The following is a 54,768-nucleotide window of genomic DNA, read 5'->3' on the forward strand; positions in this document are numbered from 1 at the left end:
TCAAGTAACCCGCCGAGCCGAGGAGCCCCGCCGGTCCGTCCACCGGCGGGGCTCCTGCCGTGTCAGTTGATCACCAGCAGCCGCGTGCTCGGCACCAGCTTCCGGTTCACGCTGGTGCTCTGCACGAAGATGGTGAAGTCGTCGTTGTGATCCGGCTTTACGCGGACTTCCGCGTCCGGCAGACCGAGCAGCGCGCGAGCCTCCGGACCCGAATACACCTTGTCCGTCTTCTTTTCCAGCACGGCGATCTGCTTGCGGGCCTGGACCTTTTCCGACTTGCTCAACTGGTAGAAAGCGCAGCCCGTCCGGTAGGTGAGCCCGGATTCGACGACCCATTCCCGGATCGACGCATCACGCGCCACCGGAATCAGCCGGAAGGCCGACGGGTCCATCGGCGTCAGACCGGCCGCCTCGATGGTCTTGCTGTTCACCGCATCGGCGCCCGTCGAGAACACCGCGCGCGAACCACGGATTCCCTTGGTCCGGCCCACCATGAATTTCTCGGTGGCCTCCTGGATGACCTGCCCGGCCTCCGCCAGACCGTCCGTGCTCGTGGCGTCCCAGATGGCGATGTTGTCCTTCGGGAAGCCGCACTGCATGGCTTCGCGCTTGCCCATCTGGTCCGGGACGAGGACGGCCAGCGTCCAGTTGTCCTCCTGCGTCTGGATCATCTGAGCCACGGCCTTCACCAGGTCGGCGGGCTTCCGCGAGATCGTGTCCGTGCAGCGGTGGCTGGCGTTCTCCTGACCGTCGGTCAGCACGAACGTCAGGAAGCTGTGGTCGCCGTACAGCTGGGCCGTCTGGGCCAGCTCCCGCTGGGACTTCAGCGTCGCCGCCAGCAGGGCCGTCATTCCCCCGGTGCGGTACACCTGCTTCAGGGACGGCATGCGCAGCACGTCCTTGTCGTAGATGATGCACTCCACCTCGTTCGAGAAGACGTACACCGTCACTCGGGTTTCCTGGTCGAGTTCCTGCGACCGGCGCGCCAGATAGGAAATCTGCTGGTCGGCGACTTCGACCACCTTGCCGCTCAGGTGCGACATGGACGAACTGGCATCCAGCACGAGAGCAACGTGGTTGATGTAGTTCTGGTTTCCGGACATGACTGTTCCCCGATCCCCGATACCCGTCTTGCGACTTGATGCTCTGATCCTCGCACCCACCACTGACAATCGGCCTCGGGGCGGCGGGGGCCGTGCGGCAGCGGGGCGGGAGGCCGGCCCGGCGGCGGGTCCGGGGACGGGCCGGGGGACGGCTCGGGAGCCGTGGCCGCGGGGCGGATCGTGGAAAGGGTCCGGGGACCCGGTCACATCCTCCCCTCAAGGGGATGAGATGATTCCGGCGATGGAATTACAGTTCGTTTCCGCATGTATGCGGAATCGTTATTCGAGGTCGTACAACCGTTTCGCATGCGAAAAACGCCGGGTTATGGTCCTCGAATGCTTTCTCCTGCGCAAGAATTCACCAGCACCCGGGCCGGTGCTGCCCCGGGTGCCACGGCCACGGTCGGGGCCGCCGCCGCCACCGCGGTGGGCGCGGGCGCGCACGCCCCGGTACGGCCGGTCGTCCAGCGGCGGGCCGCCCCGCGGGACCCGTACTTCGACAATGTGAAGTACCTGACCATCCTGCTGGTGGCGCTCGGCCACATCTGGCCGTACGTCGTCGAGGGCAGCCGGGCGACCCGGGCCCTCTACATGTTCGTCTACACGTTCCACATGCCCGTTTTCATCCTCATATCCGGCTATCTGTCCCGTAGCTACAGCGGGCGCCCCGAACAGGTGCGGAGACTCCTGACCGGAGTCGCACTCCCCTACGTCGTGTTCGAGGTCGCGTACACGCTCTTCGCGCGCTGGGGCACCGGGCACCCCGAGAAGCCGATCAGCCTGCTCACGCCCTTCTACCTGATGTGGTTCCTGATCGCGCTCTTCATCTGGCGGCTGACCACCCCGCTGTGGCGTGCGATGCGGTGGCCGCTGGCGGTGTCGCTCGTGGTCGCGGCGGCCGCCCTGGTCACACCCGGCATCGGTCCGACGCTGGACCTCGTACGGGTCCTGCAATTCCTGCCGTTCTTCGTACTGGGTCTGTGCATGAAGCCCGAGCACTTCCAGTTCCTGCGGCGGCGCGCCTCGCGGGTCCTGGCCGCGCTCGTCTTCGTCGGCGCGCTGCCGTTCACGTACTGGGTGACTCCCAGCATCCCGATGAACTGGGTCTACCGGTCGCGGAGCGTCCAGGAGATGGGGCACGCGTGGCTGCCCGGGCTGTTCCGGGCGAGCGTCTTCTTCTGCTGCACGCTGGTGCTCGTCGCCGCGTTCCTCGCGCTCGTGCCGGCCCGCCGGCACTGGTTCACGGTGCTCGGCGCCGGGACCATCTGCGGGTACGTCCTGCACGGCTTCCTCGTCCGCGGCGCGCAGTACACGGGGTTCTTCGAAGCGCACCCGTGGCTGGCCACGCCGGGCGGCCGGGTCGTGGTGACCGTGGGGATGACGGGGATCATGACGCTGCTGTGCACGCCGCCGGTGCGGCGGGTGATGAAGTGCGTCACAGAACCGGAAATGAAGTGGGCCTTCCGGCGGGACGCGGGGGAGCCGGCCGGGCGCCGGTAGCAGGTCCGTTCCCGGGGCCGGGGCAGGGCCGCGCTCCCGCCCCGCCGGCCCGGGCGGGCACCGCGCCGCCGTCGTACGGGCCTCCGGCGCCCCGCGCAGGTCCCGTCCCCTAGTCTCACGCGTAGCAGGCGAGACGGCGGAAGGGCGCGATGGTGTTCGGTAGGGGGATGCGGTGGCTCGCGGCGGCCGTGGTCGTGGCCGGTGTGGCGCTCGTGGGTCCCAGCGCGCCGGAGGGCGAACGCCACGACCGGCCGCTGCCCGCCGGAGCGGCCGGCGAGATCGTGCCGAACCGCGTCATGACGTGGAACATCTGCAACCCCTGCGGCAAGAGCAACGTCGACCGCGCCGCCGAGATCGCCACGTACGCACCCCAGGTCGTCGGCCTGCAGGAGGCCTGCGTACGGGACGTCGAGAAGATCCGGTACTACCTGAAGAGCCTGTACGGGCTGACCTATCACGTCGAGTACGCCCCGGTGCTGCGGAACTGGGGCCGCTGCGGGGGCGTCCCCTGGCACCCGGGCGGCTACGGCCAGGCCCTGCTGTCGGCCGCGCCGATGACGGACGTGGTCACCGCGGAGTACCCCGACGGCGGTTCGGAGGACCGCGGCTACATGGCCGTCACCACCACGGTCGACGGGAGGCCGGTACGCGTCTTCAACACCCATCTCGCCCAGCGGCGGCAGGAGCTGGTGCGCGCGGCCCAGGCCCGCGTGCTCACCCCGCTGGTGGCCGAGTACGAACGCGCCATCGTCCTGGGCGACTTCAACGCCGTGCCGTACGCCCCGGAGCTCGCCGGGATGTGGACCCTGGCCACGGACGCCGACCCCGCCTGCCGCCCTGCGGAAACCGGCCGCTGTGCGCCGACGACGGACTGGGAGCTCAAGTTCGACTACGTCTTCCTGCGCCGCGTCGCGGCGACCGCCCACCGGGTCGTCCCGACCCCGTACTCGGACCACCACCTCGTCTACGCAGACGTGGCCGTGGGCACCCGCTGAGCCGCTCGGGTCACGCCGGCAGGAGCTGTACGGGGCCGGGAATTCCGGTGGTGGGTTTGTGCGCGGGTGAGGCGTGGTGCGCGCGGGCCGTCCGCAACGGCAAGGAGTGCGGAGAGGTCGACGCGGGCCTGGACCCGATGCCCGCCGCCGTACGGCCGGCCGCCGTGATGGAAGGCCTCGCGCTCCAGGTCTACCGCGAGCCCGAAGGCGTCGAAGGAGTGCCGGCGGCCCGGCTCGTGGCACCGCTGCTCGATGCGGAACTCGCCGCCGTGTTCACCGGTGAGTGCCGCCAGTACGCGAGGTAGGGAGCGGACAACCGCCCCTGTGCGGAGGGTGGTTGCCGCTCCCGTGCCCGCACGCGCGGCGGTGCCGGACGTCATCCGGCGGCCGCCCCCCGCAGCGACTGAAGCGACCGAAGCGACTGGCGTTCGGAGTTGGGTGCGCCAGTGCGTGGGTCAGTGCGCCCCTGCGCCTGCGCCGGTGCGTCGGTGTCGCGGTGGGTGAGCGGTCAGGGGCGGGTGGGGAAGCGGGCGGTCAGGCGGTCGGCGGCCCGGGAGAGTTCTCGGGTGGTGCCGAAGGGGATCACCGCGGCGCGCGTGGGGATGCGGGGGCCGCCGGTCAGGGCGATGCGGGTGTGGTTGCCCGGGGTTGGGGCTGCGGCCACGCCGATGATCAGGAAGCGGCTCTGGAGCCAGCACCAGCCCGGGCGGTGGTAGCCGCGCAGGTGGGCGCGGAAGCCGTACGTGCTGCGGGCCACGGCCTCGATGCGGTCGCCGTCCGTGCGTGGATTCCGGCACCGGAAGGAGGCGGCGAGGGGAGGAATCGTTCCGCACGGGTTTCTACGCAACGCGCGGGTGGCGGGGGCAGTCCTCGCTGCGGGGGGCGGGGAGGGCGGTGTGGCCGGTGACGTGGCCGGTGGTGTGGCCGGTGGTGTGTTCGTCCGGGAGGTGCCAGGTGGTGCGGATGGAGGTGATCAGGTGGCGGGCGCTGTACGGGGAGACTTCCAGTTCCTGACGTGCCTGACCGAGGAGTTCGAGGTCTCCGGCCGGGCCGCGTGCGGCCGCCCGGCTGCGGCGGTGGGCGAGGTCACCGGTGCCGAAGACGTCGAGGAGGGTGAGCGAGAAGAGGACGTACGCGGACACCTCGTCCATCAACTCGCGTGCCTCGTCGGGTACTTCCGCCGCAGCTGCCTCGCCCAGCTGTCGGCCGAGGTCGTGGAAGGCGACCTGCTCCAGGGCCGACCGCAGTTCGGCCGGCACGCAGGGGCAGGGCGGGGGCAGCCGGCCGACGAGGGTCCGGAAGGTGACGAGGACCGTGCTGCTGCGCGGCGTCCAGCGCTGCTTGCTCAGCAGCGTCCGGAAGCCGGACAACGTGTCGGCGAGCTCTTCCAGAATCAACTGGCTTGCGACGTCGGTGAGTTCCACGAGGCCGGTGTTGGTCGCGATTTCGTCCAGCCGCAGGCCGTAGCGGATCAGGTCCCGGGGGACGCCGCCGGAGAGGGAGTGGGTGAGCACCTTGAAGGGCTCGGGCAGCCCGGGTGCGCGCCGCTCCAGGATGGCCTTGGACTCCTCCAGCGTGCAGGACGGCACGTGCACGACGTCGTCCAGGGAGCTGTCGGTGACCCCGCGGTGCGGAAGCCCGCGGCGCACGAAGGAGGCTCCGACGTCCTCGGCGACCGAGATCAGGTAGTGGACGTGGGGCACGCCGAGGACGCCCTTGATCTCGCTCAGGAACGCCAGCGCCTGCGTGTCGGAGCCCAGCCGGTCCACCTCGTCGATCGCGATGACGACCCGTTGCCCCTGCCGGTGCTGCTCCTCGGCGATCCGCTCCAGCAGGTCCCGGTAGTCGGCGACCAGCTCGGGGAAGTTCGGCGGCAGGGACGACAGCGAGGTGGTCTGCGCGGTCAGCAACTGCGGCGGACCCGCGGTGATCGCGGAGGAGGCCGTCTGCATCGTCTGCAGCCGGTACAGCTCGTCGCGGCAGGCGCTCACCAGGGGCGACGGCGAGACCGGGGTCCGGGTGGCCGCCTTGTAGAGGAGGACTCCCAGAAGCAGACCGGCGAGGCGGACGGGGTTGTCGGGGTCGGTCGCGATGGCCTGTGGCAAGGGCCGGGAGAAGAGCAGGACCACCGAACCCAGGATGCAGACGGACGCTGCCTGTTTCTGCCGGCGGGTCTGGAGCTCGGAGAACTTCGTGGCCACCAGCCCCAGTACGAAACCCGCCAGGAACACCAAGGGGTCTTCCCCGAGGGGGAACTTCCCCCAAGCAGCCTGCACGTCGTTGTCGAGGAACAGCGAGACGACGGAGCCCAGAGCCAGCAGCCCCCCGCCCGCCGTCACCGCGCGCGCGGCGCGTGGCCGGATGTCCTCCCAACGCGACCACCGCCGCAGCCGCCACAGCAGTACACCCGCGAGGGCGAAGAGGAGGGCCGTGCCGATCCGCTCCCCCCGCCACGCGCCCAGCACCGGATCCGCCAGGAAGCGGTCCCCGAGGTCCGTCACCCGTCCGCCGACGGCACCCCCGTACCGCGTGACCAGGGCTTGGATGCCCGCAGCCGTACCGAGGACGACCAGCGCCGCGGACGCGGCCCCGAACGCCAGCAGCAGGCTCCCCCTCCGCAGGGCCGGGAGCAGGGTGCGTGCCGCTCGCCGGAACGGCGACAGCCTGACGAACTCGGGAGGTACCTGGCCGTGCCCGACCAGGTACGCCTCGCAGGTCCTGACGTACAGCGACAGCAGGAAGTCGTACGGGGAGTACGTGGCGGGCGCCTGCATCACGACCGCCACGCCCGCTTCGGCCGCGCAGGCCTCCAGCAGGGTCGACTTGCCTGCGCCCCGGGACCCGCTCACGGCGATGGTGCCGCCGCCCTCCAGCTGGGTGATCTTGCCCGCGAGGCTGCGGGCGGCCCGGCTCTCGACCACGTACTGCGGATTGCGGGGCGAGCGCAGGCCGTCGTAGCTGTCCGCGAGGAGGAGCGAGTCGGGGTCCTTGCCGAGCAGCGCCTCCACCACGCGGGAGACCAGCGGGCGCACCCCGTCGTCAAGGAGGCTGCGGCTCCAGGCGGCTTCGGCCCAGTCGATCCGCCTCGCCAGGAGGCGGGCGCGCGGTGCCAGCGCCCAGCGCCGGAGGTTGAAGCCGACGCTCATGCGCCATACCGGATGCTGTCGGATCGCGGCGGCGGTGAGCAGTGGCAGGGCGACCAGCGGCAGGGCCGTGGTCCATGGGGCGAAGGGCGCGAGCAGAAGCGCGAGCGCCGTGACCGTGCAGAGGAGCACGCTGGCCGGATGGGTGCCGTCGCGGAGGTAGTCGAGCCGAGCCTGCATCCGTTCGCCCTGTTCCAGCAGGGTGCGGTAGCGGTTCTGGGCCTGCCGGGAGGGCTCGGTGGCCCGCTCGACGTTGGCCTCCGAGAACATGTGGGCCCGGGCGTTCTCTGCAGTCGCCTGCGGCCGGACGCCCAGGCGGCGGGCGACGGCCGGCTCGGCGAGGCAGGCGTCGACGGCGGCCAGGTACACCTCCGACTCGCGTTCGAGCGCGAAGAAGTCGGCGACCTGCCACGTGGGGCGCGGGCGCCGTCGGGGCATGGGTGCGCGGGCCTTTCCTGGTACGTGCGGGGTGGGGCGGCGTGAGCGGGTGCGTGCGGGGCTCGTGCGCGGTCAGGCCGAGTTGCGTGCGCGTTCGAGTTCCCGGCGGCTGATGCGGGTGCCCCGTGGGAGGTCCTTCACGAAGAGCGCGCTCAGCCCGGATTCCTCGCTCCTGCCGTCGTCGTCGTACGTGACGGCGTGGGCGGCCCCGTCGTCGAGCAGCCGGCCGATGCACTCGGCGAGGGTGAGCGGGCCGGATCCGCGGTAGCCCCAGGCCAGCCCCGGCGCGTCCATCGCGGGGGCCGGATAGACGGTGCCGTCGGTGGTGCGGATCCAGACCGGGTCGTCGAGGACGACCTCCTTGAGGACCGACCCGGCGGGCAGGCGCTTGGGAGCACGCCCGATGTAGGTGATCTCGTGGGTGTCGCGGTGGAGGAACTTGCCCTTCACCGCGACCACCGGGCTTCCGGTCACCGGGTCGACGAAGGTGCCCACGGTGTCGTAGTCCGCCCCTTCCACCCGGTGCAGGGCGGTCGCGTGCACCTGCCGGAGGCGGTTGATCCACTCGGCGGCGGCTCGCGTGACGTCCGTGCGCATCAGGTTGAAGGTGCCCCCGTACGGCAGGTCCTCCCCGCTCCAGAGGCTGACATCCTCCAGGCACTCCACCGCCGCGTCGTCGGTACGCGCGCAGAGCGCCGCGAGGCCGGCTGCGACGACGTCGTCCGCCGCCACCTCGGCGAGACCGGGGTCGTCGGTGTCCGGGACGGCCGGGAAGACCATGGGGAACGGTTCGCCCGGTTTCTCGGCCCAGTCGCGGAGGTTCTCCATGCGCTTCGACGCCGACTCGGACGTGCCGGCCCGGATGCGGTGCCCGATGGTGAAGCAGGCGCGCCGGACGGCGGAGCCGGCGGGTTCCCGTTCCGCGAACGCGTACAGCGCTTCCCAGGACGGGTGGGTGACCACCTCGACCGGCCGGGGCTCGTCACCGGGCCGCCAGGCGGTGAGGTGGGCCGGGCGCCGGAGCGCGGACGGCCACCAGGGGGCGGGGGCACCGAGGTGCGCGGACAGTTCGGCCCATGACGGCGAGTACGCCAGGTCGGGGCGCGCCCGGTCCACGGCGCCGAGCTCGGGCCCGTCGAGGGCGTACGCGTGCTTGACGACGACGATGGTGCCGGCCGCCGTGTGCACGTCGAGCAGCTCCGCCGCCTCCGCGAACATGGGCTCCAGCGGGTAGACCACGGCGACGACGCCCTCGCCCGTCCGCCAGAGCCCGGCGAAGTGCTCCTCGCACGCGCCCTCGCTCTGCTCCCGGTCGCGGGCGTGGTGGATGCCGCCCAGGTACCGGGCTCCTGCCCCTGTCTCTGCCCCCGTCCCGTCCCCGGCTTCGGCCGCCGGCCGCCGCAGCACCGGCAGCTCGTCCGGTTCCGTCTCCGCCGCGCTCTCCAACACGCCCCCCGTGTCCGTATTCTGATGACCCTTCATCATGACGGACGGGTCCGACAGGGTCGAAAGCCCGGGGGGATCCGGAGGCGCGTGCGCCGGCCTCAGGCGGTCGGGCGCTGCGGGGCGCTCGCCACCCCCGACTTCCGGCCGCTCAGTGCGGCGTCCAGCGTCTCCTGGGCCACGCGCATCGCATCGGCGTACTTCGGCTCGGACATGCGCTCCCAGGCCCGGTCCGGTGCGACGTCCTCGACCCGGCTCGTCACCCACCAGATGTTGCCGAACGGATCCCGCACCCGGCCGCCGCGATCCCCCCAGGCGCTGTCGACGACCTCGGTGATCACCTGCGCCCCGTGCCTGACCGCAGCCGCCACGGCGGCGTCCGCGTCAGGAACGTAGACCCGCAGCAGCGAGGGCATCACCGGCCAGTCCGGCCGCCGGTCGAAGGCCAGCACCACCGTGTCGCCGACCCGGATCTCCCCGTGCCCGATGCTGCCGTCCTCGACCGGCACCCGCGCGAGCTCCTCCCCGCCGAACGCGGCACTGATGAAGTCGAGCAGCGCACCGGTGTCATCGGTGACCACCCACGGCGCAACGCTGGTGTACCCCTCGGGTGCAGCACCACTCATCGCTCTCATCCCTTCGTCCGGTCCTTCACGATGGAACGACCTTAGGCCCCAAGTAGGACGATTCCCGGCCTAGATGAGCCGAAATGTGCGATGGCCGCGAGGTGACCCGCTAATGCATCAGTTCCAGGTGGGGGTGGTGGGGTGAGGCCGGGCAGATGTAGAGCTGTTGGTCGTAGCCGCTGCCGATCTGGACTGCGGTGGGCTGCCTGGGGTGGGAGTGGGTGGCTTGGTCGTGGGGGTGCCAGGTGCTGTCGGGGCCGGCTTCGAAGGTGGCGATGGTCAGGAGGGCGTCCATGTCGCTGTTGCAGGTGGGGCAGAGCCGGGGGGACGGGTCCGTGGCGCCCCAGAGGGGCCAGCCGCCGACCTTCCAGCCGGGGGCGCCGGCCAGTTCGTTGTCGTAGGTCTCCTGCGGGTAGGGCGCGTAGACGCAGCTCACGTCCACGCCGGCCTCCTGCCACGCACCCCAGTCCGCGAGCCGCGCCTGGAGTTCCTTGCTCAGCTCCAGGTGGTCGGGGTACTCGGTGACCTGCTCCGGCGTGAGCAGGCACGGCTCGGGGAGGTAGTCGTCGAACTGCATGGCGGGCGGCTCGGGGGGAGTGACGAGGACGTCGGTGACCGTGGCGGACGACCGCCAGAACAGGGCCGTCTTGGGCATGATCGGGTGGTCGAAGGGGCACCACAGGACCTGGAGCACGTCTGCCCCTTCGGGCACGGGCAGGTCGGGTACCTCCCGTGCGTACAGCTGCGCGACCGGAAGCATCGCGATGGGGCCCTCGTACGCGGCGACCGCAAGTTTCACCGGGTACGTGCGCGGGGGACGGATCCGCTCAAGGGTCGCCAGTTCCTCGGGAGTCAGGCTCCTGTCGCGCGAGGCCGCACGTATCCGCCGTTCCAGTCGCACGTCCGCCGGGGACAGTGCCGGATTGATCCCGTCCACCACGTGGGGTCCGTCGCAGTGCGGCCACGGCTCGTCGGCGGGCCACAGCAGCGGCCCGCCTATGGAGCTGTCGTGGGGTGACGGAGACCCGGGGCGGGGGTGCAGGCGGGTCGCGGTGCGGGCCAGTGGAGCCAGGTCCGGGAAGACCGCCGTGACGTCGAACGGCCGTGGCGGCGTGGTCGGGGAATTCATGTTCGTGATCTTGCCAGTTGGTGCTGACAACGGGTGCCGACAACGGGGCTGGACGGTCCTTCCAAGATTCTTTGCCGGTTCGGGACTCCGGCACGCCGAGAGGTGGGGGAGATTCCCCCACGAACGGTGAGGAGACCTGCATGACCCCTGCGATTGCCCCCTGCGCTGCCCCCCTGTTCCTGCGCGACGCGCTCGGCCGGGTGGCCGGTCGGTGGCTGGTGCCCGACCGGGCCGCGAGCTGTGGTGACGAGTCCACCCTTCAGGAGCCGGAGAGCAGCTTCTGGGGGCTCCTGCGGGACTTCCTCCTCGGGCGCTCGGACCGGCTGGTGACCGGTGCGGAGGAGTTCGAGTTCCCGCATCCGGTGATCCGCTGGTGCGCCGGGCGGATGTGGATCTCGGCGCGTGCGTACGAGCCGGACTGGCCGTGGAGCCCGTGCTCGTGGCACGTCGAGCTGTTCTCCGAGTGGCTGCCGTGCGCCCCGCGTCTCGTGCCGGGCCGCGCCCTGGCCGCGCGGAACGCCGCCATCGAGGGCGATGCCGCGGCCGTCGACGCCTTCGCCCGGAACGTGCTGGGGGTCCGGAGGCCGGAGCAGTGCCGGGAGTGGGTGGTCGATGCGCTGCTCGGCGACTGGGTGCACCAGCTCGGGCGCCTCCTGGCCGATGCCGAGCTGCTGCGGATCCTGCACGCGTACGTGACCGCGGAGCGGCAGCGGTGGAAGCCGGTGTGGGACCACCGGGTCCTGGGGCGGCGCGTCGGCCTCCTGGAGAGCCCGCTCACGGCCACCCTCACGCTGGCCGATCTCGCGGTCGACCCCCGGCTGCCGGAGGATTCCCTGCAGGCCGCGCAACCGGGCGACGGCCGGATCCTGCCGGTGCTCCGCGGCCTCACCCCGGCGGAGGCCCGCGTCGCCCGCGCCTGGGCCGGTGACCCGGAGCTGAGCTGGAGCCGCGCGGCGGCTGCCGTCGGCGAGCCGGATCCCGACGGTGCCGGCGAGCGGGTCCGCCGGAAGCTCAAGCGGTTGGGCAGGCGGCACGGGGAGCGTGCCGCAGCGGCGAAGCGCAGTGGGTGACCGGTGCCCGGCCTGGTGACCGGTGCCCGGCCCGTGCCGATGCGGGTGAGAGACGGGGTGACTCGTGGGGACCGACGACCAGCTCGTGCGGTCCCGGTGCCCGGCCTGCCAGGCCGCGGCGGGGGCGGGCGGAATGGTCGACCTCACGTGCGCGAGGCATGTTCGGGAAATGTTTGGTCGGCTACCGTCGTTTTGCCCGATAGAGGTCAATCCCGTTGCGGGGTGTGACCGCCCGGCTCCAGATCCGGAATGCCATGCTGCGCCACCGAACTGTTCCCGCCGCTCTCGCCACCGTCGCTGCCACCGCCGTGGCGGCCGCTCTCGTCGGCTGCTCCACCGGGGTCGACGCGGCGCGCGCCGATGCCCGGCCCGCCGCCGTCGCGTCCCCGTCGATGCAGCCCGGGACCGCTCCCGCCGCGGCCCCGCCTCGGACGCCCGCGACCGTCCCCGCCGCGAAGCCGACCCCGACCCCGACCCCGACCCCGACGCCCGCGCCGGGCACGAGCGGGCGGCCCACCCGGACCGGTGTGCTCTCCATACCGGAGATCGGGCTCAAGAGCCTCCGCGTGGTCCCGTACGAGGGCACGACCGACGACTGGCCCGGGACCCGCATCCAGGACCGGGGCCTCGCGGCCAGCCCGTACGGCGCACGCGGTGGCGCCGGGCCCGGCCAGATCGGGAACTACCTGGTCACGGCGCACCGGCTGTCCGCCGGCGGCCCACTGCGCGACCTGCCCTCGCTCGACGTCGGCGACCCCGTGTACGTGACGGCCGGCGGAACGGTGTACGAGTACCGGATCACCGCCACCAGGAAGACCTCGTTCCGGTCGGAACGCTCGCTCGCCGAGCAGCGCGCCGCCGTGCCCGGCGACCCGGGTGCCAGGCCCACCCGGGCGATGATCACGATCTCCACTTGCGCCACACCCGAGGACAACGCCGCGGGCAACTTCTGGCGCGACGACCGCAGCAACCCCGAGCACCGCATCGACAAGATCGGTGTCCTGGTCGCCACGCGGCCCGCGTCGGCCGCGTAAGCCGGCAGGGGCCCTGGTCGCTACGCCCCGGCCCGGCGCGCCGTCCACACCGCGTACCCCGACCACACGGCTGCGCCCACGATCACCGCGGCCGCGCCCGCCGCGAGGACCGGCGCCTCCGGGCGGAAGGCCAGCGCGAGGCGGACGCCGGCCACGACCAGGACGAAGCCGACGCGGGCCGGGGCGTAGACGACGGTGCGGGCGGCGGTGGCGCGGAGCAGACCGAGCGCGGCCAGTCCGGTCACGCCGCCGAGGGCGAGCAGGGGCCACGGGGAGCCCGGCGCGGCGGGCGGGATACCGAAGTCCGGCGGGCCCAGGCGGAATTCGGAGAGGAACCAGCTGAAGGCGAGCGCGGCGACCGTGACGCCCACCACCCACAGGGCGTGCCGCCACAGCGGCCCCGGCCGGAGCTCGCCCTCGTCCTCGGCGTCCGGGAGGTCGTCGACGTCCATTGCATCCATCATGATCAATTGGACGCGTGCCGGACGGCGAAGGTTGCCCGGCGCCTGCGCCCGTTCATGCCCCGCACCCCTTTCTACCGCGGCTCCCGCTCCCGCCGGGCCCCGCCCTCACCCCGTGATCAGCGGCAGCGGCGCGAACGCGTGGTCCTGCCACAGCCGGCGCGAGGGCCCCTCGGGGTCGGCGGCGACGGCCGGCGGCACGTCGAGGAGGCGTACGAGGCGCTGTCCGGCCTCGTACGCGGGCCAGCCGGGGTCGCCGTGCGCGGCGAACGACGTCCAGGCCGTGCGCATGGCCGCGGACAGCGCCTCCGCTTCCGGGTTCGGCAGGTCACCGATCAGGGCCGCGGGCTGGCCGGCGGCGAGGTTGCCGAAGACGAGCGGCACGTCGAGCCCGTGGCAGGCGCCGAGGATCCCGCCCAGCCCCGGTGCGGACCAGGTCAGTTCGGCGACGTGGACCCGGCCGCCGCCCGCGCGCTGGGCCTCGGCGAGGAAGAGGCTCGGCATGCGGAACAGCCAGTCGGAGTTGACGAGCTCGTACAACTCCTCCGGTCCGGCGCCCGGTTGGGCCTCGCGGTAGCGGCGGGCACCGTCCGGACCCGGGGCCAGGAGATGCAGCGCGGTGTCCGCCTGCTCCTCGGACACCTGACCCAGGACGCCGTCGATCAGGCTGAACAGCCGGTGCTCGTCCCGGGCGAGGGTGACGAGCAGGCCGACGTCCCGGCCCGCGCCGGCCGCGAGGGCCTGCCAGGGCGTGACCGGCAGCACCTCGCCGTCCACGACCGGGGCGAACGGGATCGGCCGGGACGTGATCGGCCCCCACTGGTCCCGCCATCCGGCGATCTTCGCCGAGACGGCGTCACCGGCGGCGGGCAGCCGTGCCGGGTGCACCGTCGCGAAATCCGCCGCCGTGGGCCGCAGCCCCAGCTCGGCGGCGCAGGCGGCGGCGACGTCGGCCGCCAGCTCGGGGGAGAAGAACGTGCCCTGCACGCTCTGTGCCACCGCCCGCCGGAACAGCCCCGCCGCCCGCGGCACGGCCAGCAGTGCGGCGACCGAACCGCCGCCCGCCGACTGTCCGAAGACCGTCACCCGGTCCGGATCCCCGCCGAACGCGGCGATGTTGTCGCGCACCCACTCCAGTGCGGCGACCTGGTCCAGCAGACCGCGGTTGGCCGGCGCCCCGTCGAGCAGGGCGAACCCCTCGATGCCCAAACGGTAGTTGAGCGTCACGACCACCGCCCCGCCGGAGGCCAGCAGCGCGCCGTCGTACTCCGGCAGCGCGGCCGTGCCGATCACGTACGCTCCGCCCGGGATCCACACCAGGACCGGCAGGCGCGCGCCGGGATCCGGCTCGGGTGTCCACACGTTGACGGTCAGCCAGCTCTCGTCCGCGTCGCCGCCGGCCAGCACGTCCATGCCGAGGGCGCCGGCCTGCGGGGGCGGCGGGCCGTACGCGCCCGCATCCCGGACGCCGTCCCAGGGCCGGGCGGGCTGCGGCGCGGCGAACCGGAGCGGGCCGACCGGCGGTTCCGCGTACGGGATGCCGAGGAACGCGGCGATGCCGGGCCGTCCCGCCCGGCTTCCGCGTACGGCACCGGCCGTGGTGGTGACGGTCACGGGTGCGGGCTGGGACGTGCTGGATGCTGCGGCGCTCACGAAGGCTTCCTCTCGGCGGGGATGGGGCGGCGGGCCGGCGGGCCCGCGCCGGAGCCGGTGTACCGGGCCCCGCCGCACCACCGTGCCCGCCCGCGGGCGCGGGGGCCCGTACGACACGGCGGATCGTGCCACCGACGCCGGACCCGGGCCACCCGTTTTCCGCCCCGGCCGCGCAACCGGATGGGTTGCGCTTCCCAGGCCTACGGCGCGGGTACCTCCGTGGCTTCTGTCACGAACTCGCTTGTGGCGGCCCGGCGGCCGGTCGGCCGTGCGCATAGATCCGGGCGAGTGCGGTCACGGCGTCGGTCATGGCCCGCCGCAGTTCGTCCGGTGCGACGACCTCGACATCGGCGCCGAGCCGCAGCAGTTCTCCGCAGGCATGCCCGGTGCTCTCGGTCGGGATGACGGCCTCGATCCAGCCGTTGTCGCCTACCGGGGCCGCGGTGGCTTCGCATGCCCGCAGCACCTCAGGGGGGACGTTGTCGGCCAGCCTCCTGCGCCCCCTCGGAGAGAGCCGGATGGTGGCAGTGCCCGTGTAACGACGGCCCTGGAAGTCGTCCAGGTAGGTCGCCCAGTACTCACGCAGGACGAAGTCCTCGGGCCGTTCGAAGTGCTCGCCCGTCACCACCGCGTCGAGGACCTGCGCGATCCGGAAGGTACCGGCCCTGCCGTCGACCGCAGCGACGAGGTACCAGGTGCCCGACTTGAGCACCAGGCCGTACGGGTGCAGCCGCCGGTCCACCTCCTGCGGTTCGCGCCAGCGGCGGTAGCGCACGTCCACCGCACGCCGGGTGAGCACCGCGTCCACGAGCAAGGGCAGGAACGGAACCGCATCGGTCTCCTGGTACCAGCCGGGGGCGTCCAGATGGAACACCGCGTCGGTGCGCGTCGCCTCCTCGCGGAGGGCGGCCGGTAGGGCGGCCAGCAACTTCAGCCTCGCTGCCGCCACTTCCGAGGCCAGACCCAGATCCGCGGCGGGCGCGGGCAACCCGGCGAGGAACAGCGCCCTGGCCTCACCCTCGCTCAGCCCGGTGAGGTGCGTGCGGTAGCCGTCGAGCAGCTGATAGCCACCAGTGCGGCCCTGCTCGGCGTAGAGCGGCACCCCTGACGCCTGCAGGCGGTCGAGATCGCGGTAGGCGGTCCGCACGGAGACCCCCAGCTCGTCGGCGAGCCGCCGGGCCGACATGCGGCCACGGGTCTGGAGCAACAGCATCATCGACAGCAACCGGTCGGCAGACATACGAGGATTCTGCTCCGAAACACTGCCAGGTCCTGGCACACATCGGCCCTACCGTCGGGGCAGGCCGGCCCACCCGGCACCGAGAACACGAACGAGGAGTCCGCTGTGTCCGCAACCGAACCCGCCGGCCGCCCCGCCGTGATCGAGCTGCGCCAGTACACCCTGCGCCCCGGCCACCGGGACGAGCTCATCGAGCTGTTCGACCGGGAGTTCATCGAAACCCAGGAGGCGACCGGGATGATCATCCTTGGCCAGTTCCGGGACCTCGACGATCCGGACCGTTTCGTCTGGCTGCGCGGCTTCACGGACATGGAGTCGCGACGGGAGGCACTGTCGGCCTTCTACGGCGGACCTGTGTGGAGTGCGCACGGCCCCCGGGCCAACGCCACCATGGCCGATTCCGACGATGTCCTGCTGCTGCGACCGCTGCCGGCCCGGAACGGCTTCGCGGTCTCCCCGTCCCAACGGCCGGAGGAAGGCGCCGCGGCACCGGATCGCTTCGTTGCCGCCGCCTTGTGGCACTTCCCACCGGGCGACCAGGACGGCGCCGCACTGATCCACGACGGTCTCGTCCCCGTGCTGCGGGAGACGGGGCCCGCGCCCCTCGCGGTACTCGTCACCGAGCCCGCGTCCAACACGTTCCCCCGGCTCCCGGTGCGCACCGGGGAGAACGTCGTCGCGGTGTTCACCTCGTACCCGGACGAGAGCGCTCATCACCGCCACCTCGCCCGCGCACTGAGCGATCCCTTCCTACGCGACGAGGTTCTTCCCGCCATCGAGTCGGTGCAGACCGCAGCTCCCCGGCTCCTCAGGCTGGCGCCGACGGTCCGCTCACTCATCCGCTGAAGAACGGGACGTACGACGGGACCTGCGCACTTCGGGCACCGCGCCGCCGAGCCACGTGGCGGAGCAGAGCCGATGTCCTCCAGAGCCGTGCACCCGATCCGGCTGGGCTGCGAAACCGTCCGTCGGCCGGTTCTGCGGCAGGATGAGCCCGTGGACATGACGGAGCTGCTCGTGCGGGCCCGCGCCCTGGCCGACCGGGGCGGTCGCCGCATCCTCGGGATCACCGGCCCGCCCGGCGCCGGCAAGTCCACCCTGGCCGCCCGCCTGGCCGAGGCCCTCGGCCCCGGCACGGCCGTCGTGGTCCCCATGGACGGCTTCCACCTGGCCCAGGCCGAACTCGTACGCCTGGGCTGTGCCGACCGCAAGGGCGCCCCCGACACCTTCGACGCGGCCGGGTACGCCGCCCTCCTGCGCCGCCTGCGCGAAGCGGGCCCCGCCGCCGTCTACGCCCCCGCCTTCGACCGCTCCCTGGAAGAGCCGATCGCCGGCAGCATCCCCGTGGAGCCGCCCGTACCCCTCGTCATCACCGAGGGCAACTACCTCCTGTACGACCAGGGCGAGTGGCGGCACGTACGCCCCCTCCTCGACGAGACCTGGTACCTGGAGCCGGACGACGCGCTGCGCACCGAACGGCTCGTCGCCCGGCACGTCCACCACGGCAAACCCCAGGCCCAGGCCCGGGCCTGGGTCTCCCGCTCGGACGCCGCCAACGCCGGCCTCATCGCCGGCACCCGGCACCGGGCGGATCTGGTGGTCGATCCGGGGTAGCCCCCACCCGCCGGAACGGCCTGCGCGCCGCCAACTGCCGTGTGAGCATGGACACATGAAGCATGCAGCCGGGAGCGCATCCAAGGGCGGCGACGACGGTGGCTCGCGGGCGGTGGGGCAGCGGTCGTCGGCCGATCCCGCCGTGGTCCACCCGCTGCTGCCGGTACGGCTGGGCGGCTGCCCCAAGACCGTGCTGGCCGACGGGACGCCGGCACCGCTCGACATCGCCTATGCCTACGAGGACGTCGCGGCGGGCGAGTTGTTCGGGCGGCCCGCCGAGCACGGGCTCGAACGGTGGGCCCCCCTGCTGCCGCCGCTGGCCGCGCCCGGCCTCGGCGAGGGGAACACCCCGCTGGTGCGGCTGGACGACGGGACCTGGATCAAGGACGAGTCGCGCAACCCCACCTGGAGCCACAAGGACCGGCTCAACAGGGTGACCGTCAGCGCGGCCCTGCTGTCCGGCGCACCGGGCATCGTCGTGTCGTCGTCCGGGAACCACGGCGCGTCGGCCGCCGCCTACGCCGCCCGGGCCGGGCTGCGCTGTGCGGTCTTCTCTTCCCCGGACGCGCCGCCCGCGGTCGCCTCGTTCCTGCGGGCGTACGGGGCGACCGTCCTCACCGTGGCGCCCCGCGAGGCGGTGTGGCCACTGGTCCGGCGGATCTCCGACGAGCTCGGCTACCAGCCCGTCGGCAACTTCACGCCGGACTCCCACACCGGCCACCCCTTCGGCCCCGAGGGCTACAAGACGATCGCGTACGAGGTGTTCCTGGAGCTCGGCGAGGTGCCCTCGGACGTCTATGTGCCCACCGGCTACGGAGAGTTGCTCTTCGGCGTGTGGAAGGGGTTCCACGAGCTGGAACTCCTGGGCCTCGTCGGCCGGGTGCCGCGCATCCACTCCTGCGAACCCGCCGCCGGCGCGCCCCTGGCCACCGCCCTGCGCACCGGCCGCCCCACCGCGAAGGTCCCGGTCGGGGAGAGCGACGCGTACGCCATCGACTGCGCGGTGAGCGGCTACCGCGGGGTGATCGCGGTACGGGAGAGCGGTGGCGCGGCACATGTGTTGACTGATGATCAGATGGCCGCGGCCCAGGTAGAGTTGGCCGGCCAAGGACTGTGGTGTGAACTGTCGTCCGTCGCGGGACTCGCCGCCCAGCGCAGCTCGGGACAGGCCGGGGCGGACGACGGTCCGGTGGTGTGCATCGTCACGTCCAGCGGCTTCAAGGACATCGCGACCGCGTCCCGCGACACCCGCCACCCGCCCATGCCGGCCGACTGGGAGACCGTACGGGCGGCCTTGGGGTAGGGCTCAGTTGGTGCAGCCGATGATCACGCTCGGGGAGCAGTTCGTCGGGAAGTTGTCCGTCACGGGGGTGGCGGTGAGGGTGACGGTGCCGCCGTCGTTGAAGATGCCGCCCGCTGCCGTGTTGGAGAAGTTGTGGGTCACGGAGCCGTTCCGGATGGTCAGGGTGGAGCCGGAGCCGTTGGCCACGCCACCGCCGCGCGCCCCGGAGCTGAGCACCCGGTTGGCGAACACGGTGGTGCGTTCCAGGGTGAGCGTGGAGGCGTGGTGTTCCAGACCACCGCCGTCGTTCTCGGCTGCCGAGTTGCCGCGGATGAGGGTGTCCGTGACCGTTCCGGTCAGTTGGAAGGCGCTGATGCCGCCACCGCCGAACCGGGCCGCATTGTCGGTCACCCGGCTGCCCGTGAGGGTGATGCTGCCCCGTGCGTCCAGGCCGCCGCCGAAGTCCTTGGCGGTGTTGCCGGTGATGGTGGTGTTGGAGATGCTCGTGGTGCCCTCGGTGTAGACGCCGCCGCCATTGTTCGTGGTGATGTTGTAACTCACGGTGCTGTTGCGGAGGTTGAGCGTGCCGTAGCTGACGATGCCGCCGCCGGGCCCGGTCGCGCCCGCAAAGTTGCGGGTCACCTCCACCGAGTTGAGGGTGAGGGTGCTTCCGCCGAAGGCGGCGATCCCGCCGCCGCCCTCCCCGCCGCTCGCGTCCCGGCCGTCGCGGATCGTGAGATTGTTGAGCGTGAGGCGGCCGCCGGTCCCCGTGACCTTGAGGATCCGGAAGTCGGTCGCCGACTGGCGCCGGATGGTGGCGCCCGAGCCGAGGATGCTGATGTCGCTGGTCACCACCGGCAGACCGTTGCCGGGGTTGTCGGGTGCCGTGAGGGTGTAGGTACAGCCGGAGCTGAGGAAGAGGGCCGCCGGGCCGGGGATGGCGTTGGCGAGGTTGATGGCGGACCTGAGGGAGTTCGCGCTGCACGGGACGAACTGCTGCGCGTGGGCGGCGGGCGCCGGCAGGGCGAACACGGTGGCGAGCGTGGCGGCCGCGACGGTGAGGGCGCCGGTTCTGGATCGGGACATGGCGCTCAACGTAGGGAAATCGGCTGAGCACACGTCCGGGTACGCGCGGAACGGGTCCCCCGGACGATGCACGGCCGACCCGCCACTCGGGCCTGCGTGCCCGGGCGACCGGTTGCGGCTGCTCAACCCGGGCTCGCCCACCGACCGCCGCCGGCAGTCGGCCTGCACGTACCTGACCGCAGAGGTGGCGGCCGGCCGACTCGCCGCCGTGCAGCTGCACCGCCTGCCCCGTGCCTGAGGGCACCGGTGGGCTGTCGTGGTCGGGCCGCCGCAGGTGAAGCGGCCGGGTGTGAGTGCGATGCAGGCGGGCAGGCGCGGGGGGTAGGCACGCCATGGGTACGGCCATGGGTGCGCATCCGCGAGAGGGGTTGTGCCGTGGGCAGGAAAGCGTGGGGGAACATCGAGAAGCACGAGGGTGAGGGGGCCGGGCCGGGGCGGGAGGCGCGTGAGCGGTCCGCGGAGGAGCGGAACATCACGTCGCCCACGCCCAAGGACGTCCGGGCCAAGGGGGACGACGGCGCCAAGCGGGTGCCGGAGGACACGGAGGAGATGTGACGGTGCCCTTCAGGTGCGCCCGTGCCTGACGTGCCCCACAGCCTGACGTGCATCACGCCTTGACCGGCATTTGGTTAGCTGCCATATTACTTCGTATGAGGAGTGAACCGCAGGGTCCGGAGGCCGCGCCCACGCTGGAGCAGGCGCGGCGGCAGGTCGAGCGGTACGGGCTCGACGCCGATCCGCAGTCGGTGCTCGTCGCCGTACGGCTGATGGATGCGGGGGCGCGGCTGGACCGGGCGTCCGAGGTGCACTTCTCGCGGTCCGGGCTGTCCGCCGGGCGCTACCGGGTCCTGGTGGACTTGGAGGATGCCGACGGCGAGAAGTCACCGTCGCGGCTCGCGCAGAGCCTCGGCGTCTCGCGGGCCACCGTGACCGGGCTGGTCGACGGCCTGGAGCGGGAGGGGCTGGTCGCGCGCCGGGCGTCCGCCGAGGACGGGCGCGGCAGCGTGGTGGTCCTCACCGCCCGCGGCGCCCAGCGGCTGCGCGACATGGCCGGCGACCACTTCGCACGCCTCCAGGCGCTGGTCGGCGGGCTGACCGTCGAGGAACGCGGGCAGTTCCTCGACCTGCTGGAGCGCATCACGCGGGGGATCGGCGCCCTGACCGATCCGTAGGCGGGGTGTCGGTACCGGACGGCGACTGCCCCGTCGGGGCGTCGCCTTTCCTTTGCCCTGATAGTTAGCTTCCTAATTACATGATGAGAAGGAGCCGCATGAGCATGAGCAGGACACGCAGCCGCCCACCCGCCGCCCGCCCGGTCACCCTCTGGAGGGATGTGCTGATCGCCTACCTCGCCCCCGCGCTCACTGCCGGGCTCGGCGGCGTCCTCGGTGGCCGCCCCGGCCTCACTGCGGCGGCCGTCACCTCCATCGCCGGCACATCGGCCCTGGTCACGGCCATCGTCGGCGGATGGCTGAAGAGCAGGTCCCGCCGGATGCCGCCGAACCTGCCCCGGCCGCTGTTCGCCGCCGGACTCGCCCTGCTGGCCGCCGCGCTCGCGGCCCCCGCCGGCTGGCTGGCCGCCGGATGGCTGCCGGAGTACGTCGGCCTGCCCGACCCCGACTGGCCGGACCGGCTCCGTACGGACCTCCCGCTCTCCGCCGCCATCGCGGCCGCCGTCACCGGCTGGCGCCGGCACGGCACCGCCCGGCAGCCCGAGCACACCACCGCACGAGAGGCGGCATCCTCGTGATCACCCTCATGGGCGCCACCGGCGCCACCGGCGGCGCACTCCTCCGGCACCTCGTCGCCCGCGGCGTCCCCGTCCGCGCCGTCACCCGGACCCCCGAGGCCCTGCGCACCGCGCTGGGTGGCTCCGCCCGGACGCTGGTGCAGGTCGTCGGTGCGGACGCCGCTGACCCGCAGTCCCTTCGTTCCGCGTTCGCCGGCTGCACTCAGCTCTTCCTCGCCATGGCCAACGGGCCGCGTCAGGTCGAACTGGAGTGCAATGTGCTGGATGCGGCCGAGCCGAGCGGCGTCCGGCACGTCGTGAAGCTCTCCGCCCCCGCGGCCGAACCCGACTCCCCGGTGGCCGTCTCCCGCGGGCACCGGCGGATCGAGGACCGGCTCGCCGCCTCCCCGATGACCGGCACCGTCCTGCGGCCGTACGCGTTCATGCAGAAGCTGCTGCTCGGTGCGCCTGGCATCGCCGAGGGCGTGCTGATCGGCTCTCTGGGCGAGGCGGCCTGCACGTACGTCGACGTACGGGACATCGCCGAGGTGGCCGCCGAGATCCTGCTCCGTCCCGGCCTCGCCGGTGCCACCCATACGCTGACCGGCCCCCGGGCGTACACCCAGCACCAAGTGGCCGCGCTGCTCTCGGAGTCGACCGGCCGGACCGTACGCTACGTCGACCTGACCCCGGACGCGTTCCACGACCACCTGCTGAACGCGGCCGGGATGCCCGACTGGCTGGCCCGCCACGTCGTCGAGATCCAGCAACTGGCCGTCTCGCGGCCGGAGTCCGCCAACCGGACCGTCGAGGAGGTGCTGGGCCGGCCGGCCCGCACCCTGCCGGACTTCCTGCACGAGCACCGGGCGGTGTTCACGGCGGGCGCCGCGCCCGCCGGGCCGCCGGCGGCGCCGTAACCCACGGCCGGAGGGCGGCGGCGCTCATGCACACCGCACGCGCGCCGCCCCACCGGCCGGAGTTCCTTCGCCCCGCGGGCGAGGGCCGCGGCGAACACCGCGTCGACGTCCGCCACGTACAGGTGCGGGACGGCGGGGGAGCCGCCCACGGGCCGTTCCGGGCGCGGCCTCCCCCATAGGTCGGTACTCGACATATGCCGGTCGCCGACCTATGGTGGCCGCATGAACGATCAAGCTCTGCGTGAGCCGACGCTGCTCATCCTCACGGCGCTCGCCGATGCGCCACGGCACGGGTACGCGATCGCCCAGGAGGTCGAGCAGATCTCGCAAGGCCGCCTGAAGATGCGGACCGGCACGCTGTACGGGGCCCTGGAGCGGCTCCTCGATCAGGAACTCATCGCCGTCCACGACGAGCAGGTGGTCGACGGCCGCCGCCGGCGCAGCTACACCCTCGCCCCGCAGGGCCGCGAGGTCCTGGCCGCGGAGGCGGCCCGCATCGCCCACACCGCCCAGGAGGCCACCCGGCGCCTGAAGCTCGGCGCGACGGGTGCAGCGGGTGCGACCGGCACGACCGGCGGGCCGGTGACCGCATGACCGCCCTGCTCAGGCTCTACCCGGCCGCCTACCGCCGGGAGTTCGGCGACGAGATCGCCCTCGCCTACCACGAGGCCACGCAGGACGCCGGCCGCCCGGCGCGGCTGCGCGAAGCCGCCGACGTCGCCGGACACGCCCTGCGGATGCGCCTCGGGCTGTCCTCGGCGGGACGCACCGGCCAACGCCTGGCCGCCCTCGCCCCGTTCGCCCTCGTGGCGGTCGGCCTGCAGGCGATGGGCTGGTCCGGACTGCTGCTCCGCACCGCGCAGGTCACCGGAGGCCCCGCCGCCCTCGGCCCGCTCCTCCTCCTGGTCGCGGCCGCGCACCTCGCCACTCTGCTGGGCGCGGCCCTCGCGCTGGCCGGCCGCTGGCCGGCGGGCACCTGGACCGCCCTCCTCGGCCTGCTCACCGCCACCGCCTCGGACGCGACCCGGCTGGGCGGCGCGGGTGCCCTCGCGCACATCGGCCTGTTCGGCACCCTCCCGCTGCTCCTCGCCCTGTCCGCCCTGCTCTGCCCGCCCGACCTGCGGCCGTTGCCCCGCTTCCGCACGACCGCCGGCCTGGTCGCCGTCGTGGCATGGACGGCCGTGCTGGCCACCGCCCTGGTCCTCGTCCCCCTGCCGGCCCTCCTCGTCCCGCTCCGGTTCGCCGTACCGGCCGTCGCGCTCCTGGCCCTGGCCGGCCGTCCCGCCTTCGCGCGCCTGACCACGGCCCCCGCCGTCCTGCTGGCCGGCCTGCCCGTCATCCTGAGCGCCGTCCCCACGGGCCCGGTCCTCGCCGCCCCGCTGCTGCTCGCCCTGGCGGTCACCGCCGCAGCGGTCCCGGTACGCCGCAGGCGCGCGCGCCGTGCGTCACGGGGCCGCGCGTAGCGACCGCTGCCGCAGACGGGAAAGCCCCGTCCGGACGGGGATCCGGACGGGGCCGAGCACCAGGGACCGCAGCCAGCAGATCCGGTCTGATGATGCCGTCACCGTACGACGGGGGTCTGACAGTGCCGCTTCACGAGCCGGCCGGGAGCACCGCCGGGGAGTTCGCGCCCGCGACCAGGACGGCCGGTTTGCCGGTGCCGTCGGCCCGGGTGGTCCAGACGTCGTTGGTGCCGTCGGGGCGCTGGAGGCCGTAGGCGAGGTTCCTGTCGTCGAGCCAGGCCGGCTGGTCGTCGACGGAGCGGGCTTCGGCGGAGCGGGTGCGCCGGAGCGTGGCGAGGTCGAGGACGGTGAGGCGCCAGCCCTTGGCGGGGTCCGCTCCGATCGCCTCCTTGAAGGCGATGCGGGTGCCGTCGGGGGAGAGGGACGGGCATTCCACGTTGTCCGCGAGGGCGCGCAGGGTCTTGGCCGCGAGGTCGCCCTGCACCAGCGAGCGGACGCCCTTGCTGGACACCGTTGCGTAGAAGCGGTTCGGGTCGGCGGCGAAGGTGACGCCCCAGACGTTGATGTCCACGGCGCGGTGGCGCCGCCCGTCGCGGAAGTAGGCGAACTCCTCAAGGGAGTCGATGCGCTGCCCGGAGCGTACGTCCAGGATGCCGGTGCGGGTGGAGAAGCCGCCGCCGGCGTACGAATCGCCGCCCACGAACAGGGTCCACGCGACCTTGCTGCCGTCGGGGGAGACCCGGGTCCGGTTGGGGAGGCCGGTCAGGTCGATGCTGTGCCGGACCTTGGACTCCTTGTCGAGGACGAGGAGTTCGGGTGCGCTGAGGGCGCCGGCCGGGGTGAGGCAGGAGGTGGTGCCGCCCGCGGTGTACGCGCGGTCGCAGCGCCGGGTCGTGACGGTGCGCGGGCCGGCCGGGTCGGTCAGGGAGACCGTCGACAGCAGGCCGTTGCTGAGGGCGTCGAGCCGGGTGCCGGGCGGGAAGTGCACGTCCGCCGCGGCCCCGGCGACCGGATCGGCGGCCGTGCCGGCGCGGCCCCTCGCGCTGCCGCCCGCGGGTTCGGCGTTCTGGCGGCCGACGACCACGGCGGTGGTGGCGACGGCCGCGAGCAGTACGGCGGCGATCGCCGTGACGAGGATCCGGACGCGCCGGCTGGGGCCGTTCACGAGGAAGTACCTTGCCTTTCAGGGGAGTTCTTGGCCATCAGCAGGAACGCGGTGGCCAGGGCGCCGACGACCACGCACACGGCGGCCCCCCGGCTCGCGGCGGCCGGTCCCCACGCCTGCCAGGCGAGTCCGAACAGCACGGACGAGCCGAGGTAGGCGATGGCCTGCCCGCTCTGGATGAGGGCGATGCCGGTGGTCCGCAGGCGTTCCGGCAGGACGGGCGCGGCGAGGGCCATCAGCACGCCTTCGGTGGCGGCGTAGAAGACGCCGTTGAGGCCGACGACCAGGACGAGGAGGGCCGGGCCGCCGAGCGGGCCGTGCAGCAGGAGGTAGACCACGGCGAGTACGCCGTAGCCGCCGAGCATCACCGGGAGCCGTCCGACCCGGTCGGCAAGGGCGCCGAGGGGGGCCGCGAGGATCAGGTAGGAGAGGCTGGTGCCGACGGCGAGCAGCGGGAACCAGCCCACGGACAGCGATTCGCGGCGCTGGAGCAGCAGGTAGACGAAGCCGTCGCCGATGGTGGCGAGCCCCAGCAGGCAGGCGGCGGCCACCAGGCGCTGCACGGGGCGGTCCCGCAGCAGCCGGCCGACGGCGCGCGGGGAGACGGTGCCGGCCGGCGGGCGGGCCTGGCGGTGGTCGCGCACGAAGAGGACGAGGACCAGCACGCCCAGGGCGGCGATGCAGAAGCTGGTGACGAACACGGCGTCGAACGACTGGCCGGCTGCCGTCAGGACCGCGAGCGCGACGAGGGGACCGGCGAAGGCGCCGATGCTGTCCATCGCCCGGTGCACGCCGAAGGCCCGGCCGAGGGCGTGCTCGGGTGCGGACAGGGTGATGAGGGCGTCGCGGGGGGCGGTGCGCAGGCCCTTGCCGGCCCGGTCGGCGGCCAGTACCAGGCCGATGGCGGACACCGAGTTGCCGACCGCGACCAGGCCGAGTTTGGCGAGGGCGGACAGGCCGTATCCGGCGCCGGCGACGGCCTTGCGGCGGCTGACCCGGTCGGCCGCGTAGCCGCCGGCGATCCGGAGCAGGGCGGTGGCTCCGGTGTTGAGCCCGTCGAGGACGCCGTACGCGGCCGGGCTGAGCTGGAGGCCGAGGACGAGGTACAGGGGCAGGACCGCGGTGACCATCTCCGCGGAGATGTCGGTGATCAGGCTGACGGTGCCGAGCGCGAGGACATTGCCCCCGACCAGGTGCCACCGGCGCCGGCCGGGCCCGCCGGCGTCGGGCGGCAGCTCGGTCCTGCCGATCGTGGAGAGATACACGGGGTGACGACCTCCGCTGGGGATGGGGACCGCACGCCTGCCACCCCGCCCCGCCGCGCCGGGTGGGGCGCGGCGGAGCGGGCGGTCTGCGGCGTGCGGCCGCGGACGGGCAGGGGTCAGTGGCAGGTGCCGGTGCCGCTGTCGTTGTACGTCTTGCCAGCCTCCGGGACGAACGCCCAGTCGTAGCTGTTGTCGTGGAGCGTCAGCTTGAGCACGCCGAAGGTGTTGTTGTTGCGGGCCTCGCTGTTGGGCTGGATGGTGCCGAAGCCGTAGAGGCTCGCGCCGCCCATGCCGGCGACGAACTGGCGCAGGCCGCGGGCGGTGTCGAGCTGGCCGCTCGGGTTCTGCGGGGCGAACCGCTCGTACTGGTGGTTGTGGCCGGTCAGGATGACCTCGGCGTTGTAGTCGTACAGCGCCTTCACGAGCGGGCCGGTGGCGGGGTCGCCGGCGTGGCTGGAACTCGACGTCCAGCGCGGCTTGTGCCAATAGGCGACGGTGCAGGGCTTGTTGCTGGCGGCCAGGTCGGCGCGCAGCCACTGCTCCTGGGCGGAGCCGGCGGCCATGCCGGTCTCGGAGTTGAGGGAGACCACGTGCCAGTTGCCGAGGTCGTACGAGTAGTAACCACGGCCGGCGGGGCCCGCGTTGGCGCCGAAGTAGTTGTAGTAACCGGAGGCGCCGGAGGTGTGGTAGTCGTGGTTGCCCGGCGCCGGACGGGTCCGGGCCTTGTGGCGGCCCCAGGTGGGCTCGTAGTACGTGTTGAAGTCGGAGGCGGTGCCGTCCGGGTAGGCGTTGTCGCCGGTGGTGAAGACCGTGCCGGGGATGCCGTCGAGCAGCTTCGCGGTCGCCGTGTCGCCGGTGCCGGTCACGGCTATGTCGCCGGCGCCGACGAGGACCGGGTCGCCGGTCGGCGGGGTGGTGGTGTTCGTGGGCGACGGGGTCGGCGTCGGGCCGCTGCCGGTCTCGACGACCAGCTGCGGAGCGGTGGTGCCGGTCTCCCGCGAGTCGTAGTCGGCGCCGTTCGTGCTCGACGAGGTGACGCCGATGCCGAAGCTGCCGTTGCCCGTGACGTACGAGGTCACGTCGATCTCGTACCAGCTGTTGCGGGCGACCGAGCCGAGGCTGCCGAGGGTGGCGCCGTCGATGGCCGGCCGGTTGTTGTACGTCACGGAGGTCTCGGACCACGTGGTGTCGGACATCGCGCGGAACGTGCCGCCGTTGCTGCTCTCGGCGCCGGACACGTCGTCGACGTGCACGCGGAGCGTCGCCTTGGTCACCGGCTGGGTCAGGCCGGAGACGGCGAACTTCATCATCGTCTGCTTCACCGGGCTGTTGTCCACGCCGAGCTGCTGCGAGGAGCCGAAGTTCGTGGTGGTGTAGGTGGCGTCGACGTACGTGTCGGCGGTCGGGGTGAAGGTGACGCCGGCAGCGGCGGCGGAGGGCGCCAGGACGGTGAGGGCGCCGGCCGCCAGGGCGGCGGAGGCGAGGACGCCTACGGCGGCCATGGAGGCGGTTCTGCGACTGGGCATGTGAAACCTTTCGCTCGCGGGACGAGGGCGTCACGGAACGTAAGGGCGCCACGATGCGCCCCGGTGATGGGCCGTGGTTGACCAGGTGTCCTTCGCATGAACCACAGACGTCACCGCCCCCGTTGCTGCAGGCCAATGTGCCACCGCGAGCTTGACGTGAACATGCTTGTTTTTCGCTGATCTGAAGTGAGGGGCGTGCGCAGGGGCGCGCCGGAGCGGAACGGGGGACCTGCCGCCCCGCCCCGGCCCGGCTCCGGACCCCCTCCGGCCCGCCTCCCTACAGTGACGGCCATGGCATGCCGCATCAGTGAACTGGTCCTGGACTGCACCGACCCCGAACGCCTCGCCGTCTTCTGGAGCGAGGTCCTCGGCTACGTCGAACTCGGCCGCGAGGAGGACGGGAGCATCGAGATCGGGCCGCCCGACGCCGGCTTCGGAGGACTCCAGCCCACCATCGTCCTCAGCCCCGGCAGCACAGCCCGGCACGGCAAGCTCCGCCTCCACATCGACGTCAACCCCACCGACCGCGACCAGGACGCCGAACTCGAACGCCTCCTCGCCCTCGGCGCCACCCGGGCCGACGTCGGACAGACCGGCAACGAGAACTGGCACGTCCTGGCCGATCCCGAAGGCAACGAGTTCTGCCTTCTCCACCACCGCCTCAAGCGGCTCTGAGCAGCGCAGAGGGCGGCCGGATCGTATTCAAAACTGCCCCGGGCGTCCCTTTCGGGCCAAGATCACTGCCTGGAGGATGGGCGTTCCGTAGTTCCCGAACCCGAGGAGGGGCCGTGGCCCTGGAGATGCGTGACCGCTGCGAGAAGTGCGACGGCGCCGTCCTGGCGGACTCGACCGCGTACATCTGCTCGTACGAGTGCACCTTCTGTGCGCCCTGCACGGAAGCCATGCAGCACACCTGTCCCAACTGCGGCGGCGAACTCGTCCTCCGCCCCCGACGCCTGCCGAAGGCCGGCTGACGGGGCGCGGCGGCCGGGGTGCTGCCGGCCGACGGTCCTGCCGGCCGCGGACCTCACCGGCCCGCGGCCGTGAACGGGCCCGTCACGGGGGCCACGCACTTGTCGACCACGGTGTCCTCGCCGGCTGCGGTGCCCTTCAGGCAGAGACGGCCGCCGTTGGTGCGGAGGTCGAGGAGGAAACGGGTGGCCGGGCCGGACCGCTTGAGGTCGTGGATGCGGTCGTCCGGGTAGTCCAGGCCGTTGAGAATCCTCCTGACCTGAGCCGGGGTCGGGTCCTCCAGGTCCCACAGGGCCTGGGCGATGCGCTCCTCGTGGCGCGCGCTCGCACACCAGTCGCGGGCGTCCAGTTCCGCCTCCGGGCCCGTGAGGGGGGCCTCCGGCGCCGCCGTCCACACCTCGCCCGTCTCGGGGTCCACGTACGGCGGCGGCGTCGGCGGTCCGACCGGCCCGCCGCCCTGCGGGCACCCCTGCGCCATCCGGTCCAGCATCGCGCCGAACGCCGCCTCACGACCGGAACCGCCCGCGTCGGCGTCGTGCCGGACGCCGACGCCGCGGGCGGACGTGCCCTGCGGACCGAGGTCGCCGGACCGGGCGGTGCCGCAGCCCACGAGGGCGAGGGCGGCCAGAGCGGTCGCCGTGACGGCGATCCGGCGGCGGGCGGGGCGGGCAACGGTGCTGTTCAGCGCGGGGGTTCGGGTCATGTGCCCAGCTTGCGGCCGGGGCCGGCGCCGCCCCTGAGTACGGGTACTCAAACCCGCCTGGTCCCATGACCTGGGTGATCAGGTGCAGAGTGCCCGGTCCACCGCGTCCTCGACGTGATCCGTCACGGCGGGCGCGGGCGGGATCTCCGTGACGGTGATGTGGGCCGCGCGGCCGTCGTCGGTGGCCCCACCGCGGGACTCGAAGCCCGGGATGTCGCCACCGTGGCCCCAGTACACCCCGCCGCACGACAAGGGCCGGCTGATCAGCCCCAGGCCGTAACCCGCGCCCGTGCTGCCGATGGGGACGGTGGTCCGCATCTGGACGAGCTGGGCCGGGGCGAGGAGACGGCCGCCCAGGAGGGCCGTGAAGAACCGGTTCAGGTCGCCGTTCGTCGAGATCATCTGACCGGCCGCCCAGGCCGGGGACGGGTCGAGCTCCGTGACCGCCCGCCGCGCCCCGCCCGTCCCGTACCGGTGGTAGCCCTCCGGATGAGGCTCCCGGATGCGCTGGTCGCCGGGGGCGGGGAAGTACGTGTGGCGCAGCCCGATGCGACGGACGATGCGCCGGTCCATCTCCTCGGCCAGCGGACGGCCGGTGAGCTTCTGCACGAGCAGCCCGGCCACCACGTGGTTCGTGCTGCTGTAGCGGAACTCCGCCCCGGGGCCGAAGTCGGCCGGCCGGCAGGACGCGAGGTCCAGCAGGTCCCGCGGGTCGAGGTACCGGTGGTCGCGGAAGACGTCGTCGGGGCCGCCGACGGGCTCGACGCCGTCGAACAGGCCCGGCGCCTGCGGCCCGCGGTGGTCCTGATGGACGTACGGATGCCGCGCTGCAACGGCATCGAGTCCACCCGGCAGCTCCTGCCCGGGCCGGAACCGGCGGATCCGCCGAAGGTCGTGATGATCACCACCTTCGAGAACGACGGCTACGTCACGGCCGCCCTCGGGGCCGGCGCGAGCGGGTTCGTCCTCAAGCGGTTCCCGGTGCCCCGGATCGCCGAGGCGGTCCGCGTGGTGGCCGCCGGCGAGGCGATCCTCTTCCCCGAAGCCCTCCGCCGCATGGTCGCCCCGCGGCCCCTGGACTCTGCGCGGGCCCTCCCGTACGCGGCGCTGACCGCCCGGGAGGAAGCGGTGCTCCGCCTGATGGCCACCGGTCTCGCCAACCCCGAGATCGCGCGGACTTTCACGGTCGGCCCGGAAACGGTGAAGACCCACGTCGGCAACGTCCTCACCAAGCTGGGCGCACAGAACCGCACCCGCGCCGTGGTGATCGCCTGAGAATCGGGCCTCGTGGTCCCGGGTCTCCCGCCGGATGCCGAGCCGGGCGGAGCGCCCCGGCGGGGCGCCGGCAGCACCCCCGTGTCCGCCGGCCCCGCCTCCCGAAGCGCTCCCGGGCCCCGCGGGCACTCCCGTATCCCGCGACCCGTTCCCTCGGCTCGTGATCAGGACCCTAACCAACAGCCCACCATGAAAGCAACTGCAGTTGATCACCACTCAACCCCGGTTGGTGCGACAGTCGCACGGGAACCACCCCAGCCCGCGGCTCGTCGCTTGGGGGGCGGGAGCGGGGGCGGTCCGCGCCTCCGCGGCGGGAAGGGACGGTGGGGTTCGATGGGTTCGCGTACCTGGGGGCTGGACGGCGGTCCGTTACCGAGGAGGTCGCGCCTCGGGCTGCGATGCCAGTACTACCTCCAGTGGATCTACCTCCCTGTCGGCTTGGTTCTCATGGCCGTTGCGGCGGTGCTGGCGGCGGTGGGCGGCGGTGCCGGCGGCGTCGGCCCGGCGGGCGGGGCCGGGGGCGGGTCCGGTGATCCGTACGGTGGGGACTCGCTCTTCCTGAAGCGGCGGCAGTATCTGCTGGAGCTCAACGGGACTGCTCAGGAATGGACTTGCCGCGCCGATTCCGTCCTGCGTGCGGCCGTCCGGCGGTATCACGAGGGGTCGGTGACCCTGCCCGTCACCGTCTACCGGGGGATCGGCGTCAAGGGGGTGGCCGCGCTCGCGGAGCCGCTGGGGTGGCGGGTCGACTTCGGGCGGACGCGGTACGAGGGCGGGAAGGCCGTGGTGCTCGTGCCCGTGTCCGCGGGGCGGGTGGCTTGAAGTCGGCGTTTTGCCCTGGGAGTTCGGGCGGGTGGCCGGTGCAGGATGGGGGTGCGCGTGTCAGGGCTCCGCCGGGCGGGGCCTCACCGGATCAGGGGGGAACCTGATGAACCGAAGCACGTCCACCGCACTGGCCTGTGCCATCGCCGCCGTACTCGCCGGCGGCCCGCTCACCGCCGCCCCGGCCTCCGCCGCCGGTCCGGCCTCCGCCACCGCCGGGGGAGCCGCCTGCGTCCCGCAGATCCGGCTGCTCGACCTGCCCCAGGGCGCCACCGCCGGCACCGTACGGGCCCTCGGCGCCGGCACGCTCGCCGCGGGGGAGAGCGGCGGAGCGCCCGCCTACTGGCAGGACCGCCGCCCGTACCGGATCCCGCTGCCGTCCGGCTGGACCGAAGGCACCGTCCAGAGCGCCAACGCCAAGGGCGCCATGACCGGCATCCTCAAGCGCCGGACCGCGCAGGGCGAGGAGTACGTCCTCTTCCGCTACCAGCAAGGGGCCCGCACCGTAAGGGTGTTGACCGCACCCGCCCCGTACGCCACCCAGGGCGCGGTCGTCAACGACGCCGGCCTGATCGCGGGCCTCGACGGCGGTGTCGCCCGGACCTGGCAGGACGGCCGGCCCGTCCGCACCCTGGCCCTGCCGCCCGGCACCGACCCCCGCACGAAGATCGTCGGCATCGGCGGGATCAACCGACGCGGCGACATCGTCGGCAGCGTCCGGCTGTACGAGGACAGCCCTGACTGGCCCGGGTTCGTGCACCGCTCCCACCCGGTGGTCTGGCCGGCCGGCGGCGGCGCGTACGCCCTGCGCGGGGTCGTCGAGAACGACTACGACAGCACCAGCAGCGCAGCCGGCATCGACGACGCCGGCACCGTCGTCGCCACCGAAACCCGCGCCTACCACGGCGGCGCCCGGCACGCCCCGTACGTCTGGCAGCCCCCGTACACGGCCTCCGCCACCGCCCTGCCGAAACTGCCCGGGCAGGAGGAACTCGCCCTCGGAGGCATCAGCCCGACCGGCAGCCGCGTCGTCGGCCAGGCCCTCGGCTACCTCGACGGCGGCTACGCGCGGCCCCCGCAGGCCACCTACCAGGTCGGCGCCGGACCGGTGCGCGCCCTGCCCGTGCCCGACCCGCAGCAGGACGCGGCGGCGTACGCCGTGTCCGCCGACGACCGGGTCGGCGGCCACATCGCCGAGCGCCCCGCCGTCTGGACCTGCGCCGCCGCCCAGGCCCGCCCGCCGGCCGCCTGACCCACCCCGGGCCGGGTCCGCGCCACGAGCAAAAGTGGCCCGGACCTGGCCCGACCCTCGACCGCCCCGGCTTGACGCCCTGGCCGGAGCCGTGTTCCATGGCCGCTGATACACACTCAGCTTCAGGGGAAGCCGGTCGAATTCCGGCGCTGACCCGCAACCGTAGGCCCGGCTCACGTCCCGGGCGAGCCGGATTGCCTGGAACTGCGTGACCGAACGAAGAACGCCGTCGCGGACTACGGCGTGGTCGTCCACGCCCCAGCGCATCCGCGCCCGCGGGGCGCGCCGCCACGTACCCGATTTCCGTCCGGCACATTGACGGAGGGTCCGAAGGTGGAAACCGACCAGCAGCCGAGCCGGTACCGGCACACGGGACGACGGCCGGCGACGGCGAAGCGCCGGATCGCACGCCTGACCGCGGCGGCGACCGCAGCCGCCGCCCTGCTCGCCACCACCGGCTGCGGCGGCAGCCCGGCCGAGGAGTCCCGGGCCGAAACCGGCCCGGCCCCCGCCGGATACCCGCTCACCGTCTCCAACTGCGGCGTGCAGACCACCTACCAGCGCCCGCCGCAGCGCACGGTCGCCCTCAACCAGCACGCCACCGAAGTCCTGCTCGCCCTCGGCCTGGAGAAATCGGTCACGGCCACCGGCTACCTCGACGACAAGGTCCTTCCCGAGTACCAGGCCGCCTACGACCGCATCAAGGTCGTCGCCAAGGAGTACCCCTCCACCGAGGCCCTCCTCGCCACCGAACCCGACCTCGTCTACGGCGGCTACTCCTCCGCCTTCGACGAGAAGGAGGGCCGCGGCCGCGCCGCCCTCGCCAAGTCCGGCATCCACACCCACCTCAACATCGAAAGCTGCACGTCGGGGCCGGTGACCACGGCCACGGTCGACGAGGAGGTCCGCACCGTTGCGAAGATCTTCGGTGTCCCCGGACGCGCCGAGCAGCTGGTCAAGAAGATGCACGCCACCCTCGACACCGTCGCCGGCCGCCTGAACGGCGTGCGGCCCGCCAAGGTCTTCGTCTACGACAGCGGAGACAAGACGGCCTTCACCGCCGGCGGCCGCGGCATCGGCAACGAGCTCATCCGGCTCGCGGGCGGCGCGAACGTGTTCGCGGACGTCCCCAAGGCCTTCGGCGACGTGTCGTTCGAGCAGGTCGCCGAGCGCGCCCCCGAGGTCATCGCCATCTACGACTACGGCGACCGGCCGGTGGCGGAGAAGAAGAAGTTCCTCCTGGCCCACCCGGCCCTCAAGGACGTCCCCGCGATCAAGAACAAGCGTTTCGCCGTCCTGCCGCTGTCCTCGGCCGTCCTCGGCGTACGCGTCCCCGCCGCGGTGGACTCGCTGGCCCACCAGATCCACCCGGACCGCTTCAAGTGACCGCGGTGCACGAAAAGGCGCCGGCGGCCGTCCGGGAGGCCGGGCGGCCCCGGCGCCGCGTCCCCTACCCCGTCGTCCTCGTCCTCCTCGCCGCCCTGCTGCTGGCCGTCGCCACCGCCGCCGTCGCCGCCGGATCCATCCGGATCCCCGCCGACCAGGTCTGGGGCATCCTGCTGCACCGGATCCACCCTGGCCTCGCCGACCCGACGTGGACCCCCGTCCGCGAAACCGTCGTCGTCGACGTCCGGCTGCCGCGGGTGCTGCTCGCCGCGGTGGTCGGCGCAGGGCTGGCGGTGGCCGGCATGGCGCTGCAAGCCCTGGTCCGCAACCCGCTCGCCGACCCGATGCTGCTCGGCGTGTCCTCCGGTGCGTCCGTCGGCGCGGTGCTGGTGCTGGTCCTCAACGTGACGTTCCTCGGCACGCTGTCCCTGTCCGGCGCCGCGTTCTGCGGGGCCCTCGCCGCGCTGGTCGCCGTCTACTTCCTGGCCCGCACCGGCGGCCGGATGACCACGGTGCGCCTGGTCCTCGCGGGGGTCGCGACCGCCGAGGTGCTGTCCGCCGTGGCCAGCTTCCTCGTCGTCACCTCCGACGACCCGCACAAGACCCAGTCGGCCATGCGCTGGATGCTCGGCGGGCTGGCCGGCACCACCTGGGAGACGCTGTGGGCGCCCGCCGGCGCGGTGCTCCTCGGCACGGCCGTGCTGCTCGGCGTGTGCCGGCCGCTGAACCTGCTGCTGGCCGGCGAGGAGGCCGCCGCCTCCCTCGGACTGGACGTGCACCGCTTCCGCGGCGCCCTCTTCGTCGTCGTCGCGCTGATGATCGGCACGATCGTCGCCGTCAGCGGCCAGATCGGCTTCGTCGGCCTGATCCTCCCGCACGTCGTCCGGCTGCTCGTCGGCGCCGACCACCGCCGGGCACTGCCCGCGGCCGCCCTCCTCGGCGCCTCGTTCCTGATCGCCGCCGACCTGGCCGCCCGTACGTTCATGAGCCCCGAGGAGATACCCGTGGGCATCCTCACCGCCCTCGTCGGCGGACCGTTCTTCCTCTGGCTGATGCGGCGGAGGGCGCAGTGACCGACCACACCGCCGCCGCCGGTGCACCCGGTGCACCCGGTGCACCCGGTGCACCCGGTGCACCCGGGGCGCTCGACCTGGCGGACGTCTCCGTCGCGCTCGACGGCAAGACCCTCGTACGCGGGGTCTCGCTGAGCGTGGCACCCGGCGAGGTCGTCGGCCTCGTCGGCCCCAACGGAGCGGGAAAATCCACCCTGCTGCGCACCCTCTACCGTGCGCAGCGCCCGTCCGCCGGGCGGATCCTGCTCGACGGGGACGACGTCTGGCGGATGCCGGCCCGGGCGCTGGCCCGGCGGCTGGCCGCCGTGCTCCAGGAGGCCGCCGGGGAATTCCAGCTCACCGTGTACGACGTCGTCGCGATGGGCCGGACCCCGCACAAGAAGGCGTTCGCCGGCGACGACGCGGACGACCGGACGGTCATCGCCGCCGCCCTCGCCGAACTCGGCCTCACCGCGCTCACCCACGCGCCGTACGACCGGCTGTCCGGCGGCGAGAAGCAGCGGGTGATGATCGCCCGGGCCCTCGCCCAGCGCACGGGCACGCTCGTCCTCGACGAACCGACCAACCACCTCGACCTGCGGCACCAGTTGGACGTGCTGCAGCTCGTGCACCGGCTCGGTGCGACCGCCCTGGTCGCCCTCCACGACCTCAACCTCGCCGCGGCGTTCTGCGACCGGATCTGCGTCCTCGCCGACGGCCGGCTCGTCGCCGAGGGGACCCCGCAGGACGTCCTCACCAGCGCCCTCCTCGCCGAGGTGTACCGCGTCGAGGCCGACGTCACACCGCACCCGGACACCGGCGTGCCGCAGGTCACCCTGCGGACCGCCGACCTGCGGCCCGCGCGTCCGGGGAACACCTGATCGGGTCGTGGTAGCTTCGCCGGGCCGGGCCCGCAGGGGGTCCGGCCCGGACGAGACGTGCGCCGTACCCGGCCTGCCAAGACGACGCACCGAGGAGACCTCGTGAACGCCGGCCCCTCCCTGATCGACTTCGGTGACGCGCCGCTCCCCGCGCGTCCGCTGGACGTGCGCTGGATCCACGGTTCGCCGTCGGCCAAGCACAACACCGACCCGGACATCCAGGTCCACGCCTACGACGAGCACACGATGGTGCTGCGGCAGAACATGGCGATCGACTACGAAGCGCCTTTCCTGTTCCTGCTGTTCGGCAACGAGCGGGCGGTGCTGATCGACACCGGGGCCACCGCGTCCGCCGACCTCTTCCCGCTGCGCCGGACCGTGGACGGGCTCGTCGACGACTGGCTCGTCCGCAACCCCCGTGAGGGCTATGAGCTGTTGGTGCTCCACACCCACGGGCACGGCGACCACGTGGCGGGTGACGGGCAGTTCGCCGACCGGCCGGGCACCAACGTGGTCGGTGCCGAACTGGCGACAGCCTGGGCCTACTTCGGGTTCGACCATGCCCCGGACGCGGTGGCACGCGTCGACCTGGGCGGCCGCGTCCTGGAGTGCCTGGCCACGCCCGGGCACCACGAGGCGGCCGTCACGTACTACGACCCGTGGACCGGGTTCCTGCTGACCGGCGACACCGTCTACCCCGGCCGGCTCTACGTGGCGGACTGGCCGGCGTTCGCCCGTACCGTCGACCGCCTGATCGAGTTCTCCGAGCGCCGGCCCGTCACCCACGTCCTCGGCTGCCACATCGAGATGACCAGCGAGCCCGGCGTCGACTACCCGATCCGCACCACCCACCAGCCGGACGAACCCCCACTGGAACTGACCACGGACCACCTCCGGGAGCTCCGCACGGCCCTGTCGGCCCTCGGCGACCGCCCCACCCGGCACGCCTGCCCCCGCTTCATCATCTGGCCCGACACCTGAGCCGTCGGTGACCAGCCGGTGAGAGCCGTCGTACGGGTGTTCTGTCAGGTCTCGACCGGAACGGACTAAGATCGCAGGCGCTATCAGAATCCATGTTCGAAGGGGACATATTTCATGGCTCAGGTCACGCTGAAGGGCAACCCGGTCCAGGTGAACGGCACGCTGCCCACCCCCGGCACCCAGGCCCCCGCGTTCGCCCTGGTCGCGGCCGGTCTGGCCGACACCTCGCTGGCCGACTTCGCCGGCAAGCGCAAGCTGCTCAACATCTTCCCGAGCGTCGACACCCCGACCTGCGCGGCCTCGGTCCGCGCGTTCAACGAGAGCGCCGCGAAGCTCGACAACACCGTCGTGCTCTGCATCTCCGCCGACCTGCCCTTCGCGCAGGCACGTTTCTGCGGTGCCGAGGGCCTGGAGTCCGTCCAGAACCTGTCGACCCTCCGCGGCCGCGAGTTCCACGCCGCCTACGGCGTCGACATCGCCGACGGCCCGCTGGCCGGTCTGACCGCCCGCGCCGTCGTCGTCCTCGACGAGAACGACACCGTCCTGCACTCGGAGCTCGTCAACGAGATCGCCGAGGAGCCGAACTACGAGGCCGCCCTCTCGGCCCTGAAGTAAGCCCGGCCCGCCCACGGGCGGACGCGCGTGCACCCGCGGGCGGGTGGCGACCGGCGATCCCGGCCGCCACCCGCCCGTCCGGCTGCCCGGGCGCGGCCCCCGCCGAGCCCGCCCCGCCTCACCGCGCTTCGAGCGACATCCACCACTCCGGCTGCTTCAGCCCCGCGAAACCGACCTTCGCGTACACGTCGTGCGCGTCCGCCGTGGCCAGCAGGATCCGTCGCAGCCGGTACGGGGCGAGGTGCTCGCGCACCGCCGTGACCAGCGCCGTCCCGAGCCCCTTGCCGCGTGCCTCCGGGCAGATGTACACGTCGCACAGCCACGCGAAGTCCGCCAGGTCCGTCACCACCCGCGCGTAGCCGACCTGCGCCCCCGAACCCCGTTCGTACACCCCGAAGTTCAGTGACGCGGAGATCGCCTGGTCCTGCTTCTCGCGGGACCGGTCGCGCGCCCAGTAGGCGTCCTCCGACAGCCACTTGTGGACCAGGTCGGGGTCGATCCGCCCGGTGTCGCCGGATATCTCGTAGTCGGCGTGAATGTCAGCAGTCATGGCCGAATCCAAGCAGGTCCGCCCCTGCATCACCGCCCAATTTCACGGCGCGCAGCAGCCGCGGGCCGGGACGCGGCCTGGTCGCCCCCGCGGTCCCGTCACCCGGATTGCCCATCCGCCGGCTCCTTCCCTGCGCACGGCATGCGAGCTGTGGTTTCCTGGGCCGCCCCGCCGAGTAGCGGGATCACTACGTGGAGTGAAGGGGATGCTGTCGTGAGCGTTCTGGACATGAAGCTGGACCGGTCGTTCGACGTCTTCGACGCGGACCGGGACGGCCGGCTGGAGAAGTCGGACGTGGTCGGGGTCTCGGACCGGCTTGCCGAGTCGCTGGGGGTCGCCGCGGACGACGTCGCCGAACTCCGGGACTCGCTGGAGGACCTGTGGAACACCGTCTTCGCGAAGATGGACCGCGACGGCGACGGAGCCGTCGACCGGCAGGAGTTCCGTGCGTCGTTCCGCAAGCGGATCATCACGGACCAGAACCGGATCTGGGACCGCATCCGCCGGATGAGCAACGCCTGGACGCAGCTGGGTGACCGCGACGGCGACGGCATGCTCAGCCGCGAGGAGTACACCTCGCTCCTCCACGGCATGTTCCGGCTGCCCCGCGAGACCTTCGACGAGGCGTTCCGGCACCTGGACGTCAACGGCGACGGTCAGTTGAGCCGCGACGAGATCAGCGCCGCGATGAAGGAGTACTACACCAGCGAGGACCACACGGCCCGCGGCAACCAGTTCTTCGGCCGCCTCTGACGGACGGACGGCCACCCGCCGCCGGGAGCCGGGCACGCCGGGAGCCGGGCACGCCGGGAGCCGGGCACGGCGGGGTACGGCGGCGCGGGGTACGGCGGTGGCGCGGCGGGGCGTGGCGGTGGCGCGCCGGGCGCACGCCGGGGCGGGCCTGCCGGACCCCCGGTCTGCCCCGCCGCTCCATACCGCACTCCGTCCTCGACCCGCAAGCGCGGTCCCGCGGCCGATGCGTATCACGTGTGGGCTCGTTGATCACCCACGGAAGCCGATCGACGCACCGCACCCCTGGAGGACCCCGATGGCCGATGTCGCACTGCCGGTGATCGTCCTGTCCGATCCCGACCCGCTCCGCCGGCACGAGACGGCAGAGCTGGTGCAGGGCTGGTACCGGACCTCGTTCCGGGTCCTCCAGGCCGGCGGAGCGGCCGAAGTGGCCCGCGCGCTGCGCTCGTTGGCCGACCGGCAGGTCCCCGTGGCCGCCGTGCTCTCCGAGGAGGCCCCGGACCCGGCCGCCGCCCCGCACCCCGGCGTACGGTGGCTGTCGCTCGCCGAGCACGCCCCCGCGGCGGCCGCCGGCAGCGAGGACGACCGGGCGGAGCGCCTGCGCACCGCGCTCGACGACTCCCTCTGCTCCTGGAACGCCGACTGCCACGGCGACTTGCCCACCGCCGAGGTCCGCGGCAGCCGGTTCTCGCCCGCCGCCTACGCCGTACGCGACTTCCTCGGCCGCAGCGGCGTGATCTTCCGCTGGCGGCCGGAGGAGGACGTCCGGGACGCACCGGTGACCGTCCGGCTCGGCGACGGCACCGAGCTGGTGAACCCGTCGATCAGCGAACTGGCCGAACGCCTCGGCCTGATCCGGCCCGCTGAGCAGGACCGCTACGACGTCGCCGTGATCGGCGGCGGCCCCGGCGGCCTGTCCGCGGCCGTGTACGCGGCCGCCGAGGGCATGAGCGTCGTCGTCATTGAGGACGACGCGCCGGGCGGCCAGGCGGGCACCACCTCCCGCATCGAGAACTACCTCGGCTTCCCCGTCGGGCTCACCGGCGGCGACCTCGCCCAGCGCGCCCTCCAGCAGGCCCGCCGCGCCCGCGTCGAATGGCAGCCCACCCGCGTCGCGAGCCGGATCACCCCGGACGGCGCCGGCGGCCACACCGTCGAGTTCGTCAAGGCGGGCACCGACGAGACCGCCTCGGTGACCGCCGCCGCGACGGTCGTCGCCACCGGCGTCGACTGGAACCGGCTGACCGCCCCCGGCGTCGACCGCCTCCTCAACTCCGGTGTGTACTACGGCTCCTGTCTCTCCGACGCGCCCTCGACCGCCGGTGAGGACGTCTACATGGTCGGCGCCGGGAACTCCGCCGGCCAGGCCGCCCTGTACTTCGCCCGCTACGCCCGCTCCGTCACCCTCCTCGTCCGCGGTACGGACCTCGGCTCCGCCATGTCGAGCTACCTGGTCCAGCGCATCGAACGGACCCCCGGCCTGAAGGTCATGCTGGCCACCGAGGTGGCCGAATGCCTCGGCGGCACGACCCTCACCGGCCTGCGGCTGCGCCGGCGCGACGGCGGCGAGCAGACGGTCGGCGCGCACTGCCTGTACATCATGATCGGCGGGCACCCGTCCACCGACTGGCTCGGCGGCGTCCTCAAGCTCGACGACCGCGGCTACGTGCTGACCGGCAGCAGCGGCGCCGGCCCGGACGCCCTGCCGATGGAGACCAGCGTCCCCGGCGTGTTCGCCGTCGGCGACGTGCGCTCCGGCTCCGTCAAGCGGGTCGGCGCGGCGGTCGGCGAGGGCGCGGCCGTCGCCCAGTCCCTCGTCGAATACCGCCGCCGCCACCCCGACCGCTTCCAGGACGCCCGGGCGACCTGCGCGTTCTGACGGCGCCCGGACGGACGTGGACCGGAACCGCCGTGCCTCCCTGCGATCGGGGCGGGCGGCGGCGGTCCCCGGACCCGCCCGCCCGCTCGTCCGCGCTGGTCAGAGACGCTACGGCCGGTCCCCGGGCGGCGTGTACCCGCAGTGCTCCGGGCCGCAGGAGTCCTGATGCCCGCGGCCCCACAAGTACACGTCCCGCTCGGTTCGCAGCGCGGCGAACGCCAGGCGGCGCTGCCGGCGGCGGGACACGGTGGCGGGGAGCGCGGCGAAGGTCTCCGGCAGCACCGCGAGCGAGCCGGTGACCACCTCGCCGTCGGTCATCCGCACGAGGATGCGGCACTCCCACGGACCGCGTTCCGCATCCGCTCCGGGGGCGGAACGGGGGTGGCGGCCCGGGTCGGGTACGACGTAACAGGGTGCATCGGCGTCGAGGTGCGCGTACAGCCACGGACCGGCCTTCCCCAGCCCCAGCGCCAACCGCTCCGCCTCCTCGTACAGGGCGAACAGCCCGTCGCGGTCCACCGCCTTGAGCACCCTCGCCGTCCGCGGCAACGGCCCTTGCCCGCCGGGGTACTTGACCGGCCAGCCCGCCAACAGGCCCACGCGCTCCAGCAGGTTCGGCTCCGGCGCACCCCTGCGGTACTCCGGGAACGGCGGCGGCGGGGTCCAGTCGTACCCGCCCCGCTCGACGACACGCAGCATCCACGCGCGCCGCCCCTCGCCGGCCGTGTGCCACCGGTAGCTCATCGGGCGCGCGAGCATCGCCTCCTCCCGGCTGCCGAGCGGTCGGCCGCGGGCAGGCCGTCGCGCGGGCATCTCGGCAACTCCCTGCATGTCGCGGCAGAAGCCGGCCAGGCGATCGATCCTGTCGAGCGCCTCGGCAGGGGACAGGTCCTGCTCCCCATTCCTCGTACGCCGGACCAGCGCGCGGATCTCCAGAAGCGCCTCGTCCGCCAGCAGCGCCGCGAGCGCCCGGTCGTCGATCGTCCGCGTACGGGCTGGTGGCAATGGCATCCGCCGATCGTGCCACAGCCGTACGCCTACGCCGACGGCCGGTCGTAGGTCCGAGGACTCAGGTCCAGGGCGGCAGCGCTCTCGTCCCCCGGCCCGATGCACGGCCGCCTGGCCGTCCCTACCTTGATCCGCATGGATACCGACCACGCGCAGGGCACGTACGACGAAGCACTGGAGCGGCTGCACCGCTCCGGCCCGGAACGGCTCGGCAGGCTCACCAACCACGCGCCGATGGTGGTCGAGGCACTGGCCGCGCGCGGTCGCTCCGATGCCGTACACCGCTGGCTCGACCGCTACGAGGGGAAGCTGGAGGAGTTCCCGCCCGGCTTCGAGCCCGTCACCGAAGCCGGTTGGCGGGAGGCGCTGGGAGATCCGCGCCGACTTGCCGACTGGATCGACCACTTCAGGCGTGCCGTCGCCGAATGGCCGTGGCGCGATGTCCTGGTGGAGTGGTGGCCGCGCCTGCTGCCCGGCTTGTGCGGGGGCTCGACCCACCCGGTGATCCGCGTTGGGCACGCCGTACGCGCCCTCCTGCACGGCGGCGAGACCGCACCCAGGATCGCTGAACTAGCGCAGGGGCTGGGCTATTGGGCCGCCCGGCACCGGCCGGTGACCGGCATCGTGCCGATCAGCGGCGCCGGCGGGGCGGCCGGGGCGGCCGGGGCGCTGGACAGGGTGCCGCGGATCCGGGACGGCGTACCGGACGGGTTCCCGGCCCGCCTGGCCGCCGTGGAACGGCTGCCGGTGTGGGCGGCGGACACCACCGAACCAGACCTCGCAGCAAAGCGGTTGACGGGACTCGTCCGTGCCGCCACCCACCGCTACGCCACCCACGGCCACGGCGAGGAGACCATGCTCGTCCACGCGGCCACGGCCCCCAACGCGGTCTTTCGCTGCCTTCCCGCCCTGCCCCGTGCCCTGTGGGCACCCAGTCTGCAGGCCGCCTGGACCGCCGCCGCAGCCGTGACGGCCATGTACGCCCCGGCCGACCCCCTCTCGGTCCACCCCACGGGTGCGCTCGACCCGGACGAGGTCTTCGGCCGCGCCCTGACCCACGGCGACGAGCACGTCATCAAGCTCGCCGACACCGCCCTGGACGTGTCCGACGAGCCCGCCCTCGCCGCGGTCCTGCGCGCGATTGAACTGAGTGCGCCGGTGGCCGGCTGACGGCTCAGGAACGGCGGGCCATCAAGTGGGCGTCCAGGTAGCCGCGTTCGGAGGACGGGTCGTGGAGGAGGCGGGTGAAAGGGGTCAGGCCGGCGGCGGTCAGCAGGTCGGCGAGGCGGTCCGGCGGCCAGCAGTAGGCGGGGGCCACCTTGTGGTCAAAGCGGACCGGCTCCGCGTGCGCGTCGGTGCCGAAGAACGAGAGGAGGAGCAGGCCGCCGGGGGCCAGCGCGCGGACCTGCTCGGCGAGCACGGCGGGCAGGTCCGCGGGCGGGGTGTGGATCATCGAGTAGTGGGCCAGGATGCCGCCGAGCGCGCCGTCCTCGACCGGCAGCGCCTCCATCCGCGCCTCGTCGAAACGCAGCGCCGGATGGGCCCGCCGGGCATGCTCGACCATTGCGGGGGACAGGTCCAACCCGAAGGCCTCCAGGCCCAGTTCGTGCAGCATGGCGGTGAGGTGACCGGGCCCGCAGCCGACGTCGGCGGTCCGCAGGTTCCCGCCCTCCACGACCAGTTCGGCGAAGGTGCGCACCATGGCCCGTGCGAACGGCCGCGTCTCCAGCCGGTCCGCGAACAACGACGCGTACAGCTCGACCACGCCGTCGTAGGCGTGCCTGGTCTCGTCCTGGTGCTCGATCACGCGCCGAAACTAGCACCCGTACGGCAGTACGGCCGTACGGGCGGCGCCGACGTCAGGGGGACGGCGGCGTCCAGTCGGCGGGGAGGCCGGACTGGGTGAGGACGGCGCCGAGGTCGTAGTGGTCCTCGTCCGCCGCGATGCGGCACGGGTGCCGGCCGTCGAGGTCGAGGAGGGTGGTCATCGGCACGGCGAACGGCTTGGGTGCGCCCTTGAGATGGCCGGAGTAGACCGCCCGGACGGTGATGCGCCCACCGGAGCGGTGGGTGCTGCGCACGGTCACGCGGACGTCGGCGATCAGGCGGTCGGCGCGGGCCTTCCAGCCGGCGATCTCCTCACGCCCGCGGAACGTGACGCCCACCGCCTTGTCCGTGTACGTGCCGTCCGCGGTGAACAGCGCGCCGAGCGCCTGCGGGTCGCTGCCGTTCCAGGCGCGCGCCCAGTCGGCGACGACCTTCGGCGGGCGGTGTCCCGCGTCCTGGGCGGCGTGGGCGGTGGCGGTGGCGGTGGCGGTGCACAGTGCGGTGGCGGCGAGCAGCAGCGGCAGGGCGCGGGACGACGACATGGCGGGTTCCTCCGGTGTGGTGTGGGCGTACGGCCCGTGCGGGCCCGGCCCACAGACTCACCTCGGGAGGTGTCCACTTCCCACCCCTGGCGGGGCCGACAACTGTCCGGGACTGTCCGCGGGTGCTCACTCCCTCGACGTGCCGGCTACCGAGCGGCCCCCGACACGTACCGCCACACGGCGTGATCCAGACCGCCCGGTTCGTGCCCCAGCAGCACTGCTGCTTCCTCGTACACGCCGCGCAGTTCTGCGTACGGAAGGTCCGGGATCCCGGCCTCCGCTGCGAACGTACGGAGATGCACGTCGATGGCGACCTGCGAACCGCCGACGAGATTGCCGAGGTAGTCGACGGTCTTCGGTCCCACTCCGGTCACCGCGCGCAGAGTCGCCCGGTGTGCCGGCCGGCCGAGCCATGCACGGAGGTCTGCGTGCGTGTCGCCCCCGTGGGCGGTCAGCAGTTCGGTGAGTGCGTGGGCCGTCGCCACCTTCCGCGGAGCGTTGAAGGCCATGGCCCGCGCGAGGTCTTCCGTGGCGAGCCGTGTCTTGAAACCGCGGACCGTCGCGGCATCGGGCCACGCCTGCGCAAGCCGTTCCAGCCGCGGCCGGAGCGTGGCCTCGTACATGCATCGCGCGTGAAAGCTGGCGTCGCAGATTACGACGCCCATGTGGGTCCAACCACCGGAGCGGTGGAACGGGCCGTCACCGAGGAGGCGCTGAACATGGGCTGCGAGCCGCTGGGCGGGACGGGGTCCGGTCATGTACCGATGATGGCGCTCCGGTCCGATGATCTGAGCGGAAACGGGAAATCGGCGGGTCGGATCACGCGGCCGCCTGGGAGGAGTGTGCAGTGGGCGACAGGACCGTGGGTGTAGGGGTGTTGGGCTGTTCAGGTGGTGGGGGGTGGGAGCGGGTGTGGCGGGGGAGGGGGGCTGCTATCACCTTCGACCATGAAGCTCTTTGCGTCCGCGGCGCTGGCTGCGGCTTCGGTGGTGTCGGTACTCGTTCCCGCTGGTCCGGCGGCGGGTCAGCAGACGGTGTGGTCGTCCGATCTCGGGACCGGGGTGTGGGGTACGTGCTGGGACGGCAAGGGCAGCTGGTCCTGCACGGTGTCGGCGGAGGTGGCCGAGAGCCGGTCGTTCTACGCGCCGCCCCGGAAGGTGGGTGACATCACCGTCAACTGCACGCGCGAGACGGTCCGCAACCAGCGGGACGTCACCGTCAGGCGCCCCGGGGCGGCCGAGCTGACGGGCGGCAGCACCCCGGCCGGGGTGCGCCGGCCCACCCGTTTCACCTGGTCCGAGGAGACCACCCGTACGCTCACCGAGACCATCCAGCCGAACGAGGCCTCCTGGTTCGAGGTCCAGCAGGCCCGCGAAACCGGCACCGCCTCCTTCACCATCACCGACGACGCCGGCCGCGTGCAGATCCGGAAGGCCGAGTTCGACGGCCCGGGCCTGACCCTGCCGGACCGCCTCTTCCAGAAGACGGGCCCGCTGAACAGGGAGGAGCTGGCCGGCTGCCGGCGGTAGTGCCGCCTCCGGCGACGCCCGCGAAGGACCGGCTCAGGTCCGGGGTGCGATCTCCTCGAGTTCGTCGACGGTGCCGGACATGACGGTCCGGATGTGCGCGGTCAGGTGCTCGGTGGGCCAGTCCCACCAGGCGAGCGCGAGGAGACGGGCGACGTCGTCGCTGCCGTAGCGGGTGCGGATGAGGCGGGCCGGGTTGCCGCCGACGATGCCGTAGTCGGGGACGTCGTCGGTGACGACGGCCCCGGAGGCGATGACCGCGCCGTGCCCGATGCGGACACCGGGCATGACCGTGGCGCCGTAGCCGAACCAGACGTCGTTGCCGACGACGGTGTCGCCCCTGCCGGGCAGGCCGGTGATCAGGTCGAAGTGCTCGGCCCAGGAGCCCCCCATGATGGGGAACGGGAAGGTGGACGGGCCGTCCATCCGGTGGTTGGCACCGTTCATGATGAACCGCACCCCGGTGCCCAAGGCACAGAACTTCCCGATGACCAGCCGCTCCGGCCCGTAGTGGTAGAGGACGTTGCGTGTCTCGAACGCGGTGGCGTCGTCGGGGTCGTCGTAGTACGAGAAATCTCCGACGTCGATCAGCGGCGAGGTCACCAGCGGCTTGAGCAGGACCACTCGCGGCTGGCCGGGAATCGGGTGGAGCACGGTCGGGTCCGCGGGAAGACGGTTCACGGCAGGTCGCTTTCGGTCGGTGGCGGATCAGCGCCGGGGTGCGGCAACGACGCCTACGGCGGCCAGGAGCTGCACCGGGAACTCCGGGTCGGCCTGACCGACGGCAAGCGCCAGCCACCGACCGGAACCCGGCGGCTGCCAGACCTCCATGCTCCCGGCGACGCCGGACAGGAAGGGGAGCGGCCCGTCCCCCGGGCCGTCGTACTCAGCGTACGCATCCAGCTCGACCGCCTCCGGAGCGCCCCACCGGGACGTCAGCCGCTCCACCAGCACGCGAAGTTCCCGCTCGACCTCCCGCTCGACCGCCTCGGTGACCTCTTCGCTCCGGTCCTCCCAGAAGTCCCTGCTCTCCCACAACACGGCCAGCAGATACCCCGGCCCACCCCACCACCCATCGGCCCCCGGCCACCCGTCCCGCTCCGGAAACGGCCGGCCGAGCAGCCCGTCGACGGCCGAGAGACGGACATCCACCGGTACGGATTCGCTGGTCATGCCCAAAGCGTAGGCCGTCGCCGCGGGATCGGCCCTCATGACGGAGGCTCGTACGGGCCGCCGCGGACATGGCCGTCGTGGGGCGGGCGACGCCGAGCGCGCGACCGCCGCACCGCGGGCACACGACCATGATCCGGGCCGTGAACCGGGCCAGCGACCCACCCGCGTCACGGTGACGAACGACTTCGGCACCCGGTTCGCAATCCATGCCGCCCACCCTCGCAGCCCTGCACCCCGGCAGGCGACCGGGTTTCCGTGTGCTCCGTGTGCTCCGCGTGTGACACACATCGGCCGGCGGAGGTTCCGTGTACCGGACGCCCCCGACGCCGATGGCCTCCTGTTCCAGTACGGGACCTACGCCTTCGACGGCCCGCCGACGTTCACGCTGGACCTCACGCGACAGTTCGAGGTCACGGACGGTGCCGGCGGCCACGACCATTACGTGCAGGTCCATTGCGAGCTGCGCTACGACCCCGCGCCCGCCCTGGCGGCTTTGGGGAGCTTCGACTCGTGGTTCTTCCACGGCGCTGGAAGCGACCTCGACGAGTGGGCCAGGGGGCTGACTGGACGGGCGGCCTGGTCGGCGATCCGCGGCCGGAAGGCGGCCGGGATCAGGGTGTACCAGGAGCGGGTGTAGCGGAGGCCGCTGCGCACGAGGTCGGTGGTCCGGCGTCCTCGGTGAAGTTGCGGTGGCCGACCCCTCGTCGTTGATCGCGCATTCCGGGCCGGAAACCGGTGGACGGTCTCGGGGAAGAGCACGTACGGTGTGGGTTCGCGCCCGGAGACGAACGGAAGGAGGCGAGTGCCGTGCAGTTCACACCTTTCCAGCGCTCCCTCTTCTGCTGTCCCGGCGTGGTTCGTCCGTACTGATCCGACCGGGAGCGCTCCAAGCAGCCTGTATCCCGGAGGAATCCATGACCGATACGGTCATCCGCGCGCTCTCCGCGAGCGACGCCCATCTTTTCGACGCAATGCCCGACCCCCTGGGTGCCCGTGACGCCCATCGGCTCACCCGGTTCCGCCCCGACTGGAAGCGCGTCGCCCTGCGCGACGGCCAGGTCGTCGCGCGCGGTGCGTGGTGGGGTGGCCCCGACGACGCGCAGCCCGTCAACATCAACTGGTTCGACGTGGCCGAGGGCGAGGAGGAAGCCGGGGCCGCGCTCCTGCGCTCCGCACCCTGGCAGGTCGAACTGGAAATCAACCTGCCCGGCGGCTGGCGGGAGGAGGCCGGTCTGCGCGCCGCCGCCGAAGCGCGGTTCGCCGCCGCACGAGCCGCAGGGTACGAACTCCTGGTGGAGCGCCTCATCTACCGCTGGACCCCGGAACAGGGCCTGCCCGAGCGGCCCGGCCGGCTGCGCTTCGGCGCGGAGCCCGACGACGCCGTGTTCTTCGACGCGTTGCGCCGCATCCACTCCGCCACCCTGGACGCGCACGCGCTCCGGGCCATCGAGGAGGGCGGCCTCGACCGGGCCGCCCAGGAGGAACTCGACTTCTTCCACTGGTGCCCCTCCCCGCGGGAGTGGTGGCAGACCGCGCACACCCCGGAGGGCGACCTCGCCGGCATCCACATCCCGGCGCACAACCCCTCCGGCCCGACCGTGGGCTTCATCGGAGTCGTCCCGGAACAGCGCGGTCGCGGCTACGCCCACGACCTCCTCGCGGAGTGCACCCACGTCCTCGTGGAGCAGGGCGCGGAGTTCATCGGCGCGGCGACGGACCGGACCAACGTCCCGATGGCCGCGAACTTCGCCAAGGCCGGCTTCCCCGTCGTCCGAGAACGCATCAACTTCCACCCGGCAGACCCCGCGGGCCCGGCGGCCCCCGCGTCCTAGGTCCGGGCGGGCCGAGCCCGGCCGCGCGTCGTACCGGGCGGGCGGGCTCGGCAGGGGGTGTCCCAGGCGACGCCCATGGTCGCGTTGGCGGAATCGAAGAGGCCGCATCCGGTGGTGGGCCAGCAGAGGGCGGTGAGCGCCGCCCACGTCGCCGGGGTCCGACGTCCGATGCGCCTGCCGGACGGTGTGTCGTTCCCCTGCGTGGTCATGTCTGCTCCCCCGAGCGTTTCGCCGTCAACGGCCCAGGTGAGTACCCGTGTTCGCCAGTTTGATCATCATAGGGAGCGGTCCGCCGTCCGCCGTCCCCGGAAGCTCCGCCGTGATCCACGCCTGCCCGGCGCCCGCGTCCGCCCTTTCGTGGAAGTTGGGCGCTAGCTGACCACTGCCGCCAGGGTGATCACGTTGGCGGCGAGGATGGCGGCCCGCATGTCGCGGATGGCGGACTGGAGGGGGGCGGTGGTGGCGGAGTGGGTGGTGGCGATCTCCTGCATGCGGACGGTGACGTGGTCGGTCTCGGTGTGGGGGAACGCCAGGCGGTGGAGCTTGGTGGCGTGGAGGATGGCGATGAGGCCGGTGGTGCGGGTGTCGGGGACGGCACCGTTCAGGACCACGGCGTGCAGGCGGGCGCGGAGTTCGCGCTCTGGCGTGCCGTCGGCCTCCGGGTAGCGGCGGATCGGGAACAGGCCGAGGGCCTTCGTGGTCTGCTCCGCGACCACGCCGCGCTCGCACAGGCTCTCGATGGCCGCGGAGACGGCCTTGGGCTGGTCCTTCACCAGCCACTCCGCCACCCGGCGCCGGTCCCGGCCGCGCATCCACTGGCCGATCGTTGCCAGCCGGCCGTCGAGGAGGGCGTTCCCCGTCGGGGTGGGGTCCGTGATGGTGAAGTGGTTGCCGGTGATGGAGAGGCGTCCGGCGAGCAACAGTTCGAGCAGGATCGCGCCCGACACCGCCCATCCGGCGGCCTGGCGCCGCTTCGCCGACCCGGTCTCGTCGTCCAGCGACAGCAGCATGATCTCTTCGGCGAGCGTGATGGTCATGGTGGTTCGTTCCCCCGTGCGTTCCCCTGATCGTCTTTCATCCGGTCAGACGCGGGATGAACGGGAGAAGTTCCAGCTGGGAGGGGTGATTGTCCGGACGTCAGGCCATGCCGGCAGGGCGGTGGGGATCGAGTGCCGGGGCCGGACCCAGGGCGAACTCGCACACCTCCATCCCGGCGACCGACGTGTGGTCCCGGTCGAGTTGCAGCCACACGCGAGGCGCTTCCTCGTCGTCGAGGTGGACCCAGACGTTGTCGGCGCGGTCCGCGGGAGCGGTCCGCAGGTACGTACACGTGGGGCTGCAGCCGCACCAGCCGTGGAAGCGCACCCGCGGCAGAGCCGCCGCCAGGGTGGGCTCGCCTTCGGCGACCAGCGCCGCATCCAGGTAGGCGACCAGCGCGGGGTACACGTCGGCCAGGAGCGGCGGTTGGGTCTCGTTCACCCGGTCAGCCTAGGGCCTGGTGCCGCCCGGAGAGCGGCCCGCGATGTCCGGTGCTGCCCCGGCGTGGGTGTCACCGGCACGGGTGATCCGGGGGAAAGGCCCCAGGCGGAGTGAGTACGGGGACTCAGGTGGTGGGGGGCGGGGGCCGAAGACGATGGGGTGGAGATCGTCGGAGGCGGGGGAGAAACGTCATGCTGAGTGCTGTTGCGGACAGGTTGCTGCCCGTGTTCGGGCGGCTGTCGGTGAGCACCGACACCGATGCGGACACGGCGTTCGTGCCGGGGAGCATCATCGCCGCGAACCACACCTCGCTCGCCGATCCCGCCATCGTGCTGGCCGCGCTGCGGCGGCTGGGAGCGGAGCCGGTGGTGATGGCTGCGGCAGGGCTGTGGCGGGTGCCGGTGCTCGGGCGGGCGCTGGCGCGCGGCGGGCACATCCCGGTGTTCCGGGGGGACCGGCGGGCCTCGGCCGCGCTCGACTCCGCGGCGGAGGCGCTGGGGCGGGGCCGGCTCGTGCTCATCTACGCCGAGGGTGGGCTGCCGCGCCGCGAGGACGTCGCGGAGGCCGCTCCCGAGGCGTTCCGGAGCGGGCTGGCGCGGCTGGCCGAGCGTACTGGGGCGCCGGTGGTGCCGGTCGGGCAGGCCGGGGCGCGGCGGATCACCTCGGGGAACGTCGCCAAGCAGCTCGCGGGGGTGGCGACCGCGCCTCTGCGTCGTCCGGACCTGCACGTCCATGTCGGTGCACCGGTGCGGTTGAGCGGCGCTGACCACCGGGAGCGTACGGAGCGGGCACGCACGGCGGTGACCCGCGCGTGGCGGACGGCGGCCGCGCGGCTCGACGAGCCGGCCGCGTTTGCGGGGTGATGGGGCCGGGGGTCGGCGGGGCGCAAGGATCGGGGCTCTGCCCCGGACCCCGCGTCTCAAGCGCCGGCGGGGCTGGATTTCGGGCTCTGTCCGGGTTCCGTGCCTCGTGGGTCGGCGGGGCGCAAGGATCGGGGCTCTGCCCCGGACCCCGCGTCTCAAGCGCCGGCGGGGCTGGATTTCGGGCTCTGTCCGGGTTCCGTGCCTCGCGGGTTGGCGGGGCGCAAGGATCGGGGCTCTGCCCCGGACCCCGCGTCTCAAGCGCCGGCGGGGCTGGATTTCGGGCTCTGTCCGGGTTCCGTGCCTCGCGGGTTGGCGGGGCGCAAGGATTGGGGCTCTGCCCCGGGCCCCGCGCTTCAAGCGCCGGCGGGGCTGGATTTCGGGCTCTGTCCGGGTTCCGTGCCTCGTGGGTTGGCGGGGCGCAAGGATTGGGGCTCTGCCCCGGGCCCCGCGCTTCAAGCGCCGGCGGGGCTGGATTTCGGGCTCTGTCCGGGTCCCGCGCCTCGCGGGTTGGCGGGGCTCAGAGATCGGGGCTCTGCCCGGGGCAGGGCCCGTACGGGGTCCGGCCCCCGCGCCGTGCGCAGGGGCCGGGAAACCGTGTCGGCTTGGCCCTGTCAGCTTGACGGGCGGTTCGTGCGGTAGCTGTCGCGGAGGGACTCCAGGATGCGGGAGGCGTCCGGGTGGCCGCCGGTGCGGCAGCGGTCGGCGGCGGTGGCGAGGCGGGCCATCGCGTCGTCGTAGCGGCCGAGGCCGTTGCCTTCGACGAGCGCGGCGAAGCGCACCGCCTCGGCGCGCGGCAGCTCGCCGGGCTCGCCGCCCTCCTCGTACGAGGTGACGGCGGCCTCGGCCGCGACCAGCGCGTCGGAGAAGCGTTCCGCCTCCGCCAGGACCCGCGCGCGGCGGTATGCCACGGCGCCGGTCTCGTGCCAGCGGACGAAGGGCTCGTCCTCCGGTACGGCCGCGATCACCGCGTCGGCCTGCGCGAGGTGCCCGAGGGCGGTGTCGAGGCCGTCGGCGCCGCGGGCGGCCATCGTCAGGCGGGCGAACTCCGCCATCATCTCGGTGACATGGGCCGGATGCGGCGCCTCGGCGTGCGAGGCGACGGCGCGCTCGTACGCGGTGCCGGCGGCGTCCCAGCGGTCCGCCGCGGCGAGGGCCACGGCGGCCTCGGAGGCCACCAGGGTACGGGTCTTGCCGTCCTCCTCCTTCCAGCCCGCGACGATGTCCGCGAGGCGCAGCAACTCCTCGGCGGCGGGCAGGTGTTCGTCCAGATCGCGCAGGCCGCGGGCCAGCATCAGCCGGACCTGGGCCATCATCCGCTCGTGCTCCGGACGGCAGGCCTCGTCGGCGGAGACGACGGACTCCAGGACGGCGACCGCGTCGGCCTGCCGGCCGCTGCCCGCCAGCACCTCGGTCAGCTGGAGGCGCAGTTCGGTGGCCTCGACGAAGGCGCCCTCCCGGTCGTGCCGGGCGGCGCCCTCCGCGAAGTGCCGGACCGCGCCGTTGCTGTCGCCGAGGTGGGACGCCGCGTGGCCCAGCAGCGCGTACGTCGATGCCACCGGGAAGTCCGTGTCGTCGTGGCGGACGGCCTCGGCGAGCGCCTGGTGGAGGAGGTCCGAGGCTTCGGCGAACTCGCCCTTGGAGAGCAGGAGCTGGGCGAGACGGGCGCGCGGGCGCGGGGTGCGCCAGGGCATCTCGGCGGCGGTGACGTCCGCGATGGCCGCCCGGAGCGCGGCCTCGGCGGTGTCGAGGTCGCCCAGGGCGCCGGCCACGTCGGACCCGAACTGCCGGGCGTTGGCCACGTGGTGGGCCCGGCCGAAGCGTTCCGCCTCGGTCCGCAGGCGGCCGTTGACCTCCTCGAACCACGCGCTCAGGGCGCCCCGCTCCGGTCCGGCCTCCGCCCACTGCCGGTGCACGGCGTGGTAGGCGGCGTACGCGCACGAGTGCAGCACGCCGAGGTAGCCGGTGACGCGGTCCGCGGCGGTCTCGGCGCCGGAGGCGGCCGCCTCCTCCGGGGTGGCCCCCTCGGTCGGCGGGGCCTCGTCCAGCAGGCGGGCGGTGAGCCCCATGGTCTTCTCGATCAGGGCCCGGACCTCGGCCACGTCCGCGGGCCCGTCGGCTTCCGCCCCTTCGGCGTGCCCGCTCCCGAGGCCGTTGGTCGTCAGTGCGAACCCGCGGGTCCGTGCCGACAGGGCGTCCCAGCACCGGCCCAGCCCGTCGTACAGCTCGGCCGCCTGCTCCAGCTCGGCGAGGATCTCCTCGTTCCGGCCGTCTTCCCGGGCGAGCACGAAGGCGCGCTCCTCGGCCAGTTCGGCCCGGAGCAGCTCGGCGGGGCCGAGCCGGACGTCGTGGGCGGCGGTGCCGTTTGCCAGGCGTTCGCCGATGCGCTGCCACAGCCGGGAGTCGCCTGGGTGCCGGGCTTCGGCGAGCCGGCGGGCCTCGCGCACCAGCTCCACGAAGTCCTCGGGCACGGTCACCGCCGCGGCCGGTGCCACGGCGGTCGCCGCCAGCGCCCCCGGCTGCGCCGGTCCGGAACGTACGAGCGTGCTCTGGAGCCCGAGCGGCAGCGGCTCGGCGAGCAGCGGCTGCTGCGCCAGCCGGGCCCTGCGGCGGTCCCCGACGGCCGTCGTGCCGTTGCGGGCGTCGAAGGACGCGGCGAGCGGCTCGGCCTCGGCCCGTACGTGGGCGAGGAGCCCGGCTGCGGTCCAGCTGCGGCCGAGCGGACCGGCGACGGCCGCCTCGCCGTGACCGTCCGCGACGATCCGGGCCAGCAGCAGCTCCACGCCCGTCAGGAAGCCCAGCCGGTCGAGCGGGGCACCGGTCGCCTCGAACAGGGGCCGGTTCTCGGCGAGGATCTCCAGACCGCGGCCCTCGTTGCGGGACAGCGCGCAGAACTCCAGGTGCAGACCGGCCTCGTGGAGCATGCCGGTGTTGCCGCGGACCCGCCGGTAGCCGGTGAGGTGGTGCGAACGGGCCTCGTCCGTACGGCCGGTGCGCAGCAGCGGGAGCAACGCGCGGGCCTGGCTCATCTGCGGCTCCTCGCTGCACGACGAGTCGCCGTCGAGGACCGGGTGCCAGATGTCGAGGGCCGCGTCGTCGTCGCCGGCGGTCACGTGGTGCCAGGCGAACTGCCGTACCTCGCAGGCCTCGCAGTCGCTGAGGTCGGTGCGCGGGCGGGTGGCCCACAGGTCGTACGTGTGCTCGGTGCCCGCGCCGATGTGAGCGGCGACGTGGTGGCGCATCGCGGCGACCGGCTGGAGGGCGTGGCCGGCCTCGCGGTAGCGGGCGGCCATCCGGTCGACCCAGGCGTTGACGGTGGCCAGCGGCACCTCGGGGACCTGGAGCAGGGAGGTGGTGACCCACTTGAAGCGCCAGAAGACCTGGTGCGCCTCCCACTCGCTGAACGCGCCGGGGGAGTCCTCCCACAGCTTCAGCAGCCGGGCGAAGACGACCGGCGCCTTGCGGTGCTCGCCGGTGAACTCGTACGCCGACATCAGCTCAAGCAGGGCGGTCACCAG

Annotated in this window: 56 protein-coding genes, 2 pseudogenes and 2 riboswitches (1 of these 60 only partly in view); of the genes and pseudogenes, 32 read left to right on the forward strand and 26 right to left on the reverse strand. The window is 73.2% G+C overall.

From position 1 onward, the window contains the following. Positions 1-62: 62 nt before the first annotated feature. Positions 63-1,103, reverse strand: coding sequence for a vWA domain-containing protein (locus tag LG634_RS02675; protein ID WP_226731933.1), 1,041 nt, complete (start codon positions 1,101-1,103; stop codon positions 63-65). 336 nt (positions 1,104-1,439) lie between these two features. On the opposite strand from LG634_RS02675, the gene LG634_RS02680 reads away from it, so the two are divergent. The 3 genes from LG634_RS02680 (at position 1,440) to LG634_RS02690 (ending at position 3,903) form a co-directional block, all read left to right on the forward strand. Continuing rightward, the gene (locus LG634_RS02680) at positions 1,440-2,603 is read left to right on the forward strand and encodes an acyltransferase family protein (RefSeq protein ID WP_226731934.1); all 1,164 of its coding nucleotides are present in this window, start codon (positions 1,440-1,442) and stop codon (positions 2,601-2,603) included. Positions 2,604-2,752: 149 nt separating this feature from the next. Beyond that, entirely contained in the window at positions 2,753-3,598 is an 846-nt protein-coding gene (locus LG634_RS02685) for an endonuclease/exonuclease/phosphatase family protein (protein ID WP_226731935.1), read from the forward strand. Between the two features lie 47 nt (positions 3,599-3,645). Then, positions 3,646-3,903, forward strand: coding sequence for a TetR family transcriptional regulator C-terminal domain-containing protein (locus LG634_RS02690; RefSeq protein WP_226731936.1), 258 nt, complete (start codon positions 3,646-3,648; stop codon positions 3,901-3,903). A gap of 203 nt (positions 3,904-4,106) precedes the next feature. Here the strand turns inward: LG634_RS02690 and LG634_RS02695 are convergent, their stop codons facing one another. The 5 genes from LG634_RS02695 to LG634_RS02715 all read right to left on the reverse strand — a co-directional run bounded on the left by LG634_RS02695 (position 4,107) and on the right by LG634_RS02715 (position 10,377). Continuing rightward, on the reverse strand, positions 4,107-4,355 hold the full coding sequence (locus LG634_RS02695) for a hypothetical protein (protein WP_226731937.1): 249 nt from the start codon (positions 4,353-4,355) through the stop codon (positions 4,107-4,109). An 82-nt stretch (positions 4,356-4,437) separates the two neighbouring features. Next, entirely contained in the window at positions 4,438-7,179 is a 2,742-nt protein-coding gene (locus LG634_RS02700) for a hypothetical protein (protein ID WP_226731938.1), read from the reverse strand. Between the two features lie 72 nt (positions 7,180-7,251). Continuing rightward, positions 7,252-8,628 carry a hypothetical protein gene (locus tag LG634_RS02705; protein ID WP_226731939.1) on the reverse strand — a complete coding sequence of 459 codons (1,377 nt, stop codon included), beginning with the start codon at positions 8,626-8,628 and terminating at the stop codon, positions 7,252-7,254. 95 nt (positions 8,629-8,723) lie between these two features. Beyond that, entirely contained in the window at positions 8,724-9,257 is a 534-nt protein-coding gene (locus LG634_RS02710; protein ID WP_226731940.1) for a VOC family protein, read from the reverse strand. A gap of 100 nt (positions 9,258-9,357) precedes the next feature. Further along, positions 9,358-10,377, reverse strand: a complete 1,020-nt coding sequence (locus LG634_RS02715; protein WP_226731941.1) for a hypothetical protein — start codon at positions 10,375-10,377, stop codon at positions 9,358-9,360. 140 nt (positions 10,378-10,517) lie between these two features. Here LG634_RS02715 and LG634_RS02720 point away from each other — a divergent pair, with 140 nt between their 5' ends. Next, positions 10,518-11,447, forward strand: coding sequence for a hypothetical protein (locus LG634_RS02720; protein ID WP_226731942.1), 930 nt, complete (start codon positions 10,518-10,520; stop codon positions 11,445-11,447). 254 nt (positions 11,448-11,701) lie between these two features. Next, positions 11,702-12,481, forward strand: a complete 780-nt coding sequence (locus LG634_RS02725) for a class E sortase (protein ID WP_226731943.1) — start codon at positions 11,702-11,704, stop codon at positions 12,479-12,481. A gap of 20 nt (positions 12,482-12,501) precedes the next feature. On the opposite strand, the gene LG634_RS02730 is transcribed toward LG634_RS02725, so the two are convergent. The 3 genes from LG634_RS02730 to LG634_RS02740 form a co-directional block, all read right to left on the reverse strand. Then, positions 12,502-12,933, reverse strand: a complete 432-nt coding sequence (locus LG634_RS02730) for a hypothetical protein (RefSeq protein ID WP_226731944.1) — start codon at positions 12,931-12,933, stop codon at positions 12,502-12,504. A gap of 117 nt (positions 12,934-13,050) precedes the next feature. Beyond that, positions 13,051-14,595, reverse strand: a complete 1,545-nt coding sequence (locus LG634_RS02735) for a carboxylesterase/lipase family protein (RefSeq protein WP_226731945.1) — start codon at positions 14,593-14,595, stop codon at positions 13,051-13,053. A gap of 229 nt (positions 14,596-14,824) precedes the next feature. Further along, positions 14,825-15,835, reverse strand: coding sequence for a helix-turn-helix transcriptional regulator (locus LG634_RS02740; protein WP_226731946.1), 1,011 nt, complete (start codon positions 15,833-15,835; stop codon positions 14,825-14,827). 105 nt (positions 15,836-15,940) lie between these two features. Here LG634_RS02740 and LG634_RS02745 point away from each other — a divergent pair, with 105 nt between their 5' ends. The 3 genes from LG634_RS02745 to LG634_RS02755 all read left to right on the forward strand — a co-directional run bounded on the left by LG634_RS02745 (position 15,941) and on the right by LG634_RS02755 (position 18,752). Then, the gene (locus tag LG634_RS02745) at positions 15,941-16,681 is read left to right on the forward strand and encodes an NIPSNAP family protein (protein ID WP_226731947.1); all 741 of its coding nucleotides are present in this window, start codon (positions 15,941-15,943) and stop codon (positions 16,679-16,681) included. A 72-nt stretch (positions 16,682-16,753) separates the two neighbouring features. Then, entirely contained in the window at positions 16,754-17,449 is a 696-nt protein-coding gene (locus tag LG634_RS02750) for a nucleoside/nucleotide kinase family protein (protein WP_264202648.1), read from the forward strand. A gap of 55 nt (positions 17,450-17,504) precedes the next feature. Then, positions 17,505-18,752, forward strand: coding sequence for a threonine synthase (locus LG634_RS02755; RefSeq protein WP_226731949.1), 1,248 nt, complete (start codon positions 17,505-17,507; stop codon positions 18,750-18,752). Positions 18,753-18,755: 3 nt separating this feature from the next. On the opposite strand, the gene LG634_RS02760 is transcribed toward LG634_RS02755, so the two are convergent. Continuing rightward, positions 18,756-19,817: a right-handed parallel beta-helix repeat-containing protein gene (locus LG634_RS02760; RefSeq protein ID WP_226731950.1), complete on the reverse strand. Its 1,062-nt coding sequence runs from the start codon at positions 19,815-19,817 to the stop codon at positions 18,756-18,758. A 103-nt stretch (positions 19,818-19,920) separates the two neighbouring features. Between LG634_RS02760 and LG634_RS02765 the strand changes: the two are divergent. The 7 genes and pseudogenes from LG634_RS02765 to LG634_RS02795 form a co-directional block, all read left to right on the forward strand. Beyond that, positions 19,921-20,055: pseudogene (locus LG634_RS02765) on the forward strand (YfcE family phosphodiesterase); the annotation flags it as partial. A 137-nt stretch (positions 20,056-20,192) separates the two neighbouring features. Further along, on the forward strand, positions 20,193-20,372 hold the full coding sequence (locus tag LG634_RS02770) for a hypothetical protein (protein ID WP_226731951.1): 180 nt from the start codon (positions 20,193-20,195) through the stop codon (positions 20,370-20,372). A gap of 95 nt (positions 20,373-20,467) precedes the next feature. Beyond that, positions 20,468-20,989, forward strand: a complete 522-nt coding sequence (locus LG634_RS02775) for a MarR family winged helix-turn-helix transcriptional regulator (protein WP_226731952.1) — start codon at positions 20,468-20,470, stop codon at positions 20,987-20,989. 104 nt (positions 20,990-21,093) lie between these two features. After that, positions 21,094-21,567 (forward strand): hypothetical protein, encoded by a 474-nt coding sequence (locus LG634_RS02780; RefSeq protein WP_226731953.1) that lies wholly within the window; start codon positions 21,094-21,096, stop codon positions 21,565-21,567. Then, positions 21,564-22,463, forward strand: a complete 900-nt coding sequence (locus tag LG634_RS02785; RefSeq protein WP_226731954.1) for an NmrA family NAD(P)-binding protein — start codon at positions 21,564-21,566, stop codon at positions 22,461-22,463. Before LG634_RS02780 ends, LG634_RS02785 begins: the two co-directional genes overlap by 4 nt. Before the next feature lie 222 nt (positions 22,464-22,685). Beyond that, a complete protein-coding gene (locus LG634_RS02790) occupies positions 22,686-23,057 on the forward strand; it encodes a PadR family transcriptional regulator (RefSeq protein ID WP_226731955.1) in 372 nt (123 codons plus the stop codon). Continuing rightward, positions 23,054-23,926 (forward strand): hypothetical protein, encoded by an 873-nt coding sequence (locus LG634_RS02795; RefSeq protein ID WP_226731956.1) that lies wholly within the window; start codon positions 23,054-23,056, stop codon positions 23,924-23,926. The genes LG634_RS02790 and LG634_RS02795 overlap by 4 nt, the downstream gene beginning before the upstream one ends. A gap of 130 nt (positions 23,927-24,056) precedes the next feature. Here the strand turns inward: LG634_RS02795 and LG634_RS02800 are convergent, their stop codons facing one another. The 3 genes from LG634_RS02800 to LG634_RS02810 form a co-directional block, all read right to left on the reverse strand. Next, a complete protein-coding gene (locus LG634_RS02800) occupies positions 24,057-25,091 on the reverse strand; it encodes a TolB-like translocation protein (protein WP_226731957.1) in 1,035 nt (344 codons plus the stop codon). Further along, positions 25,088-26,356, reverse strand: a complete 1,269-nt coding sequence (locus LG634_RS02805; protein WP_226731958.1) for an MFS transporter — start codon at positions 26,354-26,356, stop codon at positions 25,088-25,090. Before LG634_RS02805 ends, LG634_RS02800 begins: the two co-directional genes overlap by 4 nt. Positions 26,357-26,472: 116 nt before the next feature. Further along, entirely contained in the window at positions 26,473-27,882 is a 1,410-nt protein-coding gene (locus LG634_RS02810) for a CBM96 family carbohydrate-binding protein (RefSeq protein WP_226731959.1), read from the reverse strand. A 291-nt stretch (positions 27,883-28,173) separates the two neighbouring features. Here LG634_RS02810 and LG634_RS02815 point away from each other — a divergent pair, with 291 nt between their 5' ends. After that, positions 28,174-28,557, forward strand: a complete 384-nt coding sequence (locus tag LG634_RS02815; protein ID WP_226731960.1) for a VOC family protein — start codon at positions 28,174-28,176, stop codon at positions 28,555-28,557. A gap of 113 nt (positions 28,558-28,670) precedes the next feature. Further along, positions 28,671-28,856 (forward strand): DUF1272 domain-containing protein, encoded by a 186-nt coding sequence (locus LG634_RS02820; protein ID WP_226731961.1) that lies wholly within the window; start codon positions 28,671-28,673, stop codon positions 28,854-28,856. A gap of 53 nt (positions 28,857-28,909) precedes the next feature. Here LG634_RS02820 and LG634_RS02825 read toward each other — a convergent pair whose 3' ends face one another. Further along, entirely contained in the window at positions 28,910-29,557 is a 648-nt protein-coding gene (locus tag LG634_RS02825) for a hypothetical protein (RefSeq protein WP_226731962.1), read from the reverse strand. 78 nt (positions 29,558-29,635) lie between these two features. Continuing rightward, positions 29,636-30,301 (reverse strand): annotated as a pseudogene (locus LG634_RS02830) (serine hydrolase domain-containing protein); the annotation flags it as partial. Here LG634_RS02830 and LG634_RS02835 point away from each other — a divergent pair. From LG634_RS02835 to tpx, 8 genes are all read left to right on the forward strand, one after another. Next, positions 30,281-30,832, forward strand: a complete 552-nt coding sequence (locus LG634_RS02835) for a LuxR C-terminal-related transcriptional regulator (protein ID WP_226732152.1) — start codon at positions 30,281-30,283, stop codon at positions 30,830-30,832. The pseudogene LG634_RS02830 and the gene LG634_RS02835 overlap by 21 nt on opposite strands. A 447-nt stretch (positions 30,833-31,279) precedes the next feature. Next, positions 31,280-31,654, forward strand: a complete 375-nt coding sequence (locus LG634_RS02840) for a hypothetical protein (RefSeq protein ID WP_226731963.1) — start codon at positions 31,280-31,282, stop codon at positions 31,652-31,654. A gap of 106 nt (positions 31,655-31,760) precedes the next feature. Continuing rightward, positions 31,761-32,906, forward strand: coding sequence for a hypothetical protein (locus LG634_RS02845; protein WP_226731964.1), 1,146 nt, complete (start codon positions 31,761-31,763; stop codon positions 32,904-32,906). Positions 32,907-32,988: 82 nt separating this feature from the next. Then, a riboswitch (cobalamin riboswitch) is annotated at positions 32,989-33,154 on the forward strand. 154 nt (positions 33,155-33,308) lie between these two features. After that, on the forward strand, positions 33,309-34,292 hold the full coding sequence (locus LG634_RS02850) for an ABC transporter substrate-binding protein (protein WP_226732153.1): 984 nt from the start codon (positions 33,309-33,311) through the stop codon (positions 34,290-34,292). Next, positions 34,289-35,365: a FecCD family ABC transporter permease gene (locus LG634_RS02855; protein WP_443729000.1), complete on the forward strand. Its 1,077-nt coding sequence runs from the start codon at positions 34,289-34,291 to the stop codon at positions 35,363-35,365. The genes LG634_RS02850 and LG634_RS02855 overlap by 4 nt, the downstream gene beginning before the upstream one ends. Continuing rightward, positions 35,362-36,225, forward strand: coding sequence for a heme ABC transporter ATP-binding protein (locus LG634_RS02860; RefSeq protein WP_372482361.1), 864 nt, complete (start codon positions 35,362-35,364; stop codon positions 36,223-36,225). The genes LG634_RS02855 and LG634_RS02860 overlap by 4 nt, the downstream gene beginning before the upstream one ends. A gap of 22 nt (positions 36,226-36,247) precedes the next feature. Next, positions 36,248-36,316, forward strand: a riboswitch (guanidine-III (ykkC-III) riboswitch). An 11-nt stretch (positions 36,317-36,327) separates the two neighbouring features. Continuing rightward, positions 36,328-37,206 (forward strand): MBL fold metallo-hydrolase, encoded by an 879-nt coding sequence (locus tag LG634_RS02865; protein ID WP_226731966.1) that lies wholly within the window; start codon positions 36,328-36,330, stop codon positions 37,204-37,206. A 114-nt stretch (positions 37,207-37,320) separates the two neighbouring features. Continuing rightward, positions 37,321-37,821 (forward strand): thiol peroxidase, encoded by a 501-nt coding sequence (tpx, locus tag LG634_RS02870; protein WP_226731967.1) that lies wholly within the window; start codon positions 37,321-37,323, stop codon positions 37,819-37,821. A gap of 118 nt (positions 37,822-37,939) precedes the next feature. Here the strand turns inward: tpx and LG634_RS02875 are convergent, their stop codons facing one another. Beyond that, a complete protein-coding gene (locus LG634_RS02875) occupies positions 37,940-38,371 on the reverse strand; it encodes a GNAT family N-acetyltransferase (protein WP_226731968.1) in 432 nt (143 codons plus the stop codon). Positions 38,372-38,584: 213 nt separating this feature from the next. On the opposite strand from LG634_RS02875, the gene LG634_RS02880 reads away from it, so the two are divergent. Further along, positions 38,585-39,124, forward strand: coding sequence for an EF-hand domain-containing protein (locus LG634_RS02880; RefSeq protein WP_226731969.1), 540 nt, complete (start codon positions 38,585-38,587; stop codon positions 39,122-39,124). A gap of 295 nt (positions 39,125-39,419) precedes the next feature. After that, the gene (locus LG634_RS02885) at positions 39,420-41,003 is read left to right on the forward strand and encodes an NAD(P)/FAD-dependent oxidoreductase (RefSeq protein ID WP_226731970.1); all 1,584 of its coding nucleotides are present in this window, start codon (positions 39,420-39,422) and stop codon (positions 41,001-41,003) included. A 108-nt stretch (positions 41,004-41,111) separates the two neighbouring features. Here the strand turns inward: LG634_RS02885 and LG634_RS02890 are convergent, their stop codons facing one another. Next, on the reverse strand, positions 41,112-42,014 hold the full coding sequence (locus LG634_RS02890) for a hypothetical protein (RefSeq protein ID WP_226731971.1): 903 nt from the start codon (positions 42,012-42,014) through the stop codon (positions 41,112-41,114). Between the two features lie 132 nt (positions 42,015-42,146). On the opposite strand from LG634_RS02890, the gene LG634_RS02895 reads away from it, so the two are divergent. After that, positions 42,147-43,181 carry a questin oxidase family protein gene (locus LG634_RS02895; protein WP_226731972.1) on the forward strand — a complete coding sequence of 345 codons (1,035 nt, stop codon included), beginning with the start codon at positions 42,147-42,149 and terminating at the stop codon, positions 43,179-43,181. Between the two features lie 4 nt (positions 43,182-43,185). On the opposite strand, the gene LG634_RS02900 is transcribed toward LG634_RS02895, so the two are convergent. The 3 genes from LG634_RS02900 to LG634_RS02910 form a co-directional block, all read right to left on the reverse strand. Then, the gene (locus LG634_RS02900; RefSeq protein WP_226731973.1) at positions 43,186-43,818 is read right to left on the reverse strand and encodes a class I SAM-dependent methyltransferase; all 633 of its coding nucleotides are present in this window, start codon (positions 43,816-43,818) and stop codon (positions 43,186-43,188) included. Positions 43,819-43,870: 52 nt separating this feature from the next. After that, positions 43,871-44,380 (reverse strand): nuclear transport factor 2 family protein, encoded by a 510-nt coding sequence (locus LG634_RS02905; protein ID WP_226731974.1) that lies wholly within the window; start codon positions 44,378-44,380, stop codon positions 43,871-43,873. 146 nt (positions 44,381-44,526) lie between these two features. Next, positions 44,527-45,003, reverse strand: a complete 477-nt coding sequence (locus tag LG634_RS02910; protein WP_226731975.1) for a DUF8548 family protein — start codon at positions 45,001-45,003, stop codon at positions 44,527-44,529. Positions 45,004-45,327: 324 nt separating this feature from the next. Between LG634_RS02910 and LG634_RS02915 the strand changes: the two genes are divergently transcribed. Beyond that, positions 45,328-45,909 carry a hypothetical protein gene (locus tag LG634_RS02915; RefSeq protein ID WP_226731976.1) on the forward strand — a complete coding sequence of 194 codons (582 nt, stop codon included), beginning with the start codon at positions 45,328-45,330 and terminating at the stop codon, positions 45,907-45,909. Between the two features lie 33 nt (positions 45,910-45,942). Here the strand turns inward: LG634_RS02915 and LG634_RS02920 are convergent, their stop codons facing one another. After that, entirely contained in the window at positions 45,943-46,587 is a 645-nt protein-coding gene (locus LG634_RS02920; protein ID WP_226731977.1) for a CatB-related O-acetyltransferase, read from the reverse strand. Positions 46,588-46,614: 27 nt separating this feature from the next. Then, a complete protein-coding gene (locus LG634_RS02925; protein WP_226731978.1) occupies positions 46,615-47,079 on the reverse strand; it encodes a hypothetical protein in 465 nt (154 codons plus the stop codon). Between the two features lie 277 nt (positions 47,080-47,356). On the opposite strand from LG634_RS02925, the gene LG634_RS02930 reads away from it, so the two are divergent. Further along, complete coding sequence (locus LG634_RS02930) at positions 47,357-47,716, forward strand: hypothetical protein (RefSeq protein WP_226731979.1); 360 nt, start codon at positions 47,357-47,359, stop codon at positions 47,714-47,716. Positions 47,717-47,993: 277 nt separating this feature from the next. Beyond that, on the forward strand, positions 47,994-48,911 hold the full coding sequence (locus LG634_RS02935; protein WP_226731980.1) for a GNAT family N-acetyltransferase: 918 nt from the start codon (positions 47,994-47,996) through the stop codon (positions 48,909-48,911). Here LG634_RS02935 and LG634_RS02940 read toward each other — a convergent pair. The 3 genes from LG634_RS02940 to LG634_RS02950 form a co-directional block, all read right to left on the reverse strand. Further along, positions 48,908-49,120, reverse strand: coding sequence for a hypothetical protein (locus tag LG634_RS02940; RefSeq protein WP_226731981.1), 213 nt, complete (start codon positions 49,118-49,120; stop codon positions 48,908-48,910). The two genes, LG634_RS02935 and LG634_RS02940, sit on opposite strands and share 4 nt — an antisense overlap. A gap of 162 nt (positions 49,121-49,282) precedes the next feature. After that, positions 49,283-49,948, reverse strand: a complete 666-nt coding sequence (locus LG634_RS02945) for a GOLPH3/VPS74 family protein (RefSeq protein ID WP_226731982.1) — start codon at positions 49,946-49,948, stop codon at positions 49,283-49,285. Positions 49,949-50,048: 100 nt separating this feature from the next. Next, positions 50,049-50,390 carry a hypothetical protein gene (locus tag LG634_RS02950; protein ID WP_226731983.1) on the reverse strand — a complete coding sequence of 114 codons (342 nt, stop codon included), beginning with the start codon at positions 50,388-50,390 and terminating at the stop codon, positions 50,049-50,051. Between the two features lie 191 nt (positions 50,391-50,581). Between LG634_RS02950 and LG634_RS02955 the strand changes: the two genes are divergently transcribed. Then, positions 50,582-51,253, forward strand: coding sequence for a lysophospholipid acyltransferase family protein (locus tag LG634_RS02955; RefSeq protein ID WP_226731984.1), 672 nt, complete (start codon positions 50,582-50,584; stop codon positions 51,251-51,253). 611 nt (positions 51,254-51,864) lie between these two features. Here the strand turns inward: LG634_RS02955 and LG634_RS02960 are convergent. Then, a protein-coding gene (locus tag LG634_RS02960; protein WP_226731985.1) for a hypothetical protein crosses the window boundary here: on the reverse strand, positions 51,865-54,768 show its 3' portion. It continues 129 nt past the right edge of the window; the window shows 2,904 of its 3,033 coding nt (coding positions 130-3,033); its start codon lies beyond the right edge, outside the window; the stop codon is at positions 51,865-51,867.

This window comes from Streptomyces bambusae, assembly GCF_020532645.1.
Lineage (GTDB): Bacteria > Actinomycetota > Actinomycetes > Streptomycetales > Streptomycetaceae > Streptomyces > Streptomyces bambusae.

Coding starts and splice junctions, on each gene's coding strand:
- LG634_RS02730 (WP_226731944.1), bottom strand. CDS start 12,933: ATGGACGTCGACGACCTCCCGGACGCCGAGGACGAGGGCGAGCTCCGG.
- LG634_RS02720 (WP_226731942.1), top strand. CDS start 10,518: ATGACCCCTGCGATTGCCCCCTGCGCTGCCCCCCTGTTCCTGCGCGAC.
- LG634_RS02775 (WP_226731952.1), top strand. CDS start 20,468: ATGAGGAGTGAACCGCAGGGTCCGGAGGCCGCGCCCACGCTGGAGCAG.
- LG634_RS02675 (WP_226731933.1), bottom strand. CDS start 1,103: ATGTCCGGAAACCAGAACTACATCAACCACGTTGCTCTCGTGCTGGAT.
- LG634_RS02685 (WP_226731935.1), top strand. CDS start 2,753: ATGGTGTTCGGTAGGGGGATGCGGTGGCTCGCGGCGGCCGTGGTCGTG.
- LG634_RS02760 (WP_226731950.1), bottom strand. CDS start 19,817: ATGTCCCGATCCAGAACCGGCGCCCTCACCGTCGCGGCCGCCACGCTC.
- LG634_RS02750 (WP_264202648.1), top strand. CDS start 16,754: ATGTCCTCCAGAGCCGTGCACCCGATCCGGCTGGGCTGCGAAACCGTC.
- LG634_RS02905 (WP_226731974.1), bottom strand. CDS start 44,380: ATGTCGTCGTCCCGCGCCCTGCCGCTGCTGCTCGCCGCCACCGCACTG.
- LG634_RS02780 (WP_226731953.1), top strand. CDS start 21,094: ATGAGCAGGACACGCAGCCGCCCACCCGCCGCCCGCCCGGTCACCCTC.
- LG634_RS02915 (WP_226731976.1), top strand. CDS start 45,328: ATGAAGCTCTTTGCGTCCGCGGCGCTGGCTGCGGCTTCGGTGGTGTCG.
- LG634_RS02925 (WP_226731978.1), bottom strand. CDS start 47,079: ATGACCAGCGAATCCGTACCGGTGGATGTCCGTCTCTCGGCCGTCGAC.
- LG634_RS02755 (WP_226731949.1), top strand. CDS start 17,505: ATGAAGCATGCAGCCGGGAGCGCATCCAAGGGCGGCGACGACGGTGGC.
- LG634_RS02885 (WP_226731970.1), top strand. CDS start 39,420: ATGGCCGATGTCGCACTGCCGGTGATCGTCCTGTCCGATCCCGACCCG.
- LG634_RS02875 (WP_226731968.1), bottom strand. CDS start 38,371: ATGACTGCTGACATTCACGCCGACTACGAGATATCCGGCGACACCGGG.
- LG634_RS02700 (WP_226731938.1), bottom strand. CDS start 7,179: ATGCCCCGACGGCGCCCGCGCCCCACGTGGCAGGTCGCCGACTTCTTC.
- LG634_RS02895 (WP_226731972.1), top strand. CDS start 42,147: ATGGATACCGACCACGCGCAGGGCACGTACGACGAAGCACTGGAGCGG.
- LG634_RS02935 (WP_226731980.1), top strand. CDS start 47,994: ATGACCGATACGGTCATCCGCGCGCTCTCCGCGAGCGACGCCCATCTT.
- LG634_RS02955 (WP_226731984.1), top strand. CDS start 50,582: ATGCTGAGTGCTGTTGCGGACAGGTTGCTGCCCGTGTTCGGGCGGCTG.
- LG634_RS02725 (WP_226731943.1), top strand. CDS start 11,702: ATGCTGCGCCACCGAACTGTTCCCGCCGCTCTCGCCACCGTCGCTGCC.
- LG634_RS02710 (WP_226731940.1), bottom strand. CDS start 9,257: ATGAGAGCGATGAGTGGTGCTGCACCCGAGGGGTACACCAGCGTTGCG.
- LG634_RS02825 (WP_226731962.1), bottom strand. CDS start 29,557: ATGACCCGAACCCCCGCGCTGAACAGCACCGTTGCCCGCCCCGCCCGC.
- LG634_RS02790 (WP_226731955.1), top strand. CDS start 22,686: ATGAACGATCAAGCTCTGCGTGAGCCGACGCTGCTCATCCTCACGGCG.
- LG634_RS02680 (WP_226731934.1), top strand. CDS start 1,440: ATGCTTTCTCCTGCGCAAGAATTCACCAGCACCCGGGCCGGTGCTGCC.
- LG634_RS02845 (WP_226731964.1), top strand. CDS start 31,761: ATGAACCGAAGCACGTCCACCGCACTGGCCTGTGCCATCGCCGCCGTA.
- LG634_RS02940 (WP_226731981.1), bottom strand. CDS start 49,120: ATGACCACGCAGGGGAACGACACACCGTCCGGCAGGCGCATCGGACGT.
- LG634_RS02910 (WP_226731975.1), bottom strand. CDS start 45,003: ATGTACGAGGCCACGCTCCGGCCGCGGCTGGAACGGCTTGCGCAGGCG.
- LG634_RS02740 (WP_226731946.1), bottom strand. CDS start 15,835: ATGTCTGCCGACCGGTTGCTGTCGATGATGCTGTTGCTCCAGACCCGT.
- LG634_RS02815 (WP_226731960.1), top strand. CDS start 28,174: ATGGCATGCCGCATCAGTGAACTGGTCCTGGACTGCACCGACCCCGAA.
- LG634_RS02715 (WP_226731941.1), bottom strand. CDS start 10,377: ATGAATTCCCCGACCACGCCGCCACGGCCGTTCGACGTCACGGCGGTC.
- LG634_RS02890 (WP_226731971.1), bottom strand. CDS start 42,014: ATGCCATTGCCACCAGCCCGTACGCGGACGATCGACGACCGGGCGCTC.
- LG634_RS02795 (WP_226731956.1), top strand. CDS start 23,054: ATGACCGCCCTGCTCAGGCTCTACCCGGCCGCCTACCGCCGGGAGTTC.
- LG634_RS02840 (WP_226731963.1), top strand. CDS start 31,280: ATGGCCGTTGCGGCGGTGCTGGCGGCGGTGGGCGGCGGTGCCGGCGGC.
- LG634_RS02810 (WP_226731959.1), bottom strand. CDS start 27,882: ATGCCCAGTCGCAGAACCGCCTCCATGGCCGCCGTAGGCGTCCTCGCC.
- LG634_RS02945 (WP_226731982.1), bottom strand. CDS start 49,948: ATGACCATCACGCTCGCCGAAGAGATCATGCTGCTGTCGCTGGACGAC.
- tpx (WP_226731967.1), top strand. CDS start 37,321: ATGGCTCAGGTCACGCTGAAGGGCAACCCGGTCCAGGTGAACGGCACG.